Raw genomic sequence first — 46265 nt, forward strand, 5'->3', positions numbered from 1 at the left:
TCCTGGTCATCCTCAATGCAAAAGCACGCGATGCGCGCAACGAGTTCGTAATTGCAACTTGACACCCCAGATAGTCGCTCTCCCCACTCCGGAGGGAGAGGAACCCAGGAAGGGCGATGGCTCAGCTTTCAATCCAAACCTTCTCAAAATGCTGCTCGAGCGCCTGGTGCTGTTCGCAACCTTCGACGCCTTTGCGGTACGTCCGGTAGACCGAGCGCCAGTAGGGTTGGATGATGATGCCGGAGTCGCGCAGATTCTCCTCGATCTTGGCCATGATCTCCTTGCGCGCCCTGGCGTCCGGGGTCGCCAGCGCCTTGTCGAGCAGCTCGTCGAACTCCTTGCTGGCGTAGGCGCTTTCGTTCCAGGCGGCGCCCGATTTATACGCCAGCGCCAGCACCTGGACGCCGAGCGGGCGGCCGAGCCATTCGGTGCAGGAGAAGGGGTATTTGCTCCAGTCGTTCCAGAAGGTGGCGGCGGGCAGCACGGTGCGCTTGATCTTCAGGCCGGCCTCGCGCATCTGCGCGCCGATGGCGTCGCCGGTGCTCTTTTGCCATTCGACATCGACGGAAATGAGCTCGAACTCGTGGTCGGCCTTGCCGGCCTCGGCCAGCAGCTTCTTCGACTGGTCGAGGTCGCGCCTGGCCGGGCCGATATCGGCATATTCGGGGTGCATGGGGCCGACATGGTGGTTGTCGGCGGGCTTGCCGCGGCCGCCGAGTCCGAGTGCCAGCACGGCGGAATTGTCGACGGCGAGTTGGGCGGCGCGGCGCACCTTGACGTCGTCATAGGGCGCGTTGGCGACATTGAAGCGGGCGACGATAGTCGAGCCGGTGGCGATCTCGGAATTCATCAGCCCCATCTGCTCGGTCTGCGAGACGGCATCGGAGGCGGTTTCGTGGTCGGTGTCGATCTCGCCGGATTCGAAGGCCGACAGCATGGCGTTGGGGTCGGAGCCGTAGTCGACCCATTTGATGCCGTCGAGGTGGAATTCGCCCTTCCACCATGGCTTATCCCTGCGCTTCACCTCGGCGCCGGTCTCGGCGTCCCAGCTGACCAGCTCGCAGGGGCCGGTGGTGATGGCCAGCGCCTTCATGGGGTCGCCATCGCCCTCATAGGAGCGGTGCATGATCAGCGCCGGATAGTCGGCCATGCCGGCGATCAGCGAGATGTCTGACTTGGGCAGATTGAGCTTGATGGTGAAGTCGTCGATCTTGGCGATGCCGCCGTCGACGACCTTCTTGGTGTCGGCGTTGACCAGCGCGCCCATGCGCGCGGCGACCGAATTGCCGGGCACCGAGGCGTCGCACCAGCGGGTGAGGTTGTGGATGACATCATCGGCGTTGAAGGCATCGCCGTTCGACCAGGAAATGCCCTTGCGCACATGCAGTGTGAGCGTCCTGGCGTCGTCGCTCGCCTCCCAGCTTTCGAGCAGCCAGGGCTCGAAGGAGAAGTCGGTGTTCCAGCGCACCAGATATTCGTTGCAGTGGCGGGCGACATTCGACATCTCCACGCCGTCGAAGGTGCGCGGGTCCTTGAAGCCCTTGACGTTCATGGCGACGCGCAGCACGCCGCCCTTCTTGGGTTCCGCCGCGCGGGCAGGGGTGGTGCTCAGTCCGCCCAGTGCCAGCGCGCCGGCGGCGCTGACGCCGAGGCCGGCCATCAGCGCCAGATACTCGCGGCGGTTGATGCCGCCGGTCCTGAAATCGTCGGCGACGGGCTTGGCTTTCGGGTGCAATTTGCGATCGGTCAGCATGAATTTCATCGTCGTTCCCCTGTTGTTGATGCATGCCGCCCAAAAGTGCCCAGCGGTTTTGGGACAACGGCATGCACAGAAAAATCGCCCCGGCCGATCGACAGACGCGGGGGCGGACGCGATCGCCGGGGCGCCATTGCCTGAGGGGGAATGATAGAGCGGGGTGACGCCGGGGAGTGTTCGGTTTTCCGCAGTGATTGTGCGGAGTTCCGCAGGGGGCCAAGCGAGGGCCTCCCCTTCGAAAATTGGTGAAGGGTGACGTGACAGCCAATCTCCCCCCTTGCGGGGGAGATGTCCGGCAGGACAGAGGGGGGTGTGAAGGATCGCCAACCTTCGATCCCCAGATCTTTTAAATCGGTCTGAGAGCGCGGCTGGACTTAGCTGATTGGCTGAAAGGTCAGCGGAACAGCACCCCCCTCTGTCCTGCCAGACATCTCCCCCGCAAGGGGGGAGATTGGCGCCCCACCGCCGGCGCCTTCCTTCCTCAGCCACTCAATACGGCCACTCGCCCTTACCCAACGCACCAACCGCCGCAACAATCCGCGCAAACGCCTCCGCCGCTGCCGGCACCGTGCTGCGCGCGCGCAGGAAGCTGTGCACCAGTCTCGGTTCCTCGTGCCACCACGCCTTGCCGCCAGCGGCCACAATGCGGTCGCGGTAGGTCTCGCCATCCGAGGACAGCGGGTCGCATTGCGCCGTGACGATCACCGTCGGCGGCAGGCCGGTGAAATCGGTGTCGCGCAGCGGCGAGAAAGTGGGATCGTCAAGCGATTGCCGCCTGGCCGAGCGGACGTCGCGGTAGAAGGCGATGTCGGCCACCGACAGCAGCGGCGCCTCAGTGTGCTCGATGTAGGAGCCGGCGCTCTCGTCGCCGCCGAGGCCGGGGTAGATCAGCACCTGGCCGACCGCAGCTCTGATATGGCGGCGGGTCGCCTGCGCCACCGCGGCGGCGAGGTTGCCGCCGGCACTTTCGCCGCACAGCACGAGCGGCAGGGTTGATGTCACCGCCGCCCATTTGAAGGCGGCCACCGCATCGTCGAAGGCGGCGGGATGAAGATGCTCCGGCGCCAGCCGGTAGTCGACCGACAGCACGTCGAAGCCGGTGCCGGCGCAGAGCTCGGCGCAGATGTCGTCATGGCTTTCGAGCCCGCCGAGGATGAAGCCGCCGCCGTGGTAGTAGATCACCATCGCCTGGGCGGCCTTGCCGGCAAGCCGGTAACGGCGGATCGGGATGTCGCGGCCGGCGGCGGCGATCAGGCCATCGCTGGCCTTCACGCCGGGCGGCCGGCCCTGGTGGAAGGCGCGGCTCATCCTGTTGTAGACGGCGCGCTGCTTGTCGATCGGCAGGCCGATGATTTCGGGCGGATACCAGGCGTTGACCGCGTCGATATAGGCCCAGAGCTCTGGGTCGAGCCGGGTTTCGTAGGGGCCCCTGGTCATGCTTTCGACAGTCATAGATCGGCGTAGAGCGCGGCCGCATTGTCGAAGGTGAAGCGCAGCGGCACCGAGCCTTCGACCTGCCAGGCTGTGACGGTCTCGCCCGCCAGCAGCCGGCAGGCGCCGTCGGTATCGGTGACGGCGCCGCCATAGAGCCGGTTGGCGAGGTTGAGGATGCCGGTCTGGTGCATGGCCGCACTGCCGCTGCCGCAGGCATCCTTGACCAGCAACACGCGAAAGCCCTTGGCCACCGCATCCTTGACCGACGCGTCGATACAGGCCTCGGTCCAGACACCTGCGACAACCAGCCATTCGATGCCCGAAGACTTGATGTCGCGCGCCGCCGGCCCGGTGCGGAAGGCGCTGGCCTCGGCCTTGATCAGCAGCGCCTCGCCCATGGCCGGCGCCACCTCATGGCAGATCTCGGTCAGCGGATCGCTCTTGTCGGAGAAGGCCGACTTGCCGTCCTCACCGACCGGGTGGAACGGCCGGTCCTGGCTGTCGAGATCGACGATGTAGGCCCAGTGGTAGAGCGGCACATTGTTCTGCCGCGCCGCCGCCTGCAGGCGCTGGACGTTGGCGAGGATCGTTGCGTAGTCGTCGACGAGGTAGCGCTTGTCCTGCCGGTGCTCTTCCTGCAGGTCGATGAAGATTGCGGCCACGGTGCCGGGTTTGATGGCGATGGGGGTTTTCATGAGGCTTCATTATCCACGGGCGGAGCAGTCCAAGACTCTTGCCTGTGCCGGTGGGACAGCACCCCCCTCTGCCCTGCCGGGCATCTCCCCCGCAAGGGGGGAGATCGGTCGTCGCGAATGCCTTCGCCAATCGCCAGAGTTGCAGGAAAAGGCGCTGCAGGCGACGCTGCCAATCTCCCCCCTTGCGGGGGAGATGTCCGGCAGGACAGAGGGGGGTGGGAGGGAATGAGGCGCTCGTTATGAGCGTCGGTTGCCCGCATCAAACCTGCGTCTCCAGAAACTCATCCTCATAGGGAAAGCGCGACAGAAGCTCCGTACCAGTCTCGGTGATCAGGATCTCGTCCTCCAGCTTGACGCCCTCGCGGCCGCCCTTTTCGCCGATGTAGCTTTCCACGCTCACCACCATGCCTGGCACGATATGGCCGTCGCGGCCATAGGTCTCGTAATCCATGGAATGCGCGATGAACGGCGTTTCGCCATGCATGCCGACGCCGTGCATGACCGAGGTGTAGCGCTGGTCGATGAAACGGTCGGGGATCTTCCACGCCTTCTCGGCAATCTCGCGGAACGCCATGCCGGGTTTGACGATCGAGATGTTATGCTGAACCTGATCGTGCGCCATGCGGTAGAGCGACTTCTGGTAGGGCGTCGGCTTGCCCGGCCCGCAGCGGAAGGTGCGCGAGAAATCCGAATAATAGCCGTAGCAGCCGATGGTGTCGGTATCGAGCGCCAAAAGTTCGCCGGGGCGGATCTTGCGGCCGCTGGCCTCGTTGAACCAGGGATTGGTGCGCTGGCCGGAGGTGAGCAGCCGGGTCTCGATGAACTCGCCGCCCTGGCGGATGACCTCGCCATACATGATGGCGAACAGGTCGTTTTCGGAGACGCCGGGCTTGATCGCCTCGCGCACCGCATAGACGGCGGCCTCGGCGCCGGCCATCGACACCTGCAAGCATTTGACTTCCTCCGGCGTCTTCACCGCGCGCACCGCCAGGATTTCGCCCTGGCAGTCGCGAACCTCGCAGCCGCGCTTTTCCAAAGCGAGCGCCTGCAGATGGCTGCAGCGGTCGAGGCCGAGCTTCATCGAGCCGCCGCCATGCTGCTTCAAAAGCTCGGCGACCTCCTCGGCGAAGGGACCGGCGGTCTCGTCGTCGCGGCCCGACACCGACGACCAGACGAGCTTGGAAGGACGCGCCTCGGCGATCGTGTCGAGCACCATGGAGACATGGTAGCTCTGCGGGTATTCGAACAGCACGATCGGCCCGTCGGTCGGAATGAAGAAATAGCGGGTCGAATTGCGCAGGAAATAGCCGAACATGTTGCGCGAGCCGGTGGCGTAGCGCTGGTTATAGGGGTCGAACAACACGACGCCGCCATAGCCGGCCTCACGCATCCAGCCGCGCAGTTTCGCCAGCCGGCCCTTGCGCAGCGCATCGGCATCGATGAAGGACGGCTCGGTGTCCGACAGCCACATACCGCCGGCCGGATCGGCGGCAGCGGGGTGGCGCATGCGGTCCTTGAAGTCCACGTCCTCGGTGCTGTCGGGGTCGAATACGACGATGCTCATGGGGGTACGGCCTTGGCTGGGTTGCGAGGTCGGAGCATGACGCAGGAGGGGCGGAGGGATTGTGCGGAAAACCGCGTTTGTTGTGCGGGATGCCGCGGGCAGATGCGGAACGCTGGCGGGACAGCACCCCCCTCTGGCCTGCCGGCCATCTCCCCCGCAAGGAGGGAGATTGGCTGTCACGAGCGCTTTCGCCAATTTTCAACGTTGAAGAAAGCGCGGGAGGCCAAAGCCGCTGATCTCCCCCCTTGCGGGGGAGATGTCCGGCAGGACAGAGGGGGGTGCTGTCCCGCCAACATCGACAAACTAATGCCGCCTCGCCAATCTCGGCGGATGCCCGTGCTCCTCGCGAAACGCCCGGGCAAAGCTCGACATCGAGGCGAAGCCGCAGGCCAGCGCCACGTCGCGCACGGCGAGCGTCGAATGCGCCAAAAGGTCGGCGGCACGCTTCAGCCGGAGCCGCCGGTAATAGCCATTGGGCGAGATGGCGAGTTCGGAGCGGAAGGAGCGTTCGAGCTTGTCGGAGGAGACGCCGAGCTTCGCGGTCAGCTCGGCCATGCCGAGCCGCTCCTCGACCGCGTCCTCCATGATGGCGATGGCCGACAGCACCAGTTCGTTCTGGACGCCGGTGCGCAGCCGCAGCGGCATCATCTTGCGGTCGATGCTGGAGCGCAGCTGGCTGTGCACGAACCATTCGGCGACGCCGGCGGCAAGCTCGGCGCCGTAGTCGCGGGTGATGATCTCCAGCATCATGTCGAGGCTGCCGACGCCGCCGGCCGAGGTGAAGCGCTTGCGGTCGATGACATAGAGGTCGCGCCTGAGCTCGATGTTGGGGAAGGCTTCGGTGAAGGCGGCCTGGCTGGTCCAGTGCAAGGTGCAGGCATGGCCGTCGAGCAGGCCAGCGCGGGCGAGGAAGAACGCGGCATCGGCCACCGCGCCGATATGGGCGCCGTTGCGCAGGCTCTTGCGGATCCAGTGTGCTGCGTCCTCGGCGACGAGATGATCGGCATCGCCGCCCGAACAGACGACGATGCGATCGACCTTCGGCGCATCCTCGGCGTAAAAACCCGGCTGGATAACGACGCCGTTCGACGCCTCGACCGCGCCTTTCGTGCCGCCGACGATGATCCAGCGATAGCATTCTCTTTTCGCCAGGACATTGGCGGCACGCAGCGGCTCGATGACCGAGCTGAACGCCATCATCGGAAAGCCGGGAAACACCAGCACCGCGAAGGTGAGCGGGGTGTCGGTGGGTTTGGGTGGGGCGTGTGTAGCCATGGGGCGCTACACTTCGGGCAGATGGGGTTCGGGGTCAACGGGGCTTGGCTGAACGATGCGCGAAGCGCGGTTTGCCGTTGACCGTTGTCGCGGCGAAGAGATCGGTCCGACGTCGGCGGGACAGCACCCCCCTCTGGCCTGCCGGCCATCTCCCCCGCAAGGGGGGAGATCAGATGTCACTTCCGCTTTCGCCAATCTCTAACGTTGCAAGACGAGCGGCGACATCGAAGCTGCCAATCTCCCCCCTTGCGGGGGAGATGGCCGGCAGGCCAGAGGGGGGTGTGAAGGATCGCGACAGACCCCAGTTTGCCCTGCGCCGCATCTTCCGCGATATCAGCCCGCTAACCCAGCGCCTGATCCAGATCGGCGATCAGATCGTCGCCATCCTCGATCCCCGCCGACAACCTTACCAGCGAATCCGATATGCCGATCTCGGCCCGTTTCTCGGCTGGTATGGACCCATGCGTCATCAGCGCGGGATGCTCGATCAGGCTCTCCACCCCGCCGAGGCTTTCGGCCAGCGTGAACAGTTGCGTGCGTTCGAGGAAGCGTTTGGTGCCGGCAAGGTCGCGGTCGAGCACGGCTGTGATCATGCCGCCGAAGGCGTGCATCTGCTGGACGGCGACGGCGTGCTGCGGGTGGCTGGCGAGGCCGGGATAGATGACGCGGCGGACGTCGCGGCGCGCTTCCAGCCATTGCGCGATCTTGAGGCCATTGGCGGAATGACGCTCCATCCTGAGCGCCAGCGTCTTGAGGCCGCGCAGGGCGAGAAAACTGTCGAACGGGCCTGAAATGGCGCCGATGGCGTTCTGCAAGAATTTCAGCTGGGCGGCGAGCTCCTTGTTGTCGCCGACGACGGCGACACCGCCGACCATATCGGAATGGCCGTTGAGATATTTGGTCGTCGAATGCACCACGATATCGATGCCGAGCTCCAGCGGCCGCTGGATATAGGGGCTGCAGAAGGTATTGTCGGCGACCGACAAAATGCCCTTGCGCTTGGCTAGGGCGGCGACGCCTTCGAGGTCTACGATGCGCAGCAGCGGGTTGGTCGGCGTCTCGACCCAGAGCATTTTCGTCTCGGGCCGGATCGCGGCTTCCACGGCGGCCAGGTCGGTGAAGTCGACGAACGAGACCTGCAGATTGGCCGAGCGCTTGCGCACCCGCTCCATCAGCCGGAACGAGCCGCCATAGATGTCGTCGGTGGCGACGATATGGGCACCGGAATCGAGCAGCTCCAGAACGGTGGCGATCGACGCGAGGCCGGACGCGAAGGCGAAAGCGGCCGAGCCGCTTTCGAGATCGGCCACCGCGCGCTCGAAGGCAAAGCGCGTCGGGTTCTGGCTGCGGGCATATTCAAAGCCCTTGTGAACGCCGGGCGACTGCTGGGCAAAGGTCGAGGTGGCGTAGATCGGCACCATCACCGCGCCTGTCAGCGGGTCGTGGCTCTGGCCGCCATGGATGGTGCGCGTCGAGAAGGCCAGGCGGTTTTTTCCGGCTGGCGGTGTGCTGCTGGTCATCGTGCGCGCCTCAAATGGTTGATCAGGTCGATGCGGGTAATCAGGCCGACGAATTCGTCGCCGTCGAAGATGATGGCGACCTCGTTGCGGTCGAAGACAGGCAGCAGCGCGTCCAGCGTCTGGCTGGCCTGCAGCGTGTGCAGATTGGAGGTCATGGCCGTGCGCACCGGGCCATTGAAACGCTCCCAGCGACCATCATAGGGGCCGTCGACATGAGCAAGAATATCGCTTTCATCGACGATGCCGACCAGTCTGCCATTGTCGAGCACCGGCAGCTGCGAGACATCGGAGCGGCGCATGCGGCCATAGGCGTTGAGCAGGCTTTCGTCCGGGCCGACATAGACGGTGTCGCCGGTGCGGTGCGAACGCATCACCAGGTCGCGCAGGTCGCCATGCTGTTCGTGCTCGGCCAAACCCTGCTCGGCCAGCCAGAAATCGTCGAACACCTTCGACAGATATTTGTTGCCGCTGTCGCAGACGAAGGTGACGACGCGTTTCGGCACCGTCTGCTCGCGGCAATAGCGCAGCGCGGCGGACAAAAGCGTGCCTGAGGACGAGCCGGCGAGGATACCTTCCTTCGACAAGAGGTCGCGGACCGCCAGCATGCTCTGCTTGTCGGGGATGGAATAGGCCTTCTTGACCAGCGACAGATCGGCATTGGGCGGCACGAAATCCTCGCCGATGCCTTCGACGGTCCAGCTGCCAGCCTCTTCCATCTTGCCGGTCTTGATCAGCGGCGCCAGCACCGAGCCGACCGGGTCGGCCAGCACCATTTCGGTCTTCGGCGATACCTTGGCAAAGTAACGGCCAAGCCCGGTCAGCGTGCCGCCCGAGCCGACTCCGACGACCACGGCATCGACGTCACCGTCGAGCTGCGAAAAGATCTCCGGGCCGGTGGTGGTTTCATGCGCCAGCGGATTGGCCGGGTTGGCGAACTGGTTGGCATAAAAGGCGCCGGGCGTTTCCGCTGCGATCTTCTCGGCCATGTCCTGGTAATATTCGGCATGGCCCTTGCCGACGTCGGAGCGCGTCATACGCACCTCGGCGCCGAGCGCGCGCAGATGCTGGATTTTCTCGCGCGACATCTTGTCGGGCACGACCAGCACGATGCGGTAGCCCTTGGGGATGCCGACCTGGGCGAGGCCGAGGCCGGTGTTGCCGGCGGTCGCCTCGACAATGGTGCCGCCACGCCTGAGCCTGCCCTGCTTTTCAGCCGCGGCGATCATCGACAGTGCGATGCGGTCCTTGATCGAGCCGCCGGGGTTCTGGCTTTCGAGCTTGATGAACAGCCGGCACTTGCCGGTGTCGAATTTGGTCAGCTCGACCACCGGCGTCTGGCCGATCAGGTCGAGAACCGACGCATAGGGCGGACGCAGGCGGGACAATTCGTCGGCTGCGGCGATCTCGTGCTCGCTCATATCGATGCTCCATGACCAAGCGACCGCCTCGAGGCAGAGCGGCAGCGTATCCTCTTTTCCAGCCCTTTGCAGTCGGAAAGAAGATAGATCGTGCCAATCAACCGGCCAGATGTGGAATGAAATTCCGGGTTGTGGCTGTGGTCTCAAACTAAACGCTACCGCAGCACTCCGTCACACCCCCCTCTGGCCTGCCGGCCATCTCCCCCGCAAGGGGGGAGATCGGATGTCGCCGCCGGTTTCGCCAATCTCCAACGCTGAAGAGAACGTGCCAAAAGTGAAGCTGCCAATCTCCCCCCTTGCGGGGGAGATGTCCGGCAGGACAGAGGGTGGTGCTGTCCCGCCGGCATCAAAAGGTTCTGCCTAACCCAGCAGCTGCTTGCTCAGCCTCGCACACTGCACGCGGATATCGGGAATGGCGTCGATCTCGAAGAAGGTGCCGCGCGTCAGCGGGCCGACGGCGAGGATCTTGGCCGAGACGGTTCCGTCGCCGGCGATGATCTCGCATTTGGCCGATACATCGAGGCCGATGCGCAGCGGATCCGGCCGTGCCAGGCCGCGGTCGACCAGCGAGCGCACGACGCTGTTCGACGAGGTCGAGATGTCCCTGACGATACCAGAGCAATCGTAGATGCGGGCGACCTCGAGGGTCTCGAGGCGCTGCGTGTGGCGCGACTGGACCTGGACGGTGAATTCGCCGTTGCACGCGATGTCGACGACGCGGCCGGCGACCAGGCGGATGCGGCCGGACCGCACGGCTTCGGTGACGCGGGCGTAGACCTCGGGCGCCATGCGATGGCGGTGGATGTCCCACCAGGCCTTGGTGTGCTCGACGAAGCGGCGCTTGGCGGAAGCCGGCCAGTTCTGCCAGATCTTCTGGTTGAACGGCCGCAAGCCGTCGACGACGTCGCGCCAGTCGATGCCGGCCTTCTGGTTTTCCTTGATCAGGTCGCGGAACCAGCCGACGAAATAGGAGAGCTGCGTGCCGAGCGGAATGTCGGCGACGTCGAGCTTGATCGGATTGCCCTTGCGATGCGGCGAGGGCAACAGGCCGCGCCGCGACACAGCTATGATATCGCCGCGATGGCCGCGCTGTTCCAGCGCCAGGAAGGCATCGACCATGCTCAGGCCGGTGCCCAGCACCATGACGCCGGCGTCGGGGGGAAGTGCTGTGTCGGCTTCCGATCCCATCCTGATGGCATGGCCCTGCGCCGGCTCCTCGTCGTGGCCGGTGGCCAGCACGGCGAGATGCGCAACGACGCTGGTGCCGTTGGCCAGCGCCACTTCGACACCGGATGCGGTGGGCGTGATCGAGAGGCTTTCCTCGCGGATCAGCCGAAGCCGCCCGGTCAGCTTTTCGCGCGCCTGCAGCTCGTCGAGCAATTCGCCGAGGTAACGGGCATAGATGCTACGCGGCGCATAGAAGGGCGCCTGCTCGGCCGTTGCCAGGCCGCGCTCCTGCAGCCAGCGCCAGAAATTGCCGGGATCGTCGGCATAGGCGCTCATGCCGGCGGCGCTAACATTCAAGACATGCGCCGAGAGCAGCGTCGAATAGGCGATGCCCTGGCCGAAATGCGGGCGCCTTTCGATCAGCGTGACGCGCAGGTCGGGATTGGGCGACTTCAGGAGATGCGCGGCCAGCACGACGCCGCTGGCGCCGCCGCCGACAATGATGATGGAGTTGGCACGCCCGGTCATAGGCATGCCTTCGCTCTGCGCAGCGCCAGTGTCAGGCCTGGACCTTCACCGCGACCGGCAGACCGCCGATGTCCCTCGCAACCGGCAGATCGTCGATGCCCTTCGCGACCGATAGGTCGTCGAGGACGATATCGCGCATTTCGGCGAGGCTGCGCTGATCGAGCACCTCGGCGATCGCCTGCCGGACCTCGAGCATCAGGTGTCGGACTTGGCATGTCGCCTCGTTGCAATCTTCACAGCGCTGGTACTGGGTGCGGCTGGCGCAGGGGATCGGCGCCAGCGGACCGTCGAGGACGCGCACGACATGGCCGACCTTGATCTCGTCGGCGGGGCGCGCCAGGCGATAGCCGCCATCCTTGCCCTTGCGGCTCTGGACGAAGCCGGCATTGCGCAACTCGCCCAGGATGGCGTCGAGAAATTTCTTCGGGATGTTGTTGCCGGTGGCGACGTCGTTGACGAAGGCAAGCTGCCCGGCCGGCAATCGCGCGAGATGGACGAGCGCCTTGAGGCCGTACTTGCCCTTTTTCGTGAGCATGAGATCAAAATTTCTCTGTCATGCGACGGCGTGGAACCATCGGTTGCAAAACACCTGGCGTGCGTTGCCGCCGCGTCCAAGCCCGCATGACACATAAATTCTAGTGACATGATGTACAAGCCGAGAACTGTTGATTTTGCTTCGTTTTCAAGCCGCTTTGGCCATTTTAGCCCGACCTTGTGCCCTCGAAAGCACAAAAATGCCTTTAAGAGCAGTGGGATGGCAAAATGGTCCTCCAGGGCCGGATGTGGTCGGCATCGACTGACGCGACGGCGAAAGCCGATCCATGCCGCGAGCGATCATGGTGATGTGGTGGCCGCTCATCGCCGACTCCAACTCTCTCATGTCGATCAGAATACTATACTTATGCTGGAGCACTGTGGAAGGTGTTTTCGAATCCATGGCTTTTTTGGGTATGGATTTGCCTGACAGGGGCAAGACTAGGAATTCTCGTTCGCGATCGAGGTCATGCCATTCCTTCGAGCGTTGGTGCGTGCAGGACCTTGCCGGACGCTGGCAGGACAGCACCCCCCTCTGCCCTGCCGGGCATCTCCCCAGCAAGGGGGGAGATTGGCAGATCCACCGTAGGTTCAACACCTGCAACGATGGCGATTGGCGAAAGCCGGGATGACAGCGATCTCCCTCCTTGCGGGGGAGATGGCCGGCAGGCCAGAGGGCGGTGCTGTCCCGCCGACATCGGAAGACTTCGGACGGTAGCCGAGCCCCCAACGTCACGGCTTGGATCAAGCCAGGAAATCGCTTGCAGCCGCCCTATCCGCCTCGCCACCCCACCATCGACAGCTTTTTTCTAACAAGCTCGCCTTGGTTGGAAGGATTTAACTCTACAAGAACGATAGAATTAGCTGACTATCATGAGGCATTCCGATTTTCTCTTTTCAGGAGCCCTTCATGTCCACGATTTCGCGACGCATTGTTCTTCTCTCGTCCGCCGCACTAGCCGGCGCCGCCTTCCTCGGCCCTGCCCTTGCCGACGACCTCAAGATCACCATCGGCTACCAGACAGTGGTCGAACCCTCGAAAGTGCCGCAGGCCGACGGCGCCTATGAAAAGGCGACGAAGGCCACCATCGACTGGCGCAAATTCGATTCCGGCGCCGATGTCATCGCCGCGGTCGCTTCCGGTTCGGTCGATATCGGCTATGTCGGCTCGAGCCCGCTGGCGGCGGCGGCGAGCCGCGAGCTGCCGATCCAGACCATCTTTATCGTCGGCCTGATCGGCGAATCCGAGGCGCTGGTGGCGCGCAACGGCGCCGGCATAGAGAAGGTCGCCGACCTTGTCGGCAAGAAAGTCGCCGTGCCGTTCGTCTCGACCACGCATTACAGCATGCTCGCCGCGCTGAAGCATGAGGGCGTCGATCCGAAGTCGGTCGAGATCCTCAATCTCAGGCCACCGGAAATCGCGGCGGCCTTCTCGCGTGGCGACATCGACGCGGCCTATGTCTGGGATCCGGCGCTCGGCCAGATCAAGACGACCGGCAAGGTGGTGGTGGATTCCTCGCAGGTCGCCGCCTGGGGCGCGCCAACCTTCGACGCCTGGATCGTGCGCACCGACTTCGCCGAAAAGAACCCCGAGGCAGTACGCGATTTCGTCAAGGTGACGGGCGCGGCCTATGCCGAGTTCCTGGCCAAGCCCGACGCCTGGTCGGTGTCGTCGCCGCAGGCGGCCGCGATCGCCAAGATCACCGGCGCCAAGCTGGAAGAAGTGCCGCAGTTGCTCAAGGGCTATGTCTTCCCGACGCTCGAAGAACAGGCCTCCGACAAATTCCTCGGCGGCGGCACGGTCAAGGCGGTGGAAGCGACATCCGCCTTCCTCAAGGAGCAAGGCAAGATCGACGCCGTGCTTCCCGACTATTCGAAATACGTGTCGTCGAAATACGTCACAGAGGCGCTCGCCTCGAACTGAACGCCTGACGCCAAACGAACGCGCGCGGATCTTCTTCCCTGACGCCGCGTGCTGACTGCCCCGGAACCGCTGACGAGGGCCGGGGCAGTCGGATTTCAACGAACCGCGAGGCATCCATGCCGCATCTCGTACTGGACCCCCATCTTGTACTGGACCCCCATCTCGTACTGGACAAGGTCTCGATCCACTATGACGGCCAGGCGGAGCCTGCCGTCGAACGGGTGTCGATCGATGTCGCCAAGGGCGATTTCGTCGTGCTGGTGGGCCGTTCCGGCTGCGGCAAGACCTCGCTGCTCAACCTCGCCGCCGGCCTTGTCGCGCCGGCGCACGGGCGCGCCTCCATCAACGGCAAGCCGATCACCGCGCCGGGCTCGGACCGGGCGGTGGTGTTCCAGAACGACGCGCTGTTCCCATGGCTGACGGCGCGCGAAAACGTTGCCTTCGCGCTCAGGCTGCGCGGTGTCAGGCCAGCCGAGCGGGCCCAGCGCGCCGATGAGTTGCTGGCGCTGGTGAAGCTCACCGACGCCGGCGACAAGCGCATCTGGGAGCTTTCCGGCGGCATGCGCCAGCGCGTCGGCCTGGCCCGGGCGCTCGCCGCCGAACCCGAATTCCTGCTGCTCGACGAACCGCTCGGCGCGCTCGATGCGCTGACGCGCGAACGCATGCAGACGACGCTGCTCGATCTGTGGACGGCAAGCGAGGTCGGCGTGCTGATGGTGACGCATGGCATCGAGGAGGCGCTGGTGCTGGCCACCCGCATCGTCGTGCTGGCGCCCGGGCCGGGCCGCGTGGTGCGGACTTTTGAACCCGGCTTCTCCAGGCGCTACGCGTCTGGCGAAGCCATTCGCACGATCAAGGCCGATCCGATTTTTTCCGAAGCCCGCGCGGACTTGACCGATGCGATCTTCGAAGGAGAAGCGGCATGACCGTTACTTCTTACACGGAGCGACCGGGACACAAGATCGACGAGGCCGACGGCCTGTCGGTGCCATGGTCGCGACCCAGCCCCAAGCGTAAAGGCGTTTCGGCCCGCGCGGTCAGCGCTGTCACCATCCTGGTGGTGCTGGCGCTGTGGGCGCTGTCGGCCCGCCTGCAACTGGTGTCGCCAGTGTTTCTGCCATCGCCTGCCGCCGTGTGGAACAAGTTCATCACCGTCGCTCGTGACGGCTTCGTCGATGCGACGCTGCTGCAGCATGCCGTCGCCAGCCTGTGGCGGATATTCGCCGCGCTGGTCGCCGCCATCCTCATCGGCGTGCCGGTTGGGCTCGCCATCGGCATCAGCACGATCGGGCGCGGCATCTTCGATCCGCTGCTGGAATTCCTGCGGCCGATCCCGCCGCTCGCCTACCTGCCGCTGGTCATCATCTGGTTCGGCATCGGCGAGCCGTCGAAGATCCTGGTGATCGCCATTGCCATGCTGGCGCCGGTGGCGCTGTCGACCGCGTCCGGCGTTCGCGGCGTCTCGCAGGAGCGCATCAATGCGGCGCGCTCGCTGGGTGCTACCCAGCGCCAAGTGGTCCGCCACGTCATTCTGCCCAGCGCGCTGCCGTCGATCCTGACCGGACTGCGCATCGCGCTCGGCGCCGGCTGGTCGACGCTGGTCGCCGCCGAACTGGTGGCGGCGACACGCGGGCTTGGCTTCATGATCCAGTCGGCCGCCCAGTTCCTCGTCACCGACGTGGTGGTGATGGGCATATTGGTGATCGCGGCCATCGCCTTCGTGCTCGAATTCACCATCCGCAGGATCGAGCGCGTGCTCGTCCCGTGGGCGGGACGCGAATGATCGAAGCCCAGAGGAGCAGGAGAATGACGATGACCCATTCCACCGCCGTGCTGTTCGCCCAAGCCGGTAACTGGCTTCTCGCCTGGACCAGGGAAAGCCAGCCGCTTGAACAGCAACTGAAATCGCCAACGCCGGTCCGCTGGGACGCCGAGCGCGACCGCCTGCCGCCACGCGACGAGAGTTTTTACTGGGCTTGGCAGTATTGGTCGCAGTGAAGGGGGCGGGGCACGACTTGTGTCACGAAGACGGCTTAACTTAAGCTTCGTCATCCTAGGGCGAAGCAAGGAGCGAAGCGACGCGGCGCAGACCCTAGGATCCATGCCGTGACGGTGGTCGTAGAATGCGGCGGATCAGAAATGTCGCTTTGCACGCCAACTCACGCGGGCTACCCTTCAACCATGACCGGCTATGCCTACATGACCGCGAGTCAGAAGCGCGGTACGATCTACATCGGTGTCACCAACGACCTCGGCCGCCGCGTACCCGAGCACAAGTCCGGCCAAGGCTCAGGCTTTACCAGTCGCTACGGCGTGCAACGCCTTGTCTGGTACGAAGAGTATTTCGACATTACCGACGCCATCCAACGTGAGAAATCACTGAAGCGCTGGCCACGACAATGGAAGATCGAGCTGATCGAGAGGGCCAATCCGGAGTGGTTCGAGCTCTTTCGTGGAACCGGCTGGTCGGCGCTCGGTTCCTTGCACCGCCGGAGCATAGCATCACCGTCACGGCCTGGATCCTAGGGTCTGCGCCGCGTCGCTTCGCTCCTTGCTTCGCCCTAGAATGACGAAAGCTGGGGCTGCCTGCAGAAAACAAATCCGCGCTTCAAGTCCATCTCGCAAAATTATTCCTCTACTAAATTTATAGAACTACCTAGCCTGATCCATCTTCCAACCGGCGAGGCCATTTCCCGGCGCCGATCCGCAGCGAAGGAGAGGGATCAATGTTCAATCTGACCAAGCCTTTCAATCTGACGAGACGTGTTTTCGGCATCGGCCTGCTGGCGGCTACGGTTGTCCTGTCATCCGGCGCCACAGCGCAGGAGCTGAAGCAGCTCAGCATCGGCTATCAGAAGACCGGCCTGCCGGTGATCGCCAGGCAGCAGCAGGTGATCGAAAAGGCACTTGAAGACAAGGGCGTGACGGTCAAATGGGTCGAGTTCACCGCCGGGCCGCCGCTGGTCGAGGCGCTCAATGTCGGCGCCATCGATGTCGGCTGGACCGGCGACGCACCGCCGATCTTCGGCCAGTCGGCCGGCGCCAACATCGTCTATGCGGCGGCACTGCCGTCGAATGGCGACGGCGAGGCGATCTTCGTCAAGCCGGCGTCGCCGATTCAGTCGGTCGCCGATCTCAAGGGCAAGCGCGTCGGTGTCGGCAAGGGCACCAGCGCGCATAATCTGCTTGTCGCCGCACTGGAAAAGGCCGGTATTCCGTTCGACCAGATCACGCCGGTCTATCTCAGCCCGGCGGATGCAGCCGCAGCCTTCGCCAGCGACCAGATCGATGCCTGGAGCGTTTGGGATCCGTTCTTCGCCATCGCCGAAACCCGCTACCAGCCGCGTGTGCTGGCTCGCTCCAGCGAGGTGCTCAAGGTCAACACCTACTTCCTCGCCAACAAGGATTTCGCCAAGGCGCACCCCGAAACCATCACCACGACGATATCGGCCCTTGGCGAGGCGGCGAAATGGGCCGACCAGAACCGCGACGAGGTGGCCGCGGCGCTGCATGAGGTGACCGGTGTGCCGCTCGACGCGCAGATCATCGCCGCCAACCGCACCAAGTTCGGCATCTTTCCGATCACCGACGAGATCATCGCCGGCCAGCAGGCCACCGCCGACCGCTTCTATAAGCTCGGGCTGATCCCGAAAGCGGTCCGCATCTCCGACGCGGTGTGGACAGCACCCGGCAACTAACTTGTCCCCTGACGGCGCCGGGTGAGAACGCCCGGCGCCCTTTGCGTTTGCACCCATATCTCCAGGAGATCCGCCCGTGACTGTGCCAGACATGACCGCGCCTGCCAGCACCGCACCGCTCGATTTCTTCTGGTTCATCCCGACGCATGGCGATGGCTCCTATCTCGGCTCCGAGGAGCAGCAGCGGCCGCCTGAATTCGGTTACTTCAAGGAGATCGCGCAAGCGGTCGACCGGCTCGGCTTTCCCGGCGTGCTGCTGCCCACGGGTCAGAACTGCGAGGATTCCTGGATCACCGCGACAGGTCTCGCGACGCTGACCGAAAAGCTGAAGTTTCTCGTTGCGCTGCGGCCGGGCGTCACGCTGCCGACTTTCGCCGCGCGCCAGACCGCCGCCCTCGATCGCTTGAGCAATGGCCGCCTGCTGCTCAATGTCGTGGTCGGCGGCAACCCGACCGAGCTCGCCGGCGACGGCGTCTTCCTGCCGCATGACGAGCGCTATGCCCAGGCGCATGAGTTCCTGACCATCTGGCGCGGCCTGGTGTCGGGCCAGCGGGTCAATTTCGACGGCAAATATTACCGCGTCGAGAGTGGCCGCCTCGACCTTCTGCCGCACCAGGAGCGGCCGCCGCTCTATTTCGGCGGGTCGTCGGACGCAGGCCAGGACCTCGCCGCCGACCTCGTCGACATGTATCTGACCTGGGGCGAGCCACCGGCGCAGGTTGCCGAGAAGCTGGCCGCGGCGCGCGCAAAAGCGGCACTGCGCGGCAGAAAACTACGTTTCGGCATCAGGCTGCATTTCATCGTCCGCGAGACCGAGGACGAAGCCTGGCGCGCCGCCGACCGGCTGATCAGCCATGTCACCGACGCCCAGATCGAAAATGCGCAGGCGCGCTTCCTCAACCAGATGGATTCGGTCGGTCAGCGCCGTATGGCGCAATTGCATGGCGGACGCCGTGACAGGCTGGTCGTCTCGCCCAATCTGTGGGCCGGTGTCGGGCTGGTGCGCGGCGGCGCCGGCACGGCGCTGGTCGGCACGCCCGAACAGATCACCGAGCGCATCCGGGAATACCAGGCGATCGGCATCGATACCATCATCGGCTCGGGTTATCCGCATCTCGAGGAAGCCTATCGCGTCGCCGAGCTTCTGTTCCCGAAACTCGGGCTCGGCACCAGGCGGCAGCGGGCGCATGAGAACATCGCCAACGAATTCTCGGTCGGCTTCCATGGAGCCAACCGCCTGCAGGCTTCGTCATGAGCTTTTCCACACGCCTGCATAACAATGCCATAGGCTGGCTGCTCCCGGCGCTGGTTATTGCCGGCTGGGAGGTTGCCAGCCGCGCGGGCGTCATGCCCGCCAACGTGCTGCCGGCGCCGAGCGCGGTGGCCGAAGCCTTCTGGCGGCTGACGCTGTCAGGCGAACTGATCCGCAACATCGGGGTCTCGACCGCGCGCGCCCTTGCCGGCTTTGCCGTCGGCGGCTCGATCGGCTTTGCGCTTGGCCTTGCCAACGGGCTGTCGACGCTCAGCCGCGGCCTGACCGACACGACGCTGCAGATGATCCGCAACATCCCGCACCTGGCGCTGATCCCGCTGGTCATCCTGTGGTTCGGCATCGACGAGGAAGCCAAACTGTTCCTGGTGGCGCTTGGCGTGTTCTTTCCGATCTACGTCAACACGCTGCTCGGCATCCAGAGCGTCGACCCGCAGCTGGTCGAGATGGGCCGCGTCTACGGCATGGACCGACGCGCCCTGTTCTTCCGCGTCATCCTGCCCGGCGCGCTGCCGGCGATCTTCGTCGGCCTGCGCTATGCCCTGGGCATCATGTGGCTGACGCTGATCGTCGCCGAAACCATCTCGGCCAGCTCCGGCCTCGGCTACATGGCCATGCAGGCGCGCGAATTCCTGCTGATCGACGTCGTCGTGCTGTCGATCCTGATCTACGCGCTGCTCGGCAAGCTCGCCGACAGCCTCGCCCGCCTGCTCGAGCGGCTGTCGCTCGGCTGGCATCCGGCCTTCCAGAACGGATGAGAGATTGCCCATGACCGCCGCCAGCCTGACCGCAGCCCGTTCCTTCGTCGCCACGCCGGTGCGGCCGATCGGCTCCGTCGAAGGGCAGCGGGCCTTTGCCTTCAGGCAAGCCGGCAAGCGCTTCGGCGACAAGACCGTGCTCGACGGCATCGACCTGGACGTGCCGGCCGGGCAGTTCCTTGCCGTCATCGGCAAGAGCGGCTGCGGCAAGAGCACGCTTTTGCGGCTTCTGGCCGGGCTCGACCGGCCGACATCGGGATCGCTGACATTCGGCGTGGCAGAGGAAGGACACAGCCGCACGCGCTTCATGTTCCAGGAGCCACGGCTCCTGCCCTGGGCCAGCGTGGTGAAAAACGTCGAGGTCGGGCTGACCGGGATTGCTTCCGGCGCGGAGGCAAGGCAACGCGCGCTCGACATTCTCGGCGAGGTCGGGCTTGCCGATCGGGCCGACGAATGGCCTTCGGTGCTGTCCGGAGGTCAGAAGCAGCGCGTGGCGCTGGCCCGCGCGCTGGTCGGCCACCCGCAGATCCTGGCTCTCGACGAGCCGCTCGGCGCACTCGACGCCCTGACCCGCATCGAGATGCAGCAGCTTCTGGAACGCATCTGGATCGCGCAGAAGTTCACGGCTGTGCTGGTCACGCATGATGTCGCCGAAGCGGTCGCGCTGGCCGACCGGGTCGTGGTGATCAGCGAAGGCCGGATCGCGCTTGATCTGGATGTGCCCGTGGAACGGCCGCGCCGGCGCGGTTCGGTGGAGTTGGCCCGGCTGGAGGGCAAGATTCTGGATCGGCTGTTCGGGTAGCTTTTTGACGATATACAACATTTGGGGCGTCGGCGGGACAGCGCGCCCCTCTGCCCTACCGGGCATCTCCCCCTCGAGGGGGGAGATTAGCAGCTTCGGCCTCGCTGCCCTCTTTCAATGATGAAGATTAGCGAAAGCAGTGATGACGGCCAATCTCCCCCCTCGAGGGGGAGATGCCCGGTAGGGCAGAGGGGGGCGCCACAGATCGCCGCCCCTCGTTCTACAGCTCACACCCCTACCGGTTCGCCCACACCAATCCCACCAGCCCGACCAGCATGGTGACGACGCCGATATAGAGCCATTGCGACTGGCCGGTCATGAAGCTGCCGCCGACCACGCCGATGCCTTGCAGCGACCACAGCGCGCCGACGGCAAGCACAATCAACGCCAGCAGATTTTTCGTCAGCCTCATTGCAGGATCTCCCTTTTGAAGTCGATTGGCTGCAGCATCGGGGCCGCGATAAAAGAGCCGAAGGAAGTGGCCCGTCCGTGCCGGACTCTACTTGGATATTAATGTTCGATCTTGTCAAACGGATGCCTGGCAGCAGGACAAAGATCATCATTGATTGATCATCGCGCGGCGGAAAATCCCTGACAGACTGTTACTCAGCGACTCCAAACGTGTGCCATTGCCACGGAACCGCCAGATGACTGCCGCATTTCGCGCCTTATTTGGCACCTAACGGCTGGGGTCTGTCAAAAACGGAGCCATCCCCCAAATATGAAGAACCCAAAACAGACCGCGCTTGTCGCGGTAACGATCGCTGCTGGCCTCATGGTCGGCGCTTCTTCGGCGACCGCCGCCGCCCAGTGCGGCCGCGCCTCATGGTACGCCCTGCACTCCAAGACCGCATCGGGCGAGCGCATGAACCCGTCAGCGCTGACCGCCGCGCATCGCACCTTGCCTTTCGGCACCAAGCTCAGGGTGACCAACAAGAACAACGGCCGCAGCGTCGTCGTGCGCATCAACGATCGCGGTCCGTTCATCAAGGGACGCGTGCTCGACCTGTCGAAGGGTGCGGCCGGCCAGCTCGGCTTCATCGGCTCCGGCCATACTTCCGTGTGCATGGCGCGCGTCTAGAGTTTTCTGTGTCCGGCAACATAGGCCGGACACATTGCCTACACATTTCGCAGTCGCACACTGAGCCGGCTGGCACCGTTCGGCCCCGATTTCCACGGTCTTGAACCAAAGAAGCATTGGTCACGCCGCGTGACGTATTGCATCGCAGCAATTAGTTGTTAACTTCCCCGCGAGACATCTAGGGCTCGGCGCGGCTCGTCGTCCCTTCGGTCGCAGGCAGCAGCGGGGTTCTCGATGTTCTACCAGCTCTATGAGATGAACCACGCGGCCCTGCAGCCGGCGCGCCTCTATGCCGACGCGGTGCGGATGTTCTACTCCAATCCACTCAATCCGTTTTCCCACACGCAATGGGGCCGTTCGATCGCGGCGACGGCCGAACTGTTCGAGCGCACCACGCGCCGCTACGGCAAGCCGACCTTCGGCCTGACCAAGACCGTGGTCGACTGGAAGAGCGTCGAGGTCACTGAAAAGACCGTCTGGTCGAAGCCGTTCTGCAATCTCGTCCGCTTCGAGCGCACGGTCCCCGCCGGACGCAAGCCCGATCCGAAGCTTCTGATCGTGGCGCCGATGTCGGGCCACTATGCGACGCTGCTGCGCGGCACGGTCGAAGCCATGCTGCCCTATGCCGACGTGCACATCACCGACTGGGTCGATGCCCGCATGGTGCCGCTTGCCGACGGCCAATTCGATCTCGATGACTACATCGACTACGTCATCGACATGCTGCACACGCTGGGGCCGGACACGCATGTGATGGCGGTGTGCCAGCCTTCCGTGCCGGTGCTGGCCGCCGTGGCGCTGATGGAAACGAAGGGCGACCCCTTCGTGCCCTCGACCATGACCTTGATGGGCGGCCCGATCGACACCCGCAGCAACCCGACCGCGGTCAATCTGCTGGCGCAGGAAAAGGGCATCGACTGGTTCCGCGACAATGTCGTGATGCATGCGCCCTGGCCGGTGCCGGGCTTCGGCCGCGAGGTCTATCCAGGCTTCCTGCAGCTGTCCGGCTTCATGAGCATGAACCTCGACCGCCACATCATCGCCCACAAGGACTTCTTCATGCATCTGGTGAAGCATGATGGCGACAATGCCGAGAAGCACCGTGATTTCTACGACGAGTATCTTGCTGTCATGGACCTGACGGCGGAGTTTTATCTGCAGACCGTCGACACGGTCTTCGTGCGCCAGGCCTTGCCCAAGGGCGAGATGACGCATCGCGGCACCAGGATCGATCCGTCGGCGATCCGCAACGTCGCGCTGTTCACGGTCGAAGGCGAAAACGACGACATATCGGGCCTTGGCCAGACCAAGGCGGCGCATGATCTGTGCCCCAACATCCCGGCAGACAGGCATGCCCACTACATGCAGCCGGCGGTTGGCCATTACGGCGTGTTCAACGGTTCGCGCTTCCGTTCCGAAATCGTGCCGCGCATCGTCGACTTCATCACCAGCTATGGCCGCCAGGAGCGTGTCGCGGTGAAACCGAAGCTGGTCCGCGCCGCCAAGAGATAATGCAAGGCCGCCCAAAATTGCGGGTTTTGGGACGATGACCTGCATAAACCAAGCTTAACGGCGATAAACCGTGAAATTGAACGGTAAAAGCCGGCTGGCTGGCCGATTCTGTTGCACAAGTGCCGCTGTCCAGCCCCTCGGGTAACCATGCCGACAATCCGACCGTCGTCGTAATTGACACGGACTGTAAATCCCCCTTAACCTTTCGTTAATAACAAAGGGTGAGCGGGGACAATGATTTCCTCATCGATGGCGCGACGGCTGCGCGTGTATGTGGCGGCCGGGCTGGCAATGACGGCGGGCTGGGCGGCACCGGCTTTGGCGGGTGGAGCGATGGCGACCGGGGGGCTCACCTCGCAGCCGATCGGCCACTATGATTTCTGCAAGCTGCATCCGGGCGAATGCTCGATCCGCCCGACCAATCTGGCGCCGGCCACGATGAGCGACGGGCTGATGCGCAAGCTTCTCAATGTCACCGCCAGGGTCAACGCCGCCGTCAAGCCGATGAGCGACATGGATATCTACGGCAAGGACGAGGTCTGGGCCTATCCCGACAAGGGCGTCGGCGATTGCGAGGACTATGTGCTGGAAAAGCGGCGCCAGCTTTCGCGCATGAGCATCTCGCTTGCCGATCTTCTGATCACCGTCGTGCGCAAGCCCGACGGCGAGGGTCACGCCGTGCTGACGGTGCGCACCGACGAGGGCGACTATGTGCTCGACAATCTGACCGACAAGGTCAAACCATGGGACGCGACCGGTTACCGCTTCCTCAAGCGGCAGGCGATCGACAACACCGGGCGCTGGGTCTCGATCCGCGGTGGCCAGCAGGTTCTGGTGGGCGCGGTGCAGTAGCTTCTGCACGAACAGGGCGGCATCGGCGATCCTTGGCGCCGCGCGCATCCTCTAATAATCTCGCATCTCTCCGTGAACCATTTCGCTCCGGCCTGCGACACACAGCCGTGAACCGAAACCAACCATGGAGACTTCAGATGACTGCTTTTCTGCGAAATACCCTTCTTGCCGCTCTCGCGGTGTCGAGCATGGCCGGATCCGCCATGGCCGATCAGACCACCACCAGCTGTGCCAAAACCAACCTCAACGACCTCTGGGCCGGCCGCTGTTGCGGTGATGCCGGGGCGTCGGACTGCCTGGGTGGCGGAAACAATGGCCATGGCGGCAATGGCGATCACGGCCGGGGCGGAAATGGCGGCACGGCCGGCAAGAAGTGATCTCACCACTGTGCCCGCTGGCGGTCCGCCGGCGGGCAGTTTCCTTCTGAAGCAGGCGAACTTGCATCACGCTCGGATCGTCGGACTACGGCCGCTGGTTTAACGCCGCGCGGATCGATGCGGTGATGCGGCGGAGCTCGGTTTCGTCGAGTTTCTCGATGTTTTCCGCCAGCAGATTGGCAAGCTCGGTGGCGGCGGGGGAAAGACCCGACGTGTCGAGTTTTACACGCGGATGCGAGGCCTCGGCCAGCCGCGCCAGTTCCTCGGCATCGTCCCAGATGATGTTGAAATAGCCGATGATCTTCTGGATCAGCGTCCAGGTCGGGGCACCGCGCCTGCCATGTTCGAGCGCCGACAGATAGGCGGCGCTGACGCCGATCGCCGCCGCCATGTCCTTCTGGCGGACACCGCGTTCGCTCCTAAGCGTCCGCAGCTTCTCTCCGAACGGGGTCATGTCCCCACCCTCATGATAGAGCTCCTCACAGGCGCGCCCGCCGCAGGCGGATATAGAGCGCACCCGAACCGCCATGATTGCGGGCGGCATGGTCGTGGCTGGAGACCAGCGGCCGGAAGGCGGGCGTCGACAGCCAGGCTGGTACCGCGCGCCGCAACACGCCATCGCCGCCGGAGGACGAGCCCTTGCCGGTGATGACCAGGACATAGCGGACGCCGCCGGCATGCGCCCGGTGCAGGAATGAAAACAGCAGCGAATAGGCCTCGTCCTGGGTCAGGCCGTGCAGATCGACGCGGCCCTCGATCGGTAGCCGGCCCTTCGACAGCTTGTCCAAGGTCGGTTCGTCGAGCGCATGCGCGACATGCTGCGTCTTTGGTTTGGCTGCCCCGGGATTGGCCATGGGCTGAACCGGTTGCGGCTGACTTGGCCTGACCTCGGCAGGGATTTCAGGGATGTCGACGGCAAATTTGCCCTTCAGCGGCTTGGCCGTGCGCGCCACCAGGTTCCACAGAACCCGGTCGTCCTCGCTGAGCTTGTCCGGGCGCCGGGTCATCGGACCGCACCTGCAACGAGCGCGCGCGGGATCAGCGCATAAAAATCCGCGGCATTGCGGACCACGCCGGCGATCTCGCCCGCGGCATCGCCCGAACCGGCGAACAGGTCGCCCCGCGCGGACCCGGTGATGGCCGAGCCGGTGTCCTGCGCGATCATCAGCCGGCGGAACGGTTCTGCGTCGAAAGCAGTCAGCGTCGGTGCGTCGATGTAAAAAGGCGTGCCGAATGTATGCAGCAGGCGGTCGACGGCGATCGAGCGGCCCGGCGTCAGCGGCACCTTGGCGGCGGCGATCGGGCCAAGGGCCGCGTCCTCGACATCGGCCTCGCGGAAGAAGATGTAAGAGCGGTTCTGCCGCAGGATCTCGTCGACGCGGCCCGGATGCGCCTTGAACCAGGCGCGGATCGACTGCATCGTCACCTTCTCCAGCGGGATCTCGCCAAGCTCGCTCAAGATCTTGCCGGATCCGGTGAAGCGCTGGCCGGATTTGGCGGCATAGGTGACGCGGACAAGCCGGCCGTCGGTCATGGCGAGGCGTGCGGCACCTTGCACGTGAATGAAGAAGGCATCGACCTTGTCGGCCAGCCAGGCGATTTCCAGACCCTTGCCGTCGAGCGCGCCACGCTCGATCTCGCCACGGTCGGGATACTCGACCGGCCCGCTCGGCGTCTGGCGCGCGAAAGCGAGGTAGGGATCCAGGCCGGGCGGCCGGTTGCTCTCGTCGATATCGACGAGATCGGCCGGGCGCGACAGCAACGGCACCGAAAACCGATCCGTGCGCACCGGTGACGCCTCGACCTGCGGCTCATAGAAACCAGTGACGAGCCCGGCGCCGGCATGTTCGGCGGGGATAAGCGCCGGGACGAAATGGCGCTCGAAGAAGGCGCGGGCTTCCCCGCGGGTCGGCGACTGATTCGCCGGCGAAACGGTCCGGGCCTTGGCGTAGGCATCGGCAAAGGCGTCGAAGTCGATGCCGAGCGCACCACTGCGATAGGGTTTGGTCAGGACATGGAAGGCCGAGCGGCGAAAGGCGGCGAAAGCCGCCGAATGGTCGTCATCTCCCCAGCCGGGCAGGTCGCCGAAGGCTTTCTCGACAAAAAGAGGCGATAGCGACACCGGAGCCTCGCCGCGTGTTTCCGAACTAGTCTTCTTCCTCGGTGGCGACGAGCTTCCAGTTCGGGTCGCGCGAGCGCGTGTCGCGGGCGAAGGTCCAGACATCCTTGACCTCTGCGACGGTTTCCGGGTCGCCGTCGATGACCGCGCCGGCCTTGTCGCGGGTCGCCGAAATCAGCTCGCTGATGATGCGCAGCGTGACATGCGCCTCGCCGCCCTTCATCTCGGCCGAGACGATGTCGGCCTTGTCGATGCCGACGAAGGAGGACTGGATCTTTTCCGCCTTGGCCTCGCGCTCGCCGATGGCGGCGACAAAACCGTCATAGACCTCGCGCGACAACAGGTTCTTCAGCGTTTTGCGATCGCCGTCGGCATAGGCCTTGACGTTCATCTCGTAATCTATCTTGGCGCCGTCGACGAAACCCTTCGGCTCGAAGGACGGATCATTGTCCTTGATCGTGCGCAGGCCCTTGTTGAGGTCGGTATCGGGCTTGGCGAAAGCGTCGATCGCGGCATAGGTGTCGGGAGCCGGCTCGCCTGGCGGGCGCTTGCGCGGCAGCGAGACGACATTTTCTGATTTCTGGGCGGCATCCTTGTCGCCGGTGCGAGCCGCCGAATAGGGATCGAAGGGCGGCCGTTCGCTGCCGGTGCGGCGGCCCAGCACATTGCGCAGCTGGAAAAAGATGACCACCGCCGCAATCAGGAAGAAAATCGTGCCGAAGTCGAAGAATCCCATATCTTCCGCCAATCAATCCCTGCCCTGTGGCCGGACCGTCAGGCCCAATGGCCACGGTCGCATAGCGTTCAACATTCAAAGCATATAGAACGCAAGGCGCAATCATTCAAATCAAAGGCAGGCATACCTATCTAACAGCCTCAGTGCCAGCGGCGATTGCCAACTGGCGGCCAAAACAATCGAAACGTCATAACAATCGAAAAAAGGTTGGCAAGACTTGCGCATTTCGCTGCTTCCCTTCTTTCTCCTCGCGCTTCCGCTGCTGGAAATCGCCGGTTTCGTCATCGTCGGCCGTGAGGTCGGCGCGCTGGCGACGGTCGGCCTCGTGCTGGCCTCGAGCATCGCCGGCGTGCTTTTGCTCCGGTACCAGGGCTTTGGTGTCATGGCCCGCATCCGCACCGAGATGGCCGCCGGCCAGAACCCAAGCCGCCACCTTGCGCACGGCGCCATGATCGTGGTTGCGGCGATCCTCCTGATCATCCCCGGCTTCATATCAGACATCATCGGCCTGCTTCTGTTCCTGCCGCCGTTGCGCGACTTTGCCTGGAACCGGTTCAAGGGCCGTATTGTCGTCGCCACCGATTTCTCGACCGGCGGTTTTCGCAGCCGCCAGCGCGACAGGGTCATCGACCTCGAAGACGGCGACTATTCGCGCGAGGACGATCTGAAGCGCGGCCCGGATCACAACTCGCCGTGGCGCCGCCTGAAGGACGATTAGGGCGCCGTCCCATCTATATCCGCAGCCGAGAAGCAAGGCGGCAAACCTTGTCTTGTCATCCCCGCCATGGTAGCGAACGCCCGATTTCAATTCGGTCAGCGACGCTGCCCAGGCAAGAGGACAAGGCTTATGGCCAGCAAGGATGACGCGCCGGTCGGCGCAGCCAACGGAAACGGCAATGCGGCGCAGCCGTCGCTCAACGTTCTGGCGCAATATGTGAAGGACCTGTCGTTCGAAAGCCCCGGCGCGCCGAATTCGCTGCGCGGCCGCGACAAGGCGCCGGGCATCGCCATCAACGTCAACGTCAACGCCAACCCGCTCTCCGACAAGCAGTTCGACGTCAATCTGACGCTGAACGCCAAGGCGTCCTTCGACCAGGAAGTGCTGTTCAATGTCGAGCTGGTCTATGGCGGCGTGTTCGCCATCGCAGGCTTTCCGCAGGAGCACATGCTGCCGATCCTGTTCATCGAATGCCCGCGCCTTTTGTTCCCGTTCGCCCGGCAGATCATCGCCGAGGCAACCCGCAATGGCGGCTTCCCGCCGCTGATGCTCGACCCGATCGACTTCGCCCAGATGTTCCAGCAGAAGCTGGCCGAGGACGAGGCGTCCAAGGTCAAGGTGAGCTGAGGCCTGCTGTCATCGTTGTTGTTTCTGAGAACCCGGCCTTGTGCCGGGTTTTCTGTTTGGAACGCTGGCGGGGCAGCGCCCCTTCGAGGTTGGCTGAAGGCCCCTCGCGTCTTCGTCATCCTAGGGCGGAGCAAGGAGCGTAGCGACGCAGCGCAGACCCTAGGATCCATGCCGTGACATTCGCCTTAGAATGCAACGGATCAGAATGGCGCTTGTCCCCGCGCCTGTGCTCGCTACGCTAAAACCATGACCGGTTATGTCTACATGACTGCGAGCCAGAAAGGTGGCACCCTCTATATCGGTGTCACCAACGACCTCGGTCGCCGCATGCCGGAGCACAAGTCGGGCCAAGGCTCTAATTTCACCAGCCGCTACGGTGTTCAGCGGTTGGTCTGGTACGAGGAGTTTTTCGACATCACCGATGCGATCCAACGTGAGAAGTCCCTGAAGCGCTGGCCGCGCCAATGGAAGATCGAATTGATCGAAAAGGCCAATCCAGAGTGGTTCGAGCTGTTTCGCGGGACGGGGTGGTAACGCTCGGTTTCTTGCACCGCCGGAACATATCATCACCGTCACGGCATGGATCCTAGGGTCTGCGCCGCGTCGCTTCGCTCCTTGCTTCGCCCTAGGATGACGAAGTTATGGGGGTCCGCTGCCAATCTTGAGGGTCGGCCCTTCCAGCCTTGCCGCCATCGCTTCTCCAACTGCCAGCAGCAACCTTCAGCCACAACGCCTTCTCACCCAACGTCCCGACCATGCCGGCGTGCGCGGCGCGTTCGGCTTCGGTGAGGCGGGGCCGCAGGGGTGCCGGGCGCTGGCTGATGATGATCTCGATCTGGCGGACATTTTCGCCTTGCGCCGGCGCGGTGGCGCTGTCGAGGATAAGGGCCGCCTGCTTGCCGCCGATCAGCTCGATATAGACCTCGGCCAGCAATTCGGAATCGAGCAGGGCGCCGTGCTTGGTGCGCCTGGTGTTGTCGATGCCGTAACGCCGGCAGAGCGCATCGAGCGAATTGGGGCCCATCGGGTGCTTGCGGCGCGCCAGCGCCAGCGTGTCGACGACGAGGCCGTTGTCGATGACGGGGTGGCCCAGCCGGCCGAACTCGACGTTGAGAAAGCCGATGTCGAAGGTTGCGTTGTGGGCGACCAGCTTGGCGCCGTCGGTGAAGTCCAGCCATTCCTGCACAATCTCGGCAAAGGTCGGCTTGCCCGCGAGGTCCGCCGCGCTGATGCCGTGCACCGCCTGTGCCTCGGCATGGATCGCGCGCCCTTGCGGGTTGATGTAGTGGTGGAAGGTCTTTCCGGTCGGGAAGCGGTTGACCAGCTCGACGCCGCCCAGCTCGATCACGCGGTCGTCGCGCGAATCGAGGCCGGTGGTTTCCGTGTCGAAGATGATCTCACGCATCGAATCAGTCGCTCCAAAGGAGCAGAATCATGAGACCGGAACAAAATGGCAATGGGAAACGAAGCTGATCAGGGCAATCACTACAGGTTTGCGCTGCCCCTCATCGCCCTGCCGGGCACTTCTCCCCGTATAGTGACGGGGAGAAGGACGCCTTCGCAAAGGATTTCGCCAATCTCCTGCGTTTGCAAGAGAGTAGCCGAGGTCGCGGCCAGCTCCTTCTCCCCGTCACTATACGGGGAGAAGATGCCGGCAGGCAGATGAGGGGCGGCGCTGACGTTGACAGACGGCAGCCAGTGTCAATGGCCCGGCTTGCCGACCCCGATCAGTTCCGCAATGATCGCATTCACCTGATCCCGCGCGGCGTCCAGCCCCTGGCCGGTCTCGACCACGAAATCGGCCTGACGACGCTTTTCCGCATCCGGCACCTGCTTGGCCAGGATCGACGCCAGTTTTTCCTCGGTCATGCCTGGCCGCGCCAGCACACGCTCGCGCTGGGTCTCGGCCGATGCGGTGACGACGACGACCTTGTCGACGCGGTTGCGGCCGCCGGTTTCGAACAGCAGGGGAATATCGAGGACGGCGATCGGCGCGCCTGATCCACGATGCCTGGCCAGAAAGGCATCGGCGTCGGCGCGCACCAGCGGGTGAATGATCGCCTCGAGCCGCTTCAGCCCGGCGGCGTCGCCGAGCACGCGCGCGCCAAGTTTTGTCCGGTCGACCACCCCGGCAGATGTGGTGCCCGGAAAGGCGGCTTCGACCAGGGGCGCCGCCTTGCCGGCATAGAGGCGATGCACCGTCTCGTCGGAATCATGGACCGGCACGCCGGCGTCAGCGAACATCCTGGCCGTGGTCGACTTGCCCATGCCGATCGATCCGGTGAGGCCGAGCACGATCATGGTTTCGGCACCAGATCGGCAACGATGAGCGCGCGGAGTTCAGCTGTAACTCGCGGCCTGACGCCGAACCAGCGCTCGAAGCCGGGCGCGGCCTGATGCAGCAGCATGCCGAGGCCGTCGACCGTCTTCAGCTTTCGCGCGCGCGCTGCCGCGAGCAGCGGCGTCTCCAGCGGCACATAGACGATGTCGGTGACGATGGCATGGTCGGGCAGCCGGGCGGGATCGGCCGACAGGCCTTCATTGCCATGCATGCCGAGCGCCGTGGTGTTGACCAGCAGGCCGGCATCGCCGAGCAGTTCATCCGTAGCCGCCATGCCATGCGCCGACACGCCGGCGCCGAAACGATCGCGCAGTTCTATAGCCCGGGAGAGCGTACGGTTGACGATGCGGATGTCGGTCACGCCGCGCTCCTTCAGCGCATGGATGACGGCGCGCGACGCGCCGCCGGCGCCAAGCACGACCGCCGGGCCCTTGCTCGCCCAGCCCGGCGCATGATCGTCGAGGTTGGCGGCAAAGCCGTGACCGTCGGTGTTGCCGCCCCACAGGACGCCATCCTCGAACCACAGCGTGTTGACGGCGCCGATTTCTTGCGCCGCCTGGTCGCGGCGTTCGGCCAATGCGAAAGCCGCTTCCTTGTGCGGGATGGTGATGTTGCCGCCGCGGTAATTGTTTGCCTGCAGCGTTTTCACGAATACGGCAAAGTCTTGCGGCGCGATATCGATGGCCCGGTAGCTCCCGTCGATGCCATGTTTGGCCAGCCAGTGGCCATGAATCTTCGGCGAGCGCGAATGCTTGACCGGATGGCCCGACACGAAGGCTTTTTTCGACGCCTCAGCCATCGATCGCTCCCAGCGTGCGCAGTTCGGCCAGCAGCGGCAGAAGCGGCAGGCCGACAATGGTGAAATGATCGCCCTCGATTTTCTCGAACAATTGAATGCCTTCGCCTTCGATCTGATAGGCGCCGACGCTTCCCAGCGCCTTGGCGCCGACGCGGGCGAGATGGCGGCCGATGAAGGCCGGGTCGAGCTTGCGCATGGTCATCGAGGCGATGCCGACATGCCGCCACAAGACCTTGCCGTCGCGAACCAGCACCGCGGCGCTGTTGAGCTGATGGGTCTTGCCCGACAGCGCCAACAGATGACGGCGGGCGCCTTCCATGTCGGCCGGCTTGTGGAACACCTCGTCGCCGAGCGACAGCGTCTGGTCGCAGCCCAGAACCAGGGCGCCCGGCCTGCGCTCGCTGACTTCGGTGGCCTTGGCCTCGGCCAGCACCAGGGCGACGTCCTCGGGCGAGACGCCGCTGTCCTGCAAAGGCCCCTCGAGCGCGCGCTCGTCGACATCGGCGGGAACCGCCTCGACATCGACGCCGGCATTGACCAGCATCGCCTTGCGGAACGGGCTGCCTGAAGCGAGGATGAGTTTTTCAGTCATGGTTTTAAGCGCCTGATCAATTGTCTAACCGTTGTTGAGATTCTGGCTCCAACAGAAAACCGCTGGCACCTTCGACCACCGTCACGGCATGGATCCTAGGGTCTCCGCGACGTCGCTTCGCTCCTGCTCCGCCCTAGGATGACGAAGGCGTGGTGGCTTTTTGGCCAATCGCGGATGTCGGGCCTGGCACCTACGCCGTCAAAGTGCAGTTGGTGGCAATCGCAAACCTTCGAAATTGGCCGAGACAATCGTCCCTTCGTCATCCTAGGGCGAAGCAAGGAGCCAAGCGACGCAGCGCAGACCCTAGGATCCATGCCGTGACCTTTCAAGCGACGCAGCGGTGGATGTCAGCAACGCGTCGCACGGCTCCAATTATCTATTCTTCCCCCGCAGGGCAACGATCGCCGCCGCCGTTTCCTCGATCGAGCGGCGGCTGACGTCGATCATCGGCCAGCCATGGCGCGTGCAGATCTTGCGGGCATAGGCGAGCTCCTCGGCGATTGCGGCGCGGTCGACATAATCCGATGCCTCATACGAGCTGCTGTTGCCGAGGATGCGGTTTTGCCGGACATGCGAGATGCGCTCGGCGGTGGCGATCAGCCCGACGATCAGCGGCTTGCTGGCGGCAACCAGGCTTTCCGGCACCGGCACGCCGAGCACGATCGGGATGTTGGCGGTCTTGATGCCGCGGTTGGCGAGATAGATGCTGGTCGGCGTCTTCGACGTGCGAGAAATGCCGATCAGCACGACATCGGCATCGTCCATATTGAGCGGCAATTGGCCGTCATCATGGTCCATGGTGAAATTGAGCGCATCGATGCGGCGGAAATATTCGGCGTCGAGGACATGCTGGGCGCCGACGCGGCGGCCGGCCGGGGTGCCTAGATAGGACTGGAACACGGTCAGCACCGGCTCCAGCACCGATACACAGGGCAGGCCCATGGCCGCGCAGCGCTCGTCGATGCCGCGTGCCAGCTTCTGGTCGACGACCGTATAGAGGATGATGCCCGGCTCCTCCTCGATGTCCTCGAACACCTTTGCCACCTGCTTTTCGGTGCGGATCAGCGGATAGATATGCTCGATGGCGCGCGCGTCCTTGTATTGCGCCGAGGCCGCCCGGCCGGCGGCGAGCAGCGTTTCGCCGGTCGCGTCGGAAATCAGGTGCAGGTGGAAGAAGCTCTGGGGTTTGTTCACAGGGGTCACCTGGGGCTGTGGGCTTCTGTGGATAAAGCGGGATGAAAAGACGGGCCTGTCGGAGGCGACTGTATCAGATGGCAGTTTGTCCACAATTCGATGCGCTGTCAGCTTCGTCGGGCGACTGGGGACAAGTTTGGGGACGGCTTTTTTCGACTACGGTCCGTCCACAGGACCTGCCTTTCATCGCTGTGCCTAACACTTTGACTCGATTGATCGATTCGGAGCTATCCCCAGAACCCTACATCTGGGAAAAAGAAGCACGCGACAATATGTTGGCTGGTGTTTTCCGGGGCAAAGCGGGACAGGTGACAACCACTAGAACCAACAGACTCTTAGAATCAGAAGAATCTTAGATATAAGAATCTTTGATTATAGAAGAGGCTGGGAGAAGCGAGCGCCCGATGCCCCAGAACCGGATCATGCTGGATGTCCTCAGGGGCAAGGCCCATTTTCCGCCTCCGCTCTGGATGATGCGTCAGGCCGGGCGCTATCTGCCGGAGTATCGGGAGACACGCAGGCGAGCAGGCTCGTTCCTCGACCTCTGCTACGATCCCGACCTTGCGGTCGAAGTGACCTTGCAGCCGATCGAGCGTTTTGGTTTCGATGCCTCGATCCTGTTTTCCGATATCCTTGTCGTCCCGCATGCGCTTGGCCGTGACGTCCGCTTCGAAGAGGGCAGAGGGCCGCTGCTGACGCCGATCACCGCGCCGGAGATCTTGGCTCTGGAAGGTAAGGTGTTTCACGTGAATCTCGAACCGGTCTACGAGACGGTTCGCCGGTTGCGGGCCAAACTCCCCGAAGAGACAACCCTGATCGGTTTCTGCGGCGCGCCGTGGACGGTGGCGACCTACATGATCGCCGGCCATGGCACACCCGACCAGGCGCCGGCGCGGCTTTTTGCCTATCGCGAGCCGGTGGCGTTTCAACGATTGCTGAAGGTGCTTGCCGAACATTCGGCCGCCTATCTCATCCGCCAGATCGAGGCGGGCGCGGATGTGGTGCAGATATTCGATTCCTGGTCCGGCGTGCTGGACGATGAAACTTTCGACCTGTTCTGCGTTCAGCCAATGGCCGAGATCGTTGGCCGGGTGCGGGCGGTTCATCCCGATGTTCCGATCATCGGTTTTCCCAAGGGCGCCGGTTCGCGCTACCGGACCTATCGACAGAAGACCGGCGTGACGGCGCTGGGGATCGACTGGACGGTGCCCCTGATCGCGGCGAAGGAATTGCAGCGCTCAGGTGCGGTTCAGGGCAATCTCGATCCCTTGCGGCTCGTGGCTGGCGGCAAGGCGCTGTCGGATGGTGTCGAGGCGATCCTGAAGGCGTTGGGAGACGGGCCGCTGATCTTCAATCTCGGTCACGGCATCACGCCGGAGACACCGATCACCCATGTCGAGGCGATGGTGAAACAGGTGCGGAGCGCGACACGCTGATGGCTCAGATGAACAACACGAACAGCACCGGCCAGGCGATGATGCGCATGATATCAGGTATCGCCGTGCTGGTCGTTTTCACCGCGCTTTTGTATTTCGCCGCCCCCGACAGGTTCTATCCCTGGGCCAAGGCGATCCATATCCTCGCCGTTATCTCATGGATGGCGGGCATGCTCTATCTGCCGCGGCTGCTGGTCTATCACGTCGATGCCGAGAAGGGCTCGGTGCAGTCCGAGACCTTCAAGGTGATGGAGCGGCGCCTGCTGCGCGGCATCATCAACCCGGCGATGATCGTCACCTGGGTATTCGGCCTATGGCTCGCCTGGAAGGGTTTTGGTTTCCAGGGCGGCTGGCTGCACGCCAAGATCGGAGCGGTGCTTTTGCTGTCGGCCATGCATGGCTATCTCTCGGGCGCGGTGCGCAAATTCGCCGAGGACCGCAATGAAAAACCGGCCAGGCACTGGCGGATGGTCAACGAGATCCCCACATTGCTGATGATCGCAATCGTCATCCTGGTGGTCGTCAAGCCGTTCTGATGTATATCGATCAAAACGGCCAGGAGCCAACGACACGCAGTGATGCGTTTTAAGCCTTCATAGGTCACGCAAAACGCAGCTTGCTCTTTCACCCGACCGACGATAAAAGACGGGTCTTCCTTCCCGTCATGCGCCGCCCCTCGTTGTTTTCGGCCGCGCCCGGCATTTGTCGCATCCCGCCGATATTTTCCCAAAGCCTACCCAGACTCCATCTATTCCCAGACTCAATCTACCAAGGTCCGTCTATGCAAGAAATGAAACTCGCCGAGTTCAAGAACAAGAAACCGCCAGAGCTGATCGCTTATGCCGAGTCGCTCGAGGTCGAAAACGCCAGCGTCATGCGCAAGCAGGAGCTGATGTTTGCGATCCTGAAGAAGCTGGCCGCCCAGGAGATCGAGATCATCGGTGATGGCGTGGTCGAGGTGCTGCAGGACGGTTTCGGCTTCCTGCGCTCCGCCAACGCCAATTATCTGCCAGGTCCCGACGACATCTATATTTCGCCGTCGCAGATCCGGCGCTTTTCGCTGAAGACCGGCGATACGGTCGAAGGGCCGATCCGCAGCCCGAAAGAGGGCGAGCGCTATTTCGCGCTGCTCAAGGTCAACACCATCAATTTCGACGATCCCGAGAAGATCCGTCACAAGATCCACTTCGACAATCTGACGCCGCTCTATCCGACCAAGCGGCTGAAGATGGAGATCGAGAATGTGACCACCAAGGACATCTCGGCCCGTGTGATCGACCTGGTAGCGCCGATCGGCAAGGGACAGCGCGCTTTGATCAACGCGCAGCCGCGTACCGGCAAGACGGTTCTGATGCAGAACATCGCCCACTCGATCACCGCCAACCATCCGGAATGCTATCTGATCGTGCTTCTGATCGACGAGCGGCCGGAAGAAGTGACCGACATGCAGCGCTCGGTGAAGGGCGAGGTGATCTCCTCGACCTTCGACGAGCCGGCGGTGCGCCACGTGCAGGTCGCCGAAATGGTCATCGAGAAGGCCAAGCGCCTGGTCGAACATGGCCGCGACGTCGTCATCCTGCTCGATTCGATCACTCGTCTCGGCCGCGCCTACAACACCGTTGTGCCGTCATCCGGCAAGGTGCTGACCGGCGGTGTCGACGCCAACGCGCTGCAGCGGCCGAAGCGCTTCTTCGGCGCCGCCCGCAACATCGAGGAAGGCGGCTCGCTGACCATCATCGCCACCGCGCTGATCGATACCGGCAGCCGCATGGACGAAGTCATCTTCGAAGAGTTCAAGGGCACCGGCAACTGCGAAATCCAGCTCGACCGCAAGGTGGCTGACAAGCGCATCTATCCGGCCATGGACATCTTGAAGTCCGGCACCCGCAAGGAAGACTTGCTGGTTTCCAAGCAGGATCTGCAGAAGATCTTCGTGCTGCGCCGCATCCTGGCGCCGATGGGAACCACCGACGCGATCGAGTTCCTGATCGACAAGCTCAAGCAGACCAAGACCAATGCGGATTTCTTCGATTCGATGAACACGTAAAGGTCAGGCCGAAATCTTCCGGTCTGTGTATTGAAGCCCCATTCCGCGAAACCGGGATGGGGTTTTTCGTTGTCCGGCGGCAGGTCGCTTTCCCGATATCGGGCGGCTGTATGTGGCGGCAGACGATTTCGCGTTCATGCAAAGCTCGTGTCTGCAAACTGGAAGCAGCGACGTGAAGAAGACAATCCCGACCCTGATCGGCTTTTCGGCCATCCTGACCTGGTCTTTCCTGGCGCTGCTTTCGACCGCCGCTGGCCCGATCCCGCCGTTTCAGCTGGCAGCCATGACCTTCCTGCTCGGAGGGCTGGTCGGCGCCGGCAGCTGGATCTTCCGCCCAGGCGCGATCCGGTCGCTGCGGCAGCCATGGCCGGTCTGGGCGATCGGCACGGCGGGACTGTGCATCTACCACTGCGCCTATTTCTTTGCGATCCAGTCGGCGCCGCCGGTCGAGGTCAGCCTGATCGCCTATCTCTGGCCATTGCTGATCGTCGTCTTTGCAGCCTTCCTGCCCGGTGAAAGGCTCCGGGTTCATCACATCGTCGGCGTCGTTCTAGGGCTTGCCGGCGCCATCGTGGTGATCACCAAGGGCGGCAATGTCGGCCTGGCCAATGGGGTGATGAAGGGCCATGTCATCGCGCTCTTCTGCGCCTTCATCTGGGCTGGCTATTCCGTGCTGTCGCGCCGCTTCGGCCAGGTGCCGACGGATGTCGTGGCCGGTTATTGCTTCATCACGGCGGCGGTCGCTTTCTCGCTGCACCTGATGCTTGAGACCACGGTCTGGCCGCAGACGCCGACGCAGTGGACGGCTATCGTCATTCTGGGCACGATTCCTCTGGGAGCCGGCTTCTACGCCTGGGATTTTGGCTGCAAGCACGGTGACATCATGATCCTTGGCGCCTTGTCCTACGCCGCACCGCTGTTTTCGGTCATCGTGCTGCTGCTGGCAGGCTTTGGCGTCTTCCACTGGTCGGTGGCGCTCGCCTGCGTGCTGATCACCATTGGCGCGGTGGTTGCTGCCAGGGATTTGCTGTTCAAGCCCCGGCAAGCTGCGACCGAGGCGCTGCCCGATCCCGCGCACGGCGCCTGATCATTCTCGGCGCAAAAGGCGCTCCAGCTCTTCCGGATCCGTCATCGGGGAAAGGCAAACCTGACCAGTGCAGAACCACGCGCTTAAGCGGTTGGTCAGCGGCAGGATTCCGGCGGGCAGCAAGGCTCGATTCGCTCCCGTACCGATCGGCACGAGGATGTCGACGCGGCGTGGATCCGGATTTCGATTCGCAACCGGAACGAGCTTTGGATCGTTGAGCGCATCAACGATGACCAGCTTGAGCGGCTCGATCGCAAGCGCGCAGGCATTGACGATGCTGGCCTGGCCATAGGTCTGGTTTGCGGCACGGCCGGCGGCATGTTCGGCGACCTCCCAGGCTTTCTCGTGCAGCTCGAGATCGCCGGTGACGGAGGCGAGCCGGACCAGTGCCTCGATGATCTGGCCGGTGGCGGACGGAATGGCTTCATCGACGTCGCCCCTGATGCGGATCGGCACGTCAGCGCTGTCCGAAGCCGTCAGATAGTAGCCGGTCTTCTCGGCATCGGCGTGCCAATGGTCGAGTTGCTCGACGAACTGGCCGGCCAGGTCGACATAACTCCAATCCCCAGTGGCCTCGAACAGCGAGATGGCTGCGTTGGTCATGGCGGCATAGTCGGTGGACAGAGCAGGGAACAGTTTTCTGGCGCCGAGCATCGAATGCGGCAGGCGGCCGTCGCGGCCGGCAGCGCTGATATGAGTGAAGGCCTTTGCCGCCGCATCGATCCAGTCAGGCCGCGCCAGCGACCGGCCGGCTTCTGCAAGCGCCGCGATCAGCTGGCCGTTCCAGTCGGTGAGGGTCTTTGCGTCAAGGCCGGGCCTTACCCGCTGTTCCCGGACTGCAAGGAGTTTCCCCTTGAGCGGGCTGATCTCTTCGCGATCGATCACATATTGCGATTGCTGGGCCCTCGTCTGGTGGACAACCGGCTTGCCTTCCCAACCATGCGGGCTGGAGAGCGTGAAGTAATTGACAAACAAGGCGGAATCGTCGCCGAGTGCGGCCTCGATCTCGTCTTGGCTCCAGGTGTAGAACAGCCCTTCCTCGCCGTTGCTGTCGGCGTCGAGACTGGCGGCAAAGGCGCCGCCGTCGACGCGCATTTCGCGCAGCAGCCAGTCGATCGTCTCTTTGATTCGGACCCGGAACAACTCGTTGCCGCTTGCGGCATAGGCCCAGTTGCAGAAGCGGATCAGCTGGGCATTGTCGTAAAGCATCTTTTCGAAATGCGGCACCAGCCATTCGGCGTCGGTCGAGTAACGGCTGAGCCCGCCGCCGATATGGTCGTAGATGCCGCCGCTGACCATCTGTTCGAGGCTGTTAAGAACGTCGTCGCGATGGCTGGCGTTGCCGTCGCGCAGCCAGGACAGCCACAGCGTTTGCATGAACGGTGCATTGGGAAATTTCGGCGCGCCGCGCAAGCCGCCGAGATCGCGGTCGATCATGCCGTCTATGCCCTTGGCAAGCTCAGCCAGCGTGCCGCGATCGAGCCCTGTTTTCGCATGCGAGCCGGCAAGCCGCGCCTCGACATGTATGGTCAGGCCGTCGGCACTCTGGTTGAGGCTCGCCCGCTTCTCGCGCCAGGCCTTGTCCACCGCCTCCATCACCTGGATGAAACCGGGGCGGCCATAGCGTGGCTCGCGCGGAAAATAGGTGCCGCCCCAGAACGGCTTGCCGTCCGGCGTCAGGAACATGGTCAGCGGCCAGCCGCCTTGCTCGCCCATGGCGGAGAGTGCGGCCATATAGATCTGATCGATGTCGGGACGCTCCTCGCGGTCGACCTTGATATTGACGAACAGACGGTTCATGACGGCGGCGACACCATCGTTCTCGAAGCTTTCATGCGCCATGACATGGCACCAATGGCAGGCGGCATAGCCGACCGAGAGCAGGATCGGCCTGTCCAGCGCCTTCGCCTCCTCGAGCGAAGCCGGCGACCAGGCCCGCCAGTGGACGGGATTGCCGCTGTGCTGCTGCAGATAGGGGCTGGCTTCTTCGGCAAGCAGGTTTTGCGCTGGCAGCGTCACTGGGCAAACTCGGATGGGTCGGATAGGCGTAAAGCTAGGGCGGTTCGGTAGAGCGGGCAAATGATTTCAGGCGGTTCCATCGTAGCGCTGTCGAGCGGCCGGCTTCCGGCCGGGGTTGGCGTCATCCGCATTTCCGGCCCGCAGACTCGATTCGTAGTCGAAACGATTGCCGGCAGCATGGTTAAGGACCGCTCGGCAGTTCTGCGCCGATTCAGGGCACCCGACGGGACCTTGCTCGACACCGGCCTGGTCGTTTTCTTTCGCGGTCCGGCCAGTTTCACCGGCGAGGACGTTGCGGAATTCCATGTTCACGGCGGTCGTGCCGTTGTGGCAAAAATGCTGGAGACGATCGCAGGCCTTGACGGCGTCAGGCACGCGGAACCCGGCGAATTCACGCGCCGGGCCTTTCTCAACGGCAAGGTCGACCTTGTCGAGACCGAGGCACTGGCGGATCTCGTCAACGCCGAGACCGAGGCGCAGCGGCGTTTTGCCGTTCAAAATGCCGAAGGCGTTCAGAGCGAACTCTATCTCGGCTGGCGCCGCAGACTGATCCATGCCCGCGCCATGATCGAGGCGGAAATCGATTTCGCCGATGAGGACGATGTCCCCGGTTCCGTTTCGGATACGGTCTGGTCCGATGTCAGGACGATGATCGGCGAGATCGATCGCCACATCGCCGGGTTTCGCGCCGCCGAGATCATTCGCGACGGCTTCGAGGTCGTGATCCTTGGCGCGCCCAACGCCGGTAAGTCGAGTCTGTTCAATGCCCTGGCCCGGCGGGATGCCGCTATAGTAACGGATGAACCCGGCACGACGCGGGATCTGCTTGAAGTGACACTTGATCTCCAGGGGCTGCGGGTCCGGCTTACCGATACGGCCGGGCTGCGCGATGCGCCGGGGAAGGTCGAGGCGATCGGCATCGAGAAGGCGAGGGCCAAGGCGCATGGCGCCGATCTCTTGCTGTTGCTGCAGGATGTTACGAATCCTGGGGATATTCGTTCATTGCCGACCGCGGCGCCGACCTTGCGCGTTGGCACCAAGCGCGATCTGCTGGAAGACCGCGCGGCGAGCGGGGCGATGGAAGACTACAACCTTGTCATTTCGGTAAAAAACGGGACGGGCGTGGAGAGACTGCTGGCGGAAATCGGCCGGCGAGCTGCCGAAGCAGCCGGGAGCGTCGGTGATGTTTTGCCATCGCGCCTGCGCCACGTCGAATTGCTTGGCGCAGCGAATAGGCACCTGCTTCGTGCAACCGACGGCCAGACTGTCGGGCAGGAATTGCGCGCCGAAGAGTTGCGGCTTGCCGCGGATCGCCTGGGCCGTATTGTCGGCGCCATCGACGTCGAGGAGATGCTGGATGTGATTTTCTCACAGTTCTGTATTGGGAAATGACTCACGTGAAACAGTGCGGTGTATCGCTTCGTCATCCACGGGCGAAGCAAGGAGCGCAGCGACGCAGCGCAGACCCAAGGATCCATGCCGCGACATCAAAGCAGCGGCCACGATGCAGAATTCTGCTCCGCTGTACTCTTTGGCCAAGGTCACGGCATGGATCCTCGGGTCTCCGCGACGCCGATTCGCGGACGCTCCGCCCGTGGATGACGAAGGCGGGGAGGCTTCGTCTGGGCCACCGCGCTGCGCTGCCTGTGTGACTCACGTGAAACGCGTCAGGCGGCCTTGGTGACTCACGTGAAACATGGAGCTGACAGCCCGCAAGGTTGTTTCACGTGAACCCGCGGAGTTTTCTTGACAGCAAAGCCTCACGGGGACATGTGTCCCTGATTCATTTGAGTCTAGGACGTTTGGAAATGACCAATCACTATGATGTGGTTGTGGTGGGCGGTGGCCACGCCGGGTGCGAGGCGGCCAGCGCTGCAGCGCGCGCCGGTGCGAAGACCGCTTTGGTGACGCTGCGTTTCGACACGATCGGGGTCATGTCGTGCAATCCGGCGATCGGCGGGCTCGGCAAGGGTCACCTGGTCCGCGAGATCGATGCTATGGACGGCTTGATGGGGCGGGTGGCGGATGCTGCCGGTATCCAGTTCCGCCTGCTCAACCGCCGCAAGGGCCCAGCAGTACGCGGGCCGCGCACGCAGGCCGACCGAAAGCTCTATCGCCTCGCCATGCAGGAAGCGATTCGGCAGCAGAAAGATCTCGACGTGGTCGAAGGCGAGGTTCTGGACTTCGAAATCGACGATGGGCAGATCGTGGCCGTTCTCCTGGCCGATGGAAGGCGGCTTGCCTGTGGCGCTGTCGTTTTGACGACCGGAACTTTCCTGCGCGGACTTATCCATATCGGCGAGAAGAAGATTGTTGCCGGCCGCATGAACGAGCAGGCCAGCCTTGGGCTCTCGGCGACGATGGATCGCGCGGGCTTCAAGCTCGGCCGTCTGAAGACCGGCACGCCGCCACGGCTCGACGGCCGGACCATCGACTGGGCGTCGCTGGAAAGCCAAGCGGCGGATGAGAATCCTGTGCCGTTCTCGCTGATGACGGACCGAGTCACCACGCCGCAGATCGAGTGCGGCATCACCCGCACGACGACGGCCACGCATGAGCTGATCCGCGCCAATCTTGACCGGTCGGCCATGTATTCCGGCTCGATCGAGGGCGTTGGGCCGCGCTACTGCCCGTCGATCGAGGACAAGATCGTCAAGTTCGGCGACAGGGACGGGCACCAGATCTTTCTGGAGCCGGAAGGGCTGGACGATGATACCGTTTATCCCAATGGTATTTCGACCTCGCTGCCCGAAGACGTACAGCTCGATATATTGAAAACCATTCCGGGGCTGGAGCGCGCAACCATGCTGCAGCCCGGCTATGCCATCGAGTATGATCACGTCGATCCGCGCGAACTGCATCAGACGCTGGAGACGAAGCGCATCAGTGGTCTTTTCCTCGCCGGGCAGATCAACGGCACGACCGGCTATGAGGAAGCAGCCGGGCAAGGCTTGCTCGCAGGCCTCAATGCGGCGCGGCGGGCGGCGGGGAGCGAGCAGATCGTGCTCAGCCGCACCGAAGCCTATATTGGGGTGATGGTCGACGACCTGACCAGCCGCGGCATCAGCGAACCCTACCGGATGTTCACCTCTCGGGCCGAATTCCGGCTGTCGCTGCGTGCCGACAATGCGGATGAACGACTGACGCCTCTGGCTGCGAAGCTGGGCATCGCTTCGGCACAGCGCATGCAACGCTACGGGCAGGTCATGCAAAGCCTGGATGAGGCGCGGGACTTGGCGAAGTCGCTCGCCCTGACGCCGAACGAGGCGGCGCGACACGGGCTGGACATCAACCGGGATGGCGTGCGCCGGTCCGGCTATGAATTGCTGTCCTATCCTGACGTCGATGTCGCTTGGCTGGCCGGCGTCGATCCGCGCTTTGCGGCGATCGACGGCAAGACGGCGGAGCGCCTCGAGACGGAAGCGAAGTATTCTGTCTATCTCGACCGCCAGAAGACTGACGTGGCGCAAATCCGGCATGAGGAGAGCCGGCTTATCCCCGAGACGGTCGATTTCGCCGGAGTGCCGGGTCTGTCGAACGAGCTGAAGCAGAAGATGCAGGCGCGGCGGCCGCGCTCCATCGCCGATGCCCAGCGCATGGAAGGCATGACGCCGGCGGCGCTGGCGATTATTGTCGCGCATGTCCGTCACGCGGAGAGCGCCCAGCGCCCACAAAAGGATGTTGCGTGAGTTCTTTTTCCCTGGAGAGCCTGCAGGATGCGGCAGGCCCGGTTTCACGTGAAACATTCGATCGGCTGGTGGCGTTCGAGCAGATGTTCCAGAAATGGAATCGCAGCATCAATCTCGTGGCGCAATCCACGTCGGGCGATGTCTGGCAGCGCCATATCCTGGACAGCGCGCAGTTGGCGCGAATCGAGCCTCGGGCGACGCGCTGGGTCGATCTCGGTTCGGGCGGCGGATTTCCGGGCCTTGTCATGGCTTTTCTGCTTGTAGAGCGTGACGGCGCCAGCATCGATTTGGTTGAAAGCAATCGCAAAAAAGCATCCTTCCTGCAGGCTGTCGTCGGGCAGTTCAGGCTGCCGGCGCGGGTGGTGGCGCACCGCATCGATGACAGCCATGCGCTTGTTTCGACACCGCAAATCGTCACGGCGCGGGCGCTGGCCTCGCTTTCGATGCTGCTGGACCTGTCGGCGCCATGGCTGACGTCAGGCGCGCGGGGCCTGTTCCACAAAGGCCGGGATTACCGCACCGAAGTACAAGAAAGCGTTCACCGATGGTCCTTCGATCTGGTAGAACATCCAAGTGTGACCGACCCGCATGGGGTCATCCTTGAACTGTCCAACCTGCGATCTGTCTGATCCGCGACGTGTCAGACGCTTTGGCGACCCAAAATGAACTTCTGGCATAGACCCATGATGAAGAATGGCCCCCGAATCATCACCGTAGCCAACCAGAAGGGCGGTGTCGGCAAGACCACCACCGCCATCAATCTGGCCACCGCGCTGGCCGCGATCGGCGAAAAGGTGCTGATCGTCGATCTCGATCCGCAGGGAAATGCCAGCACCGGCCTCGGCATCGATCGCAAGGACCGGACTGTGTCCTCCTATGACGTGTTGACCGGCGAACTGGAGCTGGAAGCCGCGGCCATCCCGACGGCGGTGCCCGGCCTGTCGATCGTGCCGTCGACGCTCGATCTGCTCGGCATCGAAATGGAGATCGCCTCCGCGCCCGACCGGGTGCTCAAGCTGCGCAATGCGTTGCGCGCCGCGACCGAGCGCGGCGCGCCGTTCGGCTATGTGCTGATCGACTGCCCGCCATCGCTCAACCTTTTGACTCTGAATTCAATGGCTGCGGCCGATTCTGTTCTTGTACCGCTGCAATGCGAGTTTTTCGCGCTCGAAGGTCTCAGCCAGTTGCTGGAGACGGTCGAACAGGTGCGCCGCTCGATCAACCCGGATCTCACCATCCAGGGCATCGTGCTGACCATGTATGACGGCCGCAACAATCTCGCCAACCAGGTGGTGCAGGATGTGCGGGCGCATATGGGCGACAAGGTCTACGAGACCGTCATTCCGCGCAATGTGCGGGTGTCTGAGGCGCCGTCCTACGGCAAGCCGGCGATCCTCTATGATTTGAAGTGCTCCGGCAGCCAGGCCTATCTGCAACTGGCGTCGGAAGTGATCCGCCGCGAGCGCAAGTTACGCGCCGCTTGATTAGGCCGGATGCATAGCTAAAAGCCGATTCGATACCGAAACGATTTGGAATAGCCAACTGGAATAAAGATGAGCGAAGACCTTTCAAGAAAGAGACTGGGGCGTGGACTGGCTGCGCTGATCGGCGAGATCGATCGCCCCGCAGCGCCTGAGAAGCCCGGCATGAGCGCCGACGGCAAGGTGCCGATCGAGTTCCTGACCCCCAATCCGAAAAATCCGCGCCGGCATTTCGGCGACGCCGAGCTGACCGATCTTGCCCAGTCGATCCGCGAACACGGCGTCGTCCAGCCGGTGGTGGCGCGGCCTTCGCCGACACAAGCCGGCCGCTACGAGATCATCGCCGGCGAGCGGCGCTGGCGCGCGGCGCAGCGCGCCGGGCTGTCCGAGATTCCGGTCATCATCCGCGAGGTCAACGACCGCACCGCGCTCGAACTGGCGATCATCGAGAACGTCCAGCGCACCGACCTCAATGCGGTCGAGGAAGCGCTTGGCTATCAACAGCTGATCGATGAGCACGGCTACACCCAGGCCGATCTCGGCCAGGTGATCGGCAAGAGCCGCAGCCATGTCGCCAACACGCTCAGGCTCTTGAAGCTGCCGGACGTGATCCGCGACATGCTGGTCGACGGCGCCCTGTCGGCGGGTCATGCCCGCACGCTGGTGACGGCGGAAGATCCGGCCGGCCTTGCCAAGCGCATCGTCGAAGAGGGCCTTTCGGTGCGCCAGGCCGAAGCGCTGGCGCAGATGCCGGCCGGCACCAGCAGCGCTAGGGAAGCCAAGCCGGCGCCAAGTCCTGACGAAAAGGACGCCGACACGCTGGCGCTGGAGAAGCTGTTGACCGACACGATCGGCATGATTGTGTCGGTGGATCACAAGGGCAAGGGCGGCGTGCTGCGGGTTTCGTACCGGTCGCTGGAACAGCTTGATGAGCTGTGCCGCAGGCTGAAGCAAGATCGGTAATTAGCCGGCGAATTAACTCCTGGCTTAAGGTCCAGCTGAGCTGGTTGGCACGGGCTTAAGAGGCATAAAGGGCTGGCGGTTGCCGGCCCTTCTCTTTGCGGCGCCTATGTTTGGCGAACGCGGCGAAGCTCCCAATCTCCCCCCCCTCGTGGGCAGGGCTATCGCATATGGATTCTTGCGAAGAAGAACCCCCACCCTAACCCTCCCCACAAGGGGGAGGGAACGCTGCCGCGTGCCTTTAATTCTTCTTGG

The 46265-nt window shown here is 63.6% G+C and carries 44 protein-coding genes and 1 pseudogene; 25 read left to right on the plus strand and 20 right to left on the minus strand.

Annotated elements, in window-relative coordinates; translation table 11 throughout:
• Window positions 1–121: 121 nt before the first annotated feature.
• The 9 genes from NKH06_RS29845 to NKH06_RS29885 form a co-directional block, all read right to left on the minus strand.
• Window positions 122–1762 (minus strand): ABC transporter substrate-binding protein, encoded by a 1641-nt coding sequence (locus tag NKH06_RS29845; RefSeq protein ID WP_352894916.1) that lies wholly within the window; start codon window positions 1760–1762, stop codon window positions 122–124.
• A 483-nt stretch (window positions 1763–2245) separates the two neighbouring features.
• A complete protein-coding gene (locus NKH06_RS29850; RefSeq protein WP_352894918.1) occupies window positions 2246–3193 on the minus strand; it encodes an alpha/beta hydrolase in 948 nt (315 codons plus the stop codon).
• 11 nt (window positions 3194–3204) lie between these two features.
• Entirely contained in the window at window positions 3205–3885 is a 681-nt protein-coding gene (locus NKH06_RS29855; protein WP_352894920.1) for an isochorismatase family protein, read from the minus strand.
• 259 nt (window positions 3886–4144) lie between these two features.
• The gene (locus NKH06_RS29860; RefSeq protein WP_352894922.1) at window positions 4145–5449 is read right to left on the minus strand and encodes a M24 family metallopeptidase; all 1305 of its coding nucleotides are present in this window, start codon (window positions 5447–5449) and stop codon (window positions 4145–4147) included.
• A 303-nt stretch (window positions 5450–5752) separates the two neighbouring features.
• Complete coding sequence (locus NKH06_RS29865) at window positions 5753–6724, minus strand: GlxA family transcriptional regulator (RefSeq protein WP_128305626.1); 972 nt, start codon at window positions 6722–6724, stop codon at window positions 5753–5755.
• Between the two features lie 341 nt (window positions 6725–7065).
• Window positions 7066–8244 (minus strand): trans-sulfuration enzyme family protein, encoded by a 1179-nt coding sequence (locus NKH06_RS29870; RefSeq protein ID WP_352894924.1) that lies wholly within the window; start codon window positions 8242–8244, stop codon window positions 7066–7068.
• On the minus strand, window positions 8241–9662 hold the full coding sequence (locus NKH06_RS29875; RefSeq protein WP_352893883.1) for a pyridoxal-phosphate dependent enzyme: 1422 nt from the start codon (window positions 9660–9662) through the stop codon (window positions 8241–8243). The genes NKH06_RS29870 and NKH06_RS29875 overlap by 4 nt, the downstream gene beginning before the upstream one ends.
• 360 nt (window positions 9663–10022) lie before the next feature.
• Window positions 10023–11357 carry an FAD/NAD(P)-binding protein gene (locus tag NKH06_RS29880; protein WP_352894926.1) on the minus strand — a complete coding sequence of 445 codons (1335 nt, stop codon included), beginning with the start codon at window positions 11355–11357 and terminating at the stop codon, window positions 10023–10025.
• Between the two features lie 31 nt (window positions 11358–11388).
• Window positions 11389–11892: an RrF2 family transcriptional regulator gene (locus tag NKH06_RS29885; RefSeq protein WP_128305622.1), complete on the minus strand. Its 504-nt coding sequence runs from the start codon at window positions 11890–11892 to the stop codon at window positions 11389–11391.
• 909 nt (window positions 11893–12801) lie between these two features.
• On the opposite strand from NKH06_RS29885, the gene tauA reads away from it, so the two are divergent.
• The 9 genes and pseudogenes from tauA (at window position 12802) to NKH06_RS29930 (ending at window position 20343) form a co-directional block, all read left to right on the plus strand.
• Entirely contained in the window at window positions 12802–13815 is a 1014-nt protein-coding gene (tauA, locus tag NKH06_RS29890; RefSeq protein ID WP_352894928.1) for a taurine ABC transporter substrate-binding protein, read from the plus strand.
• A 116-nt stretch (window positions 13816–13931) separates the two neighbouring features.
• Window positions 13932–14741: a taurine ABC transporter ATP-binding protein gene (locus NKH06_RS29895; protein WP_352894930.1), complete on the plus strand. Its 810-nt coding sequence runs from the start codon at window positions 13932–13934 to the stop codon at window positions 14739–14741.
• Window positions 14738–15598 carry an ABC transporter permease subunit gene (locus NKH06_RS29900; protein WP_023813437.1) on the plus strand — a complete coding sequence of 287 codons (861 nt, stop codon included), beginning with the start codon at window positions 14738–14740 and terminating at the stop codon, window positions 15596–15598. The genes NKH06_RS29895 and NKH06_RS29900 overlap by 4 nt, the downstream gene beginning before the upstream one ends.
• A gap of 29 nt (window positions 15599–15627) precedes the next feature.
• Window positions 15628–15813 (plus strand): hypothetical protein, encoded by a 186-nt coding sequence (locus NKH06_RS29905; protein WP_031213663.1) that lies wholly within the window; start codon window positions 15628–15630, stop codon window positions 15811–15813.
• Between the two features lie 183 nt (window positions 15814–15996).
• Window positions 15997–16281: pseudogene (locus tag NKH06_RS29910) on the plus strand (GIY-YIG nuclease family protein); the annotation flags it as partial.
• A gap of 260 nt (window positions 16282–16541) precedes the next feature.
• Window positions 16542–17513 (plus strand): sulfonate ABC transporter substrate-binding protein, encoded by a 972-nt coding sequence (locus NKH06_RS29915; RefSeq protein ID WP_023813434.1) that lies wholly within the window; start codon window positions 16542–16544, stop codon window positions 17511–17513.
• 91 nt (window positions 17514–17604) lie between these two features.
• Window positions 17605–18768: an FMNH2-dependent alkanesulfonate monooxygenase gene (ssuD, locus tag NKH06_RS29920; protein WP_352794608.1), complete on the plus strand. Its 1164-nt coding sequence runs from the start codon at window positions 17605–17607 to the stop codon at window positions 18766–18768.
• Window positions 18765–19541 carry an ABC transporter permease subunit gene (locus tag NKH06_RS29925; protein WP_023813431.1) on the plus strand — a complete coding sequence of 259 codons (777 nt, stop codon included), beginning with the start codon at window positions 18765–18767 and terminating at the stop codon, window positions 19539–19541. Before ssuD ends, NKH06_RS29925 begins: the two co-directional genes overlap by 4 nt.
• Before the next feature lie 10 nt (window positions 19542–19551).
• The gene (locus tag NKH06_RS29930; protein ID WP_352442350.1) at window positions 19552–20343 is read left to right on the plus strand and encodes an ATP-binding cassette domain-containing protein; all 792 of its coding nucleotides are present in this window, start codon (window positions 19552–19554) and stop codon (window positions 20341–20343) included.
• Between the two features lie 235 nt (window positions 20344–20578).
• Here the strand turns inward: NKH06_RS29930 and NKH06_RS29935 are convergent, their stop codons facing one another.
• A complete protein-coding gene (locus tag NKH06_RS29935; protein ID WP_023813429.1) occupies window positions 20579–20755 on the minus strand; it encodes a hypothetical protein in 177 nt (58 codons plus the stop codon).
• Between the two features lie 309 nt (window positions 20756–21064).
• On the opposite strand from NKH06_RS29935, the gene NKH06_RS29940 reads away from it, so the two are divergent.
• The 4 genes from NKH06_RS29940 (at window position 21065) to NKH06_RS29955 (ending at window position 24165) form a co-directional block, all read left to right on the plus strand.
• Window positions 21065–21424 (plus strand): septal ring lytic transglycosylase RlpA family protein, encoded by a 360-nt coding sequence (locus NKH06_RS29940; RefSeq protein WP_023813428.1) that lies wholly within the window; start codon window positions 21065–21067, stop codon window positions 21422–21424.
• A 234-nt stretch (window positions 21425–21658) separates the two neighbouring features.
• Complete coding sequence (locus tag NKH06_RS29945) at window positions 21659–22936, plus strand: polyhydroxyalkanoate depolymerase (RefSeq protein ID WP_023813427.1); 1278 nt, start codon at window positions 21659–21661, stop codon at window positions 22934–22936.
• 234 nt (window positions 22937–23170) lie between these two features.
• Window positions 23171–23788, plus strand: a complete 618-nt coding sequence (locus tag NKH06_RS29950; RefSeq protein WP_031213661.1) for a transglutaminase-like cysteine peptidase — start codon at window positions 23171–23173, stop codon at window positions 23786–23788.
• Window positions 23789–23925: 137 nt separating this feature from the next.
• On the plus strand, window positions 23926–24165 hold the full coding sequence (locus tag NKH06_RS29955) for a hypothetical protein (protein ID WP_023813425.1): 240 nt from the start codon (window positions 23926–23928) through the stop codon (window positions 24163–24165).
• Between the two features lie 85 nt (window positions 24166–24250).
• Here NKH06_RS29955 and NKH06_RS29960 read toward each other — a convergent pair whose 3' ends face one another.
• The 4 genes from NKH06_RS29960 to NKH06_RS29975 are packed head-to-tail and all read right to left on the minus strand — an operon-like array spanning window position 24251 to window position 27020.
• On the minus strand, window positions 24251–24619 hold the full coding sequence (locus NKH06_RS29960; protein ID WP_013528719.1) for a helix-turn-helix domain-containing protein: 369 nt from the start codon (window positions 24617–24619) through the stop codon (window positions 24251–24253).
• A gap of 25 nt (window positions 24620–24644) precedes the next feature.
• A complete protein-coding gene (locus NKH06_RS29965) occupies window positions 24645–25172 on the minus strand; it encodes a Smr/MutS family protein (RefSeq protein ID WP_023813424.1) in 528 nt (175 codons plus the stop codon).
• Window positions 25169–26287 carry a murein transglycosylase A gene (gene mltA, locus NKH06_RS29970; protein WP_023813423.1) on the minus strand — a complete coding sequence of 373 codons (1119 nt, stop codon included), beginning with the start codon at window positions 26285–26287 and terminating at the stop codon, window positions 25169–25171. Before mltA ends, NKH06_RS29965 begins: the two co-directional genes overlap by 4 nt.
• 25 nt (window positions 26288–26312) lie before the next feature.
• Window positions 26313–27020, minus strand: a complete 708-nt coding sequence (locus NKH06_RS29975) for a Tim44/TimA family putative adaptor protein (RefSeq protein ID WP_352894935.1) — start codon at window positions 27018–27020, stop codon at window positions 26313–26315.
• 217 nt (window positions 27021–27237) lie between these two features.
• On the opposite strand from NKH06_RS29975, the gene NKH06_RS29980 reads away from it, so the two are divergent.
• The 3 genes from NKH06_RS29980 to NKH06_RS29990 all read left to right on the plus strand — a co-directional run bounded on the left by NKH06_RS29980 (window position 27238) and on the right by NKH06_RS29990 (window position 28899).
• A complete protein-coding gene (locus tag NKH06_RS29980; RefSeq protein ID WP_023813421.1) occupies window positions 27238–27738 on the plus strand; it encodes an FxsA family protein in 501 nt (166 codons plus the stop codon).
• A gap of 129 nt (window positions 27739–27867) precedes the next feature.
• Window positions 27868–28365: a protein-export chaperone SecB gene (secB, locus tag NKH06_RS29985; protein WP_023813420.1), complete on the plus strand. Its 498-nt coding sequence runs from the start codon at window positions 27868–27870 to the stop codon at window positions 28363–28365.
• Between the two features lie 246 nt (window positions 28366–28611).
• On the plus strand, window positions 28612–28899 hold the full coding sequence (locus NKH06_RS29990; protein ID WP_023813419.1) for a GIY-YIG nuclease family protein: 288 nt from the start codon (window positions 28612–28614) through the stop codon (window positions 28897–28899).
• A gap of 91 nt (window positions 28900–28990) precedes the next feature.
• Here NKH06_RS29990 and dnaQ read toward each other — a convergent pair whose 3' ends face one another.
• The 5 genes from dnaQ to NKH06_RS30015 form a co-directional block, all read right to left on the minus strand.
• A complete protein-coding gene (dnaQ, locus tag NKH06_RS29995) occupies window positions 28991–29770 on the minus strand; it encodes a DNA polymerase III subunit epsilon (RefSeq protein WP_352894938.1) in 780 nt (259 codons plus the stop codon).
• A 296-nt stretch (window positions 29771–30066) separates the two neighbouring features.
• Window positions 30067–30666, minus strand: a complete 600-nt coding sequence (coaE, locus tag NKH06_RS30000) for a dephospho-CoA kinase (protein ID WP_352894940.1) — start codon at window positions 30664–30666, stop codon at window positions 30067–30069.
• Complete coding sequence (locus NKH06_RS30005; protein WP_352894942.1) at window positions 30663–31505, minus strand: shikimate dehydrogenase; 843 nt, start codon at window positions 31503–31505, stop codon at window positions 30663–30665. The genes coaE and NKH06_RS30005 overlap by 4 nt, the downstream gene beginning before the upstream one ends.
• Window positions 31498–32097, minus strand: a complete 600-nt coding sequence (locus tag NKH06_RS30010; RefSeq protein WP_352799716.1) for a Maf-like protein — start codon at window positions 32095–32097, stop codon at window positions 31498–31500. The genes NKH06_RS30005 and NKH06_RS30010 overlap by 8 nt, the downstream gene beginning before the upstream one ends.
• 372 nt (window positions 32098–32469) lie before the next feature.
• Window positions 32470–33384, minus strand: a complete 915-nt coding sequence (locus NKH06_RS30015; protein WP_502895363.1) for a pyruvate, water dikinase regulatory protein — start codon at window positions 33382–33384, stop codon at window positions 32470–32472.
• A 311-nt stretch (window positions 33385–33695) separates the two neighbouring features.
• On the opposite strand from NKH06_RS30015, the gene hemE reads away from it, so the two are divergent.
• The 4 genes from hemE to yddG all read left to right on the plus strand — a co-directional run bounded on the left by hemE (window position 33696) and on the right by yddG (window position 37861).
• Window positions 33696–34727, plus strand: a complete 1032-nt coding sequence (hemE, locus tag NKH06_RS30020; protein WP_352736479.1) for a uroporphyrinogen decarboxylase — start codon at window positions 33696–33698, stop codon at window positions 34725–34727.
• A complete protein-coding gene (hemJ, locus tag NKH06_RS30025) occupies window positions 34727–35263 on the plus strand; it encodes a protoporphyrinogen oxidase HemJ (protein WP_352894945.1) in 537 nt (178 codons plus the stop codon). Before hemE ends, hemJ begins: the two co-directional genes overlap by 1 nt.
• 245 nt (window positions 35264–35508) lie before the next feature.
• Window positions 35509–36774, plus strand: a complete 1266-nt coding sequence (gene rho / locus NKH06_RS30030) for a transcription termination factor Rho (RefSeq protein ID WP_013528732.1) — start codon at window positions 35509–35511, stop codon at window positions 36772–36774.
• Window positions 36775–36946: 172 nt separating this feature from the next.
• On the plus strand, window positions 36947–37861 hold the full coding sequence (gene yddG, locus NKH06_RS30035) for an aromatic amino acid exporter YddG (RefSeq protein ID WP_352794600.1): 915 nt from the start codon (window positions 36947–36949) through the stop codon (window positions 37859–37861).
• On the opposite strand, the gene NKH06_RS30040 is transcribed toward yddG, so the two are convergent.
• Entirely contained in the window at window positions 37862–39880 is a 2019-nt protein-coding gene (locus NKH06_RS30040; RefSeq protein ID WP_352894947.1) for a thioredoxin domain-containing protein, read from the minus strand. It abuts the gene before it with no gap.
• A gap of 60 nt (window positions 39881–39940) precedes the next feature.
• Here NKH06_RS30040 and mnmE point away from each other — a divergent pair, with 60 nt between their 5' ends.
• The 5 genes from mnmE (at window position 39941) to NKH06_RS30065 (ending at window position 46013) form a co-directional block, all read left to right on the plus strand.
• Window positions 39941–41272 carry a tRNA uridine-5-carboxymethylaminomethyl(34) synthesis GTPase MnmE gene (mnmE, locus tag NKH06_RS30045; protein WP_128305993.1) on the plus strand — a complete coding sequence of 444 codons (1332 nt, stop codon included), beginning with the start codon at window positions 39941–39943 and terminating at the stop codon, window positions 41270–41272.
• Between the two features lie 416 nt (window positions 41273–41688).
• Window positions 41689–43569, plus strand: coding sequence for a tRNA uridine-5-carboxymethylaminomethyl(34) synthesis enzyme MnmG (gene mnmG / locus NKH06_RS30050; RefSeq protein ID WP_128305994.1), 1881 nt, complete (start codon window positions 41689–41691; stop codon window positions 43567–43569).
• The gene (gene rsmG / locus NKH06_RS30055) at window positions 43566–44198 is read left to right on the plus strand and encodes a 16S rRNA (guanine(527)-N(7))-methyltransferase RsmG (RefSeq protein WP_352894950.1); all 633 of its coding nucleotides are present in this window, start codon (window positions 43566–43568) and stop codon (window positions 44196–44198) included. Before mnmG ends, rsmG begins: the two co-directional genes overlap by 4 nt.
• A gap of 54 nt (window positions 44199–44252) precedes the next feature.
• The gene (locus NKH06_RS30060; protein WP_013528736.1) at window positions 44253–45053 is read left to right on the plus strand and encodes a ParA family protein; all 801 of its coding nucleotides are present in this window, start codon (window positions 44253–44255) and stop codon (window positions 45051–45053) included.
• Between the two features lie 69 nt (window positions 45054–45122).
• The gene (locus tag NKH06_RS30065) at window positions 45123–46013 is read left to right on the plus strand and encodes a ParB/RepB/Spo0J family partition protein (protein WP_352723056.1); all 891 of its coding nucleotides are present in this window, start codon (window positions 45123–45125) and stop codon (window positions 46011–46013) included.
• The last annotated feature ends 252 nt before the right edge of the window (window positions 46014–46265 follow it).

This window comes from Mesorhizobium sp. M1342, assembly GCF_040317955.1.
In the GTDB taxonomy this organism is placed as follows: Bacteria; Pseudomonadota; Alphaproteobacteria; order Rhizobiales; family Rhizobiaceae; genus Mesorhizobium.

Coding starts and splice junctions, on each gene's coding strand:
- tauA (WP_352894928.1), top strand. CDS start 12,802: ATGTCCACGATTTCGCGACGCATTGTTCTTCTCTCGTCCGCCGCACTA.
- NKH06_RS29860 (WP_352894922.1), bottom strand. CDS start 5,449: ATGAGCATCGTCGTATTCGACCCCGACAGCACCGAGGACGTGGACTTC.
- dnaQ (WP_352894938.1), bottom strand. CDS start 29,770: ATGCGTGAGATCATCTTCGACACGGAAACCACCGGCCTCGATTCGCGC.
- coaE (WP_352894940.1), bottom strand. CDS start 30,666: ATGATCGTGCTCGGCCTCACCGGATCGATCGGCATGGGCAAGTCGACC.
- NKH06_RS29950 (WP_031213661.1), top strand. CDS start 23,171: ATGATTTCCTCATCGATGGCGCGACGGCTGCGCGTGTATGTGGCGGCC.
- NKH06_RS29885 (WP_128305622.1), bottom strand. CDS start 11,892: ATGCTCACGAAAAAGGGCAAGTACGGCCTCAAGGCGCTCGTCCATCTC.
- NKH06_RS30005 (WP_352894942.1), bottom strand. CDS start 31,505: ATGGCTGAGGCGTCGAAAAAAGCCTTCGTGTCGGGCCATCCGGTCAAG.
- NKH06_RS30065 (WP_352723056.1), top strand. CDS start 45,123: ATGAGCGAAGACCTTTCAAGAAAGAGACTGGGGCGTGGACTGGCTGCG.
- NKH06_RS29850 (WP_352894918.1), bottom strand. CDS start 3,193: ATGACCAGGGGCCCCTACGAAACCCGGCTCGACCCAGAGCTCTGGGCC.
- NKH06_RS30010 (WP_352799716.1), bottom strand. CDS start 32,097: ATGACTGAAAAACTCATCCTCGCTTCAGGCAGCCCGTTCCGCAAGGCG.
- NKH06_RS29900 (WP_023813437.1), top strand. CDS start 14,738: ATGACCGTTACTTCTTACACGGAGCGACCGGGACACAAGATCGACGAG.
- hemE (WP_352736479.1), top strand. CDS start 33,696: ATGCCCCAGAACCGGATCATGCTGGATGTCCTCAGGGGCAAGGCCCAT.
- NKH06_RS29975 (WP_352894935.1), bottom strand. CDS start 27,020: ATGGGATTCTTCGACTTCGGCACGATTTTCTTCCTGATTGCGGCGGTG.
- NKH06_RS29880 (WP_352894926.1), bottom strand. CDS start 11,357: ATGACCGGGCGTGCCAACTCCATCATCATTGTCGGCGGCGGCGCCAGC.
- NKH06_RS29865 (WP_128305626.1), bottom strand. CDS start 6,724: ATGGCTACACACGCCCCACCCAAACCCACCGACACCCCGCTCACCTTC.
- NKH06_RS29875 (WP_352893883.1), bottom strand. CDS start 9,662: ATGAGCGAGCACGAGATCGCCGCAGCCGACGAATTGTCCCGCCTGCGT.
- NKH06_RS29930 (WP_352442350.1), top strand. CDS start 19,552: ATGACCGCCGCCAGCCTGACCGCAGCCCGTTCCTTCGTCGCCACGCCG.
- NKH06_RS29905 (WP_031213663.1), top strand. CDS start 15,628: ATGACCCATTCCACCGCCGTGCTGTTCGCCCAAGCCGGTAACTGGCTT.
- NKH06_RS29960 (WP_013528719.1), bottom strand. CDS start 24,619: ATGACCCCGTTCGGAGAGAAGCTGCGGACGCTTAGGAGCGAACGCGGT.
- rho (WP_013528732.1), top strand. CDS start 35,509: ATGCAAGAAATGAAACTCGCCGAGTTCAAGAACAAGAAACCGCCAGAG.
- NKH06_RS29870 (WP_352894924.1), bottom strand. CDS start 8,244: ATGACCAGCAGCACACCGCCAGCCGGAAAAAACCGCCTGGCCTTCTCG.
- mnmE (WP_128305993.1), top strand. CDS start 39,941: ATGATTTCAGGCGGTTCCATCGTAGCGCTGTCGAGCGGCCGGCTTCCG.
- NKH06_RS29895 (WP_352894930.1), top strand. CDS start 13,932: ATGCCGCATCTCGTACTGGACCCCCATCTTGTACTGGACCCCCATCTC.
- NKH06_RS29955 (WP_023813425.1), top strand. CDS start 23,926: ATGACTGCTTTTCTGCGAAATACCCTTCTTGCCGCTCTCGCGGTGTCG.
- NKH06_RS29925 (WP_023813431.1), top strand. CDS start 18,765: ATGAGCTTTTCCACACGCCTGCATAACAATGCCATAGGCTGGCTGCTC.
- NKH06_RS29945 (WP_023813427.1), top strand. CDS start 21,659: ATGTTCTACCAGCTCTATGAGATGAACCACGCGGCCCTGCAGCCGGCG.
- NKH06_RS29990 (WP_023813419.1), top strand. CDS start 28,612: ATGACCGGTTATGTCTACATGACTGCGAGCCAGAAAGGTGGCACCCTC.
- NKH06_RS29845 (WP_352894916.1), bottom strand. CDS start 1,762: ATGAAATTCATGCTGACCGATCGCAAATTGCACCCGAAAGCCAAGCCC.
- mnmG (WP_128305994.1), top strand. CDS start 41,689: ATGACCAATCACTATGATGTGGTTGTGGTGGGCGGTGGCCACGCCGGG.
- NKH06_RS29965 (WP_023813424.1), bottom strand. CDS start 25,172: ATGACCCGGCGCCCGGACAAGCTCAGCGAGGACGACCGGGTTCTGTGG.
- NKH06_RS29855 (WP_352894920.1), bottom strand. CDS start 3,885: ATGAAAACCCCCATCGCCATCAAACCCGGCACCGTGGCCGCAATCTTC.
- NKH06_RS29915 (WP_023813434.1), top strand. CDS start 16,542: ATGTTCAATCTGACCAAGCCTTTCAATCTGACGAGACGTGTTTTCGGC.
- secB (WP_023813420.1), top strand. CDS start 27,868: ATGGCCAGCAAGGATGACGCGCCGGTCGGCGCAGCCAACGGAAACGGC.
- hemJ (WP_352894945.1), top strand. CDS start 34,727: ATGGCTCAGATGAACAACACGAACAGCACCGGCCAGGCGATGATGCGC.
- NKH06_RS29940 (WP_023813428.1), top strand. CDS start 21,065: ATGAAGAACCCAAAACAGACCGCGCTTGTCGCGGTAACGATCGCTGCT.
- ssuD (WP_352794608.1), top strand. CDS start 17,605: ATGACCGCGCCTGCCAGCACCGCACCGCTCGATTTCTTCTGGTTCATC.
- NKH06_RS30060 (WP_013528736.1), top strand. CDS start 44,253: ATGATGAAGAATGGCCCCCGAATCATCACCGTAGCCAACCAGAAGGGC.
- NKH06_RS29935 (WP_023813429.1), bottom strand. CDS start 20,755: ATGAGGCTGACGAAAAATCTGCTGGCGTTGATTGTGCTTGCCGTCGGC.